This is a genomic window from Streptococcus infantis (assembly GCF_000963255.1).
Classification (GTDB): domain Bacteria; phylum Bacillota; class Bacilli; order Lactobacillales; family Streptococcaceae; genus Streptococcus; species Streptococcus nidrosiense.
In genome coordinates, this window is sequence record NZ_JYOV01000012.1 from 1 (window position 1) to 56350 (window position 56350).

Genomic DNA, 56350 nt, shown 5'->3' on the forward strand with positions numbered 1-56350 from the left:
GCTTGGATGACTTGTGGGTAGCGGAGAAATTCCAAACGAACTTGGAGATAGCTGGTTCTCTCCGAAATAGCTTTAGGGCTAGCGTCGACATTAGAGATTCTTGGAGGTAGAGCACTGTTTGGGTGAGGGGTCCATCCCGGATTACCAATCTCAGATAAACTCCGAATGCCAATGAATTATGGTCGGCAGTCAGACTGCGAGTGCTAAGATCCGTAGTCGAAAGGGAAACAGCCCAGACCACCAGCTAAGGTCCCAAAATAATTGTTAAGTGGAAAAGGATGTGGGGTTGCACAGACAACTAGGATGTTAGCTTAGAAGCAGCTATTCATTCAAAGAGTGCGTAATAGCTCACTAGTCGAGTGACCCTGCGCCGAAAATGTACCGGGGCTAAAACAATTTACCGAAGCTGTGGATACCTTTATAGGTATGGTAGGAGAGCGTTCTATGTGTGAAGAAGGTGTACCGTGAGGAGTGCTGGAACGCATAGAAGTGAGAATGCCGGTATGAGTAGCGAAAGACAGGTGAGAATCCTGTCCACCGTAAGACTAAGGTTTCCAGGGGAAGGCTCGTCCGCCCTGGGTTAGTCGGGACCTAAGGAGAGACCGAAAGGTGTATCCGATGGACAACAGGTTGATATTCCTGTACTAGAGTATGTAGTGATGGAGGGACGCAGTAGGCTAACTAAAGCAGACGATTGGAAGTGTCTGTCTAAGCAGTGAGGTGTGAATTGAGTTAAATGCTTAGTTCTATAACATTGAGCTGTGATGGGGAGCGAAGTTTAGTAGCGAAGTTAGTGACGTCACACTGCCAAGAAAAGCTTCTAGCGTTTAAACATACTCTACCCGTACCGCAAACCGACACAGGTAGTCGAGGCGAGTAGCCTCAGGTGAGCGAGAGAACTCTCGTTAAGGAACTCGGCAAAATGACCCCGTAACTTCGGGAGAAGGGGTGCTGACTTTAAGTCAGCCGCAGTGAATAGGCCCAAGCAACTGTTTATCAAAAACACAGCTCTCTGCTAAATCGTAAGATGATGTATAGGGGGTGACGCCTGCCCGGTGCTGGAAGGTTAAGAGGAGTGCTTAGCGGAAACGCGAAGGTATGAATTGAAGCCCCAGTAAACGGCGGCCGTAACTATAACGGTCCTAAGGTAGCGAAATTCCTTGTCGGGTAAGTTCCGACCCGCACGAAAGGCGTAATGATTTGGGCACTGTCTCAACGAGAGACTCGGTGAAATTTTAGTACCTGTGAAGATGCAGGTTACCCGCGACAGGACGGAAAGACCCCATGGAGCTTTACTGCAGTTTGATATTGAGTGTCTGTACCACATGTACAGGATAGGTAGGAGTCTATGAGATCGGGACGCCAGTTTCGAAGGAGACGCTGTTGGGATACTACCCTTGTGTTATGGCCACTCTAACCCAGATAGGTGATCCCTATCGGAGACAGTGTCTGACGGGCAGTTTGACTGGGGCGGTCGCCTCCTAAAAGGTAACGGAGGCGCCCAAAGGTTCCCTCAGAATGGTTGGAAATCATTCGCAGAGTGTAAAGGTATAAGGGAGCTTGACTGCGAGAGCTACAACTCGAGCAGGGACGAAAGTCGGGCTTAGTGATCCGGTGGTTCCGTATGGAAGGGCCATCGCTCAACGGATAAAAGCTACCCTGGGGATAACAGGCTTATCTCCCCCAAGAGTTCACATCGACGGGGAGGTTTGGCACCTCGATGTCGGCTCGTCGCATCCTGGGGCTGTAGTCGGTCCCAAGGGTTGGGCTGTTCGCCCATTAAAGCGGCACGCGAGCTGGGTTCAGAACGTCGTGAGACAGTTCGGTCCCTATCCGTCGCGGGCGTAGGAAATTTGAGAGGATCTGCTCCTAGTACGAGAGGACCAGAGTGGACTTACCGCTGGTGTACCAGTTGTCTTGCCAAAGGCATCGCTGGGTAGCTATGTAGGGAAGGGATAAACGCTGAAAGCATCTAAGTGTGAAACCCACCTCAAGATGAGATTTCCCATGATTTTATATCAGTAAGAGCCCTGAGAGATGATCAGGTAGATAGGTTAGAAGTGGAAGTGTGGCGACACATGTAGCGGACTAATACTAATAGCTCGAGGACTTATCCAAAGTAACTGAGAATACGAAGCGTGATTATTTTAAGTGAAATTTGAAAGATATTCAATTTTGAGTAGGTATTACTCAAAGTTAAGTGACGATAGCCTAGGAGATACACCTGTACCCATGCCGAACACAGAAGTTAAGCCCTAGAACGCCGGAAGTAGTTGGGGGTTGCCCCCTGTGAGATAAGGAAGTCGCTTAGCTAAAGGGAGTTTAGCTCAGCTGGGAGAGCATCTGCCTTACAAGCAGAGGGTCAGCGGTTCGATCCCGTTAACTCCCATAGGTCCCGTAGTGTAGCGGTTATCACGTCGCCCTGTCACGGCGAAGATCGCGGGTTCGATTCCCGTCGGGACCGTTTAAGATAACGGAAGTTATTTTAGACTCGTTAGCTCAGTTGGTAGAGCAATTGACTTTTAATCAATGGGTCACTGGTTCGAGCCCAGTACGGGTCATCATTGCGGGTTTGGCGGAATTGGCAGACGCACCAGATTTAGGATCTGGCGCTTAACGGCGTGGGGGTTCAAGTCCCTTAACCCGCATAATAGAAATAAGCCGGCTTAGCTCAGTTGGTAGAGCATCTGATTTGTAATCAGAGGGTCGCGTGTTCAAGTCATGTAGCCGGCATTTTTTAATATAACCAAGAGGTCGATGCGAACGTAGTTCAGTGGTAGAACACCACCTTGCCAAGGTGGGGGTCGCGGGTTCGAATCCCGTCGTTCGCTTAGAGAGGCCGGGGTGGCGGAACTGGCAGACGCACAGGACTTAAAATCCTGCGATTGGTAACGATCGTACCGGTTCGATCCCGGTCCTCGGCATATAATGAGCACCCTTAGCTCAACTGGATAGAGTACCTGACTACGAATCAGGCGGTTAGAGGTTCGACTCCTCTAGGGTGCATTTTTTCTATTTAACTCGGGAAGTAGCTCAGCTTGGTAGAGTACTTGGTTTGGGACCAAGGTGTCGCAGGTTCGAATCCTGTCTTCCCGATTGATGGCGGTGTAGCTCAGCTGGCTAGAGCGTCCGGTTCATACCCGGGAGGTCGGGGGTTCGATCCCCTTCGCCGCTATAATGATCTTGTTGGACCTTTAGCTCAGCTGGTTAGAGCTCTCGGCTCATAACCGAGTGGTCGTAGGTTCAAGTCCTACAAGGTCCATTAAATACTATGGAGGATTACCCAAGTCCGGCTGAAGGGAACGGTCTTGAAAACCGTCAGGCGTGTAAAAGCGTGCGTGGGTTCGAATCCCACATCCTCCTTTATTATTAACGCGGGATGGAGCAGCTCGGTAGCTCGTCGGGCTCATAACCCGAAGGTCGTAGGTTCAAATCCTGCTCCCGCAATAAGGCTCGGTAGCTCAGTTGGTAGAGCAATGGATTGAAGCTCCATGTGTCGGCGGTTCGATTCCGTCTCGCGCCATATTTGTTTTTATGCGGGTGTAGTTTAGTGGTAAAACTACAGCCTTCCAAGCTGTTGTCGCGAGTTCGATTCTCGTCACCCGCTTTGAACATTTAGTTCATTTACCAAGTTATTTAACTTGGGCGCGTAGCTCAGGTGGTTAGAGCGCACGCCTGATAAGCGTGAGGTCGGTGGTTCGAGTCCACTCGTGCCCATTAATAGGAGAATTACTCAAGAGGCTGAAGAGGACGGTTTGCTAAATCGTTAGGTCGGGTAACTGGCGCAAGGGTTCGAATCCCTTATTCTCCGTAATTAGAGCTTATTAGCTCTTTTTTTGTACCTTTAATTATCGGCTCTTTGTCAACTGTAGTGGGTTGAATAAAAGCTGACATCTGGAGAGGACAATCGTTGTCCTCTCCATTTTTATATTCAGAGCGATGAAAATTCGTTTCTTAAAGTTATCAAAGTTCCGAAATCCAAAGGCATTTCGTTTGATGAGTTTAATGAGATTATTAGTCGCTTCCAATTTAGCGTTGGAATAGGGCAATTGAAGGGCGTTGACAATTTTCTCTTTGTCCTTGAGAAATGTCTTAAAGACAGTCTGAAAAAGAGGATGAACCTGCTTCAGATTGTCCTCAATAAGTCCGAAAAATTTGTCAGCTTCTTTATTCTGGAAGTGAAAAAGCAAGAGTTGATAGAGATTATAGTGGTGTTTCAATTCTTCTGAATAGCTCAAAAGCTTGCCTAGAATTTCTTTATTCGTTAAGTGCATGCGAAAAGTAGGGCGATAAAATCGCTTATCGCTGAGTTTACGACTATCTTGTTGGAAGAGCTTCCAGTAGCGCTTGATGGCCTTGTATTGATGGGATTTTCTATCGAATTGGTTCATAATTTGAACACGAACTCGACTCATAGCACGGCTGAGGTGTTGGATAATGTGAAAGCGATCTAGAACGATTTTAGCACATGGGAAAAGCTGTTTAGCTAAGTCATAGTAAGGACTAAACATATCCATAGTAATGATTTTCACTCGACATCGGACGGCTCTATCGTAGCGCAGAAAGTGATTGCGGATGATAGCTTGTGTTCTTCCCTCAAGAACAGTAATGATATTGAGCTGATCAAAATCTTGTGCGATAAAACTCATCTTTCCCTTGGTAAAGGCATACTCGTCCCAAGACATAATCTCTGGAAGACGAGAAAAATCATGCTTAAAGTGAAAGTCATTGAGCTTACGAATGACAGTTGAAGTTGAAATGGATAGCTGATGTGCAATATCAGTCATAGAAGTCTTTTCAACCAACTTCTGAGCAATCTTTTGGTTGATAATACGAGGAATTTGATGCTTCTTCTTAACAATAGAAGTCTCAGCGACCATCAATTTAGAGCATGATAGCACTTAAAACGGCGCTTTTTAAGGCGAATTCTAGTAGGCATACCAGTCGTTTCTAGGTAAGGAATCTTAGACGATTTTTGAAAATCATATTTCTTCATTTGATTACCGCAATCAGGACAAGACGGGGCGTCATAGTCCAGTTTAGCGACAATTTCCTTGTGTGTATCCCTATTGATGACATCTAGAATCTGGATATTAGGGTCTTTGATATCGAGTAGTTTTGTGATAAAATGTAATTGTTCCATAGGATTCTTTCTAATGATGGTTTGGTCGCTTTTCATTATAGATCTTATGGGACTTTTTTTCTACACAAAAATAGGCTCCATAATATCCATAGGGGATTTACCCACTACAAATATTATAGAGCCTTTTTGTGCCTTTAATTATCAAATTTGCCCTCTTTGACAACTGTGGTTGAGTTATGAATTGTTACTATCTGGAGCTAAACAAAATGGTTCGCTCTTTTTGTTTTCAAATTTAGGAAGATTTTGGTTTAATGTTATTAAAGTCACGGAGTATAAAAGTATTGTTTAATGATTTCGTGACTTTTCCTAGCTTCTATCTTTCATTTATATTTTATTGTTTCAATGCGTCAATAGTCTTTTATTTAATTTCCTGTAAGCTTGTATAATCATTTAACTGTATTATAGGTTAACTTTAAATAATGGTTAATCTCTCTTGTTATAGGGCCTATGAGATTTCTTTACATTATATTTAGCTACATAGTATTTATTGAAGGTGTATCGAATATAAGAATTATAGAACTTATTTACTTAGTATTTGTATATATAAGTTTTTTTTATCTTACCGAAACTCTCAAATATTTGATATAATGTAAGCAAAGCTATGGTCACCATTCATTTCAAGAGGAGTTTTTTATGGGTAATAGAAGTATAGTAGGAAGTCTGTTTATTCTTATATTTAGTTTTTTTACAGTTGGTTGTAGTAATCAAAATTCTGAGTTTTCTAGTAAAGATGTTAGTTTATCTACTTCAACTACTAGTAACGAGATAAAGTCTGGGGAGTCTAAGAAAGATTATAAAGATTTGTACAAGTCAGTTTTTGATGATTACCAAAAAATATTTTCTACTTCGAATGATTCAACTGCAATTTCAAATCTTTATCAAAGTTTAAAAGCTACTGAACGTCCTATCAATAGTTGGTCTATTGAAAATACTATAAATCGTTCAGATGATATGCGTTACTCCTTTGTTGATTTAAATGATGATGGTGTTGAGGAGTTACTTGTTGCGGATCTTAATTTAAGTGGAAAATACTTTTTAACTGGAGTGTACTCTTTACAAGAAGGTAAACCTGTGCTTTTAGCAGAAGGATTTGCTGCAGGACATGGTGGAGTTAGGAATGCGTCAATTATTTATCAAGGTGGGGAGATTCTTGAATTAAGTTGGTCGTCAGGAACTGGTAAAGGTTATGGGACTCTTTATAAGTTAAATGAAAAGCAAAAGGGGGCTAGTAAACTTCAGGAAAAAGAATTTCAAATAGAGACTAATTATATTGGATCTAATTTTGGAAAAACTGAATCGGATCAAATTGATTTAAGAGGTTTTGATTGGCAAAAATTTGAAAGCTCTACTAGCACGACCATTTCGGGAGAAAAACAAAAAGCTCCTTGGAATGCAAGCAAATCTGCAAAATTAGAATCCTTCATTAAAGGATGGGGCGAAAGACTAGGTCAACCTAATTACAAAAAAGGAATTTCTGGTGGTGATGTTGGTGCGGATAATCTCTATAGCTTTGGAGATGGACCAAGCGAAAAAATGAATGCCGAATACACGGATACAGGTTTAGGTAATGCTAAGTATCGAATTGTGGAGCGATATAGTAACTGGGATAAATACCCGGACGTGCACAGCTACTTTTTTGCAATAACTGATACAGGGGAAGCGATTGTTTTTCATTCTCCAACAACAAATGGTGGAGTCATGTATTTAAAGCCGACAGAGAATACAGAGATCCAAGCGGAGTTTAAACGCTTAGTTGAGGAAGAATAGAAAAATGAAGAGTTTGGTCTTGGCCAAGCTCTTTTTATAAAAATCTCTTTCTTCCGTGTTTATGCTTTTTGAGTGTTTAATGGTATACTTGTGTTAAGTCAGATAGAAAAGTGTCATTCGATGACGACATTATCAGTAAGGAGAATATATGCCAAAAATTGTGAAGTTTCATAGTATTTATTATAGATTTGTTCTATTTATAGTTTTTTTATATTTTTCTGTTGTCTATCAAATTGCTGGGCGAGGAATTCAAGAATTTACTATATTTAATTACGCCTTTAGCTTTCATCAAACACAGTTAGTGTATTGCCTTCTTTTATTAATTTTAGTTGGTATTGGCATTAACTTTCTTTGCCCTTGGAAATTTTCTATATCTCCAAAAGGGATTTATCTTAGAAGATTAGCTTTATTTGTTCCTTGGACTGATATTAGTGGAGTTTCGCACGTTTGGATTAACAAGGCGAGTAATTTTAGTAGTGGGATTAATTTTTATAACAACAAATGTTTAGTTTTTTATCGTCATGATTACAAGCCAATTTGTGTCTATAATATTTCTTTATTGGCTTTATTTGCTGTCAAACTCTTTAATTCTCAGATCAAGACGAATATCTTATCAGCTAGTTTTGCTACGGGGGTTAATATTCTATTAAATGCTTTAATTTTCTTTTATCTTTATTTTTTTGAATTAAGGAATCTTAGTTTTAGTCTTTTCCTACTCTTTTGTTTACTATATTTTATAAAAATTTTTATCATTCCCTTATGGTTGGTTTATAGTCAAAATTCTAAGTATGGTCCTTATCTGGTTCATAGTAGTTTCTTAAAGAGGAATGATTCAGATGTGATTCATGTTTGATTTTATAAAAATGATGACTTTCTACTTTTGAGTAGAAAGTTTTTATTATTTCGATATCGAAATAGTTGACAGGTGTAATAAAAAGAGTTACAATTGTTTCATAAAGTTCGATATGGAACTAAAATTCAAAGAAAGACATGGTGTTATATAATGGATTATTTGAAAGTACTAGTCGAAGAGATTCATTCAGTTGTAGTGGCAACGGTTGATGAAACGGGACATCCGCATACAGCTGTCATGGATATGATGTGGGAGGATGGGAAAACAGTCTATTTTTTGACAGCTGATTTTAAACCCCTCTACAAGCGTCTTAAGGAAGATGGACGTGTAGCGTTGACAGGGATGACTCAAGGAGCAGGAACCATGGACCGTAAATCCATTTCCTTAACGGGTCAGGTGGAGTGGATTGGAAAAGAGCATCTTGAAGAGTTGTTGGAAGCTAATCCATATATGTATGAGATTTATCCGACAGAAGAGGGACGAAGTCACTTACAAGTCTTTCGTTTTAAAAAAGCAGTAGGAGGCTTTTATGATTTGACACAATTGCCTCCCTACCAAGCAAGATTTGAAATTGAGGTATGATAAGATGACAAAGATTCAAGAAGCAAAGAAAATTATTGAAGAAGCAGATAAGGTTGTGATTGGAGCAGGAGCTGGTTTATCTGCAGTGGCGGGTTTAACCTACTCAGGGTCACGTTTTGAGGTTTTCTTTAAAGATTATATTGATCGTTACGGCATGCAGGATATGTATTCTGCCGGATTTTATCCTTTTGAGACTCCTGAGGAGCGCTGGGGCTATTGGGCCAAACATATCTATCATAATCGTTACCAGCCAGAGGGACTTCCACTTTATAGAGATCTTTTCGACTTGGTAAAGGACAAGGATTATTTTGTGATTACGACCAATGTAGATGGGCAGTTTATGAAGACAGGATTTGCTCCGGAACGTTTCTTTGAAGTACAGGGCAACTACGGAGAGTGGCAATGTTCCGTCCCTTGTCGCCAGCAAGTCTTTGATAATGAAGGAGCTGTCATGGAGATGCTAAAAGAAATCAAGGACTTGAAAATTCCAACCGACTTGATACCGTATTGTCCTCATTGTGGGGCGCCAATGACCATGCATTTACGTGTAGACCAGGATTTTGTTCAAGATGAGACTTGGGAGGAATCTTATGAAGCCTATCAAAGATTTTTGGAAGGGATAGAAGATCAAAAGGTTGTCTTCTTAGAATTGGGTGTCGGTTACAATACGCCGACCATCATTCGCTATCCTTTTGAGAAAATGACAGTAGTATTTCCAAAGGCTCATTTGATTCGCCTCAATCGTGATGATCTTGAAGGCTTTGCTGCTACAAAGGAAAAGACAATTTCTATAAACGATGATATGAGGGAGGTACTCCAACAATGGCTAGAATACTAGAATATTTGATTGATGTTTTAAAAAGCGAGCAAGGATTGACAGAACTAGAGATTCCTGAAAAGGTAGAGGAGCAAGAAGTGTTGTATCGGGCTCTTCAAAATGTCCGCTATCCAGCACCAGTGACAGCCGACTTTCTCTACCAACAAGACCGTTATTTACAAGAAAAACTATTAGAAAAAGGAGTTGTAGACTTGAGAGACTTAACTCCCATTCGGACCAATCTCTACCTGTGGCAAGGCGATATCACTCGTCTGGCGGTTGATGCCATTGTCAATGCGGCCAACAGTAAGCTTTTAGGTTGTTTTGTACCTAATCATTCGTGTATTGACAATGCTATTCACACAGCTGCAGGAGTTGAACTGCGTCTAGCGTGTCATGAGCTCATGCAAGAGCAAGGAAGGGATGAAGTTACAGGTCAAGCAAAGATGAGCAAGGCCTACAACTTACCTTCACGCTATGTTCTTCATACAGTGGGCCCTATTATCTATGAAGAAGTGACAGATTTGGAAAGACGACAGTTAGTCTCGTCGTACGAAGAGTGTTTGAACTTAGCTTATGAAAAAGGTCTTAGAAGCTTAGCCTTTTGTTGTATCTCAACAGGAGAATTTCGTTTTCCAAATGAAGAGGCAGCCAAGATTGCGATAGAGACGGTTGTACAGTTTCAGAAAAAACACCCTGATATGATAGTTGTATTCAATGTTTTTAAAGATCTGGATTACGCGATTTACGCAGATTTATTAAAAAATTGATATTTCTATATCGAAATAGTTGATAGATGTAATTCATAGTGTTACAATAGTTCAAAAGGTTCGATATAGAATAAAAAAAGGAGACAAAATGGATAAGATGTTAGGGGGCTACCAAGCTCTACAGATTCGTTTGTTAAACGGGCGTATCTTTCAAAAACTCTTGAGCAAGGAACCAGATGCTCAATACAGAAGTGAACAGGGAAAAATTTTAACGATTTTGTGGAAGCAAGAGTTGGGGTGCGCTACAGCGACCGATATCGCTCTTGCGACGGGGCTAGCCAATAATACATTGACCAGTATGGTTAAGAAATTGGAAGAACAAGGCTTGGTCACGATTCAACCTTGCACGCAGGATAAAAGGAAAAAATATATTTCTTTGACAGACCTCGGTTGGGCGCAAAAAGAAATCGGTGACCGCGTTAGTAAAGAGTTGGGAGAGATTTTTTATCAAGGATTTTCTGATCAAGAAATCCGAGAATTTGAAGCTTATCAAGCGCGTATTATCACTAATTTAAAGAAAAAAGAAAACGAGGAATAAATCATGTCCCTTCAAGCACAAAATGCACAAAATCTCTATATTCATGCTATTCAAGATGGGTGTGTAGCAGAAGCGCAGGCGAGCTCTGTAGGGGATACCTATATCCAACACTCGACAGGAGTGCCAGATGGGAAAGAAGGATTCGCTGCTTTCTTTGCAGATTTTTTTAAGCGCCATCCAGAACGTGAAATCAAGATTGTTCGGACTATTGAAGATGGAAATCTGGTCTTTGTTCATGTGCACCAATACCTTAACGGTGGAGAAGCCCAATGGGTGACGACAGATACTTTCCGTGCAGATGAAAATGGTCGTATCGTTGAGCATTGGGACGTTATTGACTACTATCGCACACCTGAAAATGGACAACTAGATCAGATCTTTGGAGATTTTGAAATCAAGGATTTGGAGAAGACGGCGGAAAATAAAAAATTGGTCCGTCGTTTCTTGACAGAAATTTTCCAAAACAAGGAGCTCGATCAATGGGAAGACTTTGTGGCAGAGGATCTGATCCAGCATAATCATGAGATTGGGCAAGGAAGCCAAGCTTATAAGGACTACGTACTTGAGCACCATGTGTCCTATGATTTTGTTTTCCAACTCTTGACGCAAGGGAATTTTGCAGTTAGCTATGGTCAGGTATTGATTGATGGCGTTGCTTATGCTCAGTACGATATCTTCCGTTTAGAAAATGGAAAAATTGTTGAACATTGGGACAATAAGGAAGTGATGCCTAAGGTGGAAGACTTGACCAATAGAGGAAAGTTTTAAGAAGGAGTACCTTATGAAAGCAGTTGTGGTGAGTATTCCAGGTGGACCAGAGGTATTAGAAGTGGTCGAACGACCAAAACCAGTCCTGAAGGCAGGTTGGAGCCTGGTGAAAATCCAAGGATTTGGCATCAATCACAGTGAAATTTTTACCCGCAAGGGACAATCACCATCAGTAAAGTTTCCTCGTGTGTTAGGAATTGAGTGTGTCGGTCTTGTGGAGGAAACAACACGACCGGATTTGAAGATTGGCCAGCAAATCATTTCCATTATGGGGGAGATGGGCCGAGCCTTTGATGGAGGCTATGCAGAGTATACCCTTCCTCCCAATGAGCAAATTTATCCAATCAAGACAGAACTTGATTTGGAAAGTTTGATCGCCCTTCCGGAAACTTATTACACGGCTTTTGGCTCTTTTCTCAATCTTAAGATTGAGGAGCAAGATAGCGTGTTAGTTCGCGGGGCAACCAGTGGTGTAGGAATTGCCTTTGCTAAACTGCTGAAAGGGAAATTTCCTAATATTCACTTGGTAGGAACTAGCCGAAATCTTGCTAAGGAAGAGAAACTGAAAGCGGTCGGATTTGATCAAGTGATTTTGGAGAAGGATGGTGTCTTGCAAACGAAAGAGCAGTTCGATAAGGTTTTGGATCTTGTTGGTCCAAGTGCTATTCTCGATACTTTTGCGCGGACAGCAGAAGGTGGGATTATCTGTTCTTGTGGCCTACTAGGTGGTCAGTGGACTGTTCCAGACTTTGATCCGATCGAGATGCTCTCTCGCAATCTCTACTTGACGACCTTTGCTTCTGGCAATGTGTCTCAAGATAAGCTTCAGGCTTTGGTAGATTTTGTCGAGCAGTATCGTGTAGATGTAGGGCCTGAAAAAGTTTATAAGATTGACCAAATTCAGGAAGCGCATGCTTATCTGGAAGGAAGCCATTCTTTTGGTAAAGTGATCGTGAAAAATGAGGTAGATTAAATGATTGAATACAAACATGTAGCCTTGCGCTACACGGATAAAAATATTTTAAAAGATGTCAATCTCCGTATTGAAAATGGAGAATTCATGGTGCTAGTGGGTCCTTCAGGATCTGGTAAGACCACCATGATTAAGATGGTGAACCAACTCTTGGAGCCGACAGATGGCAATATCTATATGGATGGAAAACGCATCAAGGACTATAATGAACGGGAGTTACGTCTCAGTACCGGCTATGTCCTCCAAGCTATTGCCCTATTTCCTAACTTGACGGTTGCGGAAAATATAGCTCTCATTCCTGAGATGAAGGGCTGGAGCAAAGAGCAAATCGCTTCTAAAACAGAAGAACTCTTGAACAAGGTAGGCCTGCCTGCTGCAGAGTATGCTCATCGGTTACCAAACGAGTTATCTGGTGGGGAGCAACAGCGGATTGGCATTGTACGAGCCATCATTGGGGAACCAAAAATCTTGCTGATGGATGAGCCCTTTTCAGCCTTGGATGCTATCTCTCGCAAGCAGTTGCAAGCTCTCACCAAGGATTTGCATAAGGAGTTCGGGATGACCACCATCTTCGTTACTCATGATACGGACGAGGCTTTGAAATTAGGGGATCGAATTGCAGTTTTGCAGGATGGAGAAATTCGTCAGGTCGCAGACCCTGAAACAATTTTACAAGCGCCTGCGACAGACTTTGTAGCAAACTTATTTGGAGGTAGCCTTCATGTCTAATTTGATTTCAACCTTTCAAGAGCGTTTTGGGGAATGGTTAACCGCTCTTGGTCAACACTTACAATTATCGCTTTTGACCTTATTGGTTGCTATTTTTCTGACCATCCCACTTGCGGTTTATCTAAATAGCCACAAAAAAGCGGCGAATTGGGTGCTACAAATTGCGGGTATCTTCCAGACCATTCCTTCAATGGCTTTATTGGGTCTCTTTATTCCTTTCATGGGAATTGGAACCTTACCGGCCCTTACAGCTCTAGTCATTTATGCTATTTTCCCGATTTTGGAAAATACAATCACAGCCTTGAACGGCATTGATCCTAGTCTTGAGGAGGCAGGTATTGCTTTTGGAATGACCAAGTGGGAGCGACTCAAGAAGTTTGAAATTCCACTTGCCATGCCAGTCATTGTATCGGGGGTTCGTACAGCAACCGTTATGATCATTGGGACAGCAACTCTAGCTGCTCTTGTTGGAGCTGGAGGATTGGGCTCCTTTATCCTTTTGGGAATTGATCGTCGGAATGCTAGTCTGATTTTAATCGGTGCAATCTCATCAGCTATTTTGGCTATTCTCTTTAATGTTGTTCTCAAATGGTTGGAAAAGGCAAAGTTGCGTACAATTGTTGCAGCCTTTGCTGTTATGGTGCTTGGTTTGGGAGCTAGTTATGCTCCAAGCATGATTCCAAATAAAGAGAAAGAAAATCTGGTTATAGCTGGGAAGTTGGGACCTGAACCTGAGATTCTCATGAATATGTACAAGCTTCTCATTGAGGAAAATACGGATATGACGGTGACGGTCAAGCCTAACTTTGGGAAGACAGATTTCCTTTATCAAGCGCTGAAAAAAGGGGACATTGATATCTATCCAGAATTTACAGGGACTATTACAGGTTCTCTCTTGCAGCCAGCTCCTAAAGTGAGCAATGACTCTGAAGAAGTTTTTGAAGCTGCGCGTGATGGTATTAAGAAACAGGATAATCTAGTCTTGCTGAATCACATGGCTTATCAAAATACTTATGCTATAGCAGTTCCTAAAAAAATTGCGCAAGAATATGGACTTAAGACGATTTCAGACTTGAAAAAAGTAGAAGGACAGCTCAAGGCAGGATTCACTCTGGAGTTTAACGACCGCGAGGATGGAAACAAGGGATTGCAATCTGTTTATGGACTAAATCTCAATGTGGCAACAATGGAGCCAGCCCTTCGCTATGATGCGATCAAGGCTGGTGATATACAGATTATGGAAGTTTACTCGACAGACCCAGAAATCGAACGTTACCAACTTCAAATTTTAGAAGATGATCAACACCTCTTCCCTCCTTATCAAGGCGCTCCACTCATGAAAGCTGAATTACTCGAAAAACATCCGAAGTTGGAAGCTGTTCTTAATAAACTAGCTGGAAAAATCACCGAGAGCCAGATGAGTCAGATGAACTACCAGGTTGGTATTGATGGTAAGGATGCTTATACTGTTGCACATGATTTCTTGGTGGAACAAGGATTGTTGAAGAAATGATGAGGCAAGAAGAAATACAAGAAACTCTTTTGCGACTCTGTAAGCACTATGGAGAACAAAATTGGTGGCAATCGGATAACAAGCTGGAAGATTTGGTATCGACTATTCTTATCCAGCGAACAACAGAGAAGAATGCCAAGTTAGGTTTAGCTGGTCTTATGGATATCATGACAGTAGAGGGTATCCTGGCTTTATCGCTAGAAGAGTTACAGGAACGTATTCGACCTGCTGGATTTTTTAAGCAAAAATCTCAAACGATTAGGGGACTTCTGATTTGGTTAAGAGAAAATGGTGGTTTTGAGGTTCTTGCCAAGATTGGAACAGAAGATTTACGGAAGCGACTTTTGGAGTTAAAAGGGATTGGACCAGAGACTGCAGATGCACTTTTACTTTATCTTTTTGATCGTCCCGTTTTTATTTCTGATGAATATGCTAGAAGACTTTTTCGACGCTTAGGATTTGGAAACTTTAAAACCTATAGTGAAATGCATGCTGTTTATAGTGACGTCTTGGAAGGACTCACTCTTAAACAATGCCAAGAGATTCATGCTGTTATTGATGAGCATGGGAAAGCTTTTAGTAAAAGTAAAGGCCAGTTAGACGAAAGTTGGTTACGAAAAAAATTCTAAGACTTCTTGTCTTAGAATTTTTTTAGTGAATTTATTGCCTCAAAAAATCATAGTTTGATTAGATTAGTAAGTAGAAAGTAGATGTAAAATACTCGTGATGAATTGGAATATTTGAATGATAGAATGTCGACTAGTATTTTTCTTTTGAGTGGTATGAAATCTATAGTTGTGTTTGCTACTTCATCTCTAAAACATCTAAGTAAAAGCTCACTACTTGGTCTTCCTTATAAGATTTCCCTTTTTTGAGCCACCAGGTTAGTGTTTCAATAAAGTTAGTTACAACAAAATGCTTGAGATAGGAAGCAGGAATATTAGGATAGGAAACTTGCAAATCCTCTGCGACCATGGGATAAACATGGTGTTCCAATTCTTTCTGTAATTGACGGAGGAAGTAGTCGTTTTTAGAGAAAAGAAGACTGGTGACGTGGTCTTGATTTTTCTTGAAATGTGAAAAGATATGGGACAAATAAGCTTTTGTAGATATATTTCCTTCACGTTCAAAAAGATGATGAAAGAGATACCGGCAGAGTTCATCTAGGAGTAATTCCTTACTCTCATAGTGATTGTAAAAGGTGGAGCGCCCAACGTCTGCTAGGTCAATAATCTCTTGGACTGTGATGGATTCGTAATCTTTCTGATTTAGTAATTGTAAAAAAGCAGTATAGATAGCTTTTCGTGTCTTGGCAATGCGACGATCTTGACTAGTCATATGGACACTTTGAACAAACTGTTCAGTAACTTACAAAATAAACAGTTTGCCCCTATCCTTTCTGTAATGAATGTTAGATAATGATAATGAACAGGATGTTCATGAATCTATTATATCAGAGGAAACAGGATTATGAAGACAAAATATGCAGTTTGGTTAGCTTTTTTCTTGAATTTAAGTTATGCCATTGTCGAGTTTATCGCTGGTGGAGTGTTTGCTTCCAGTGCTGTTCTTGCCGACTCTGTCCATGATTTGGGAGATGCAGTCGCAATTGGTGTATCAGCCTTTCTTGAAACAATTTCCAATCGTGAAGAAGATAGTCATTACACCTTGGGTTACAAACGATTTAGTCTCTTAGGAGCCTTGGTAACGGCTGTGATTCTTATGACAGGATCTGTTCTGGTTATCTTGGAAAATATAACGAAACTCGTTCATCCACAACCTGTCAATGATGAGGGAATCCTCTGGCTAGGAATCATTGCTGTTAGCATTAATGTGTTGGCAAGTCTAGTAGTTCGTAAGGGAAAAACCAAGAATGAGTCTATTTTGAGCTTGCATTTTCTGGAAGATACTCTGGGTTGGCTGGCTGTTATCCTAATGGCCATTGTTCTGCGATTTACCGACTGGTATATTCTGGATCCGCTCTTATCTCTGGTCATTTCTTTCTTTATTCTCTCAAAAGCCATTCCTCGTTTTTGGTCTACGCTCAAGATTTTCCTTGATGCTGTGCCAGAAGGTGTCGATATCAAGCAAGTAAAAAGCGACTTGGAGCAATTGGACCACGTTGCTAGTATTAATCAGCTAAACCTCTGGACCATGGATGGTTTGGAAAAAAATGCCATTGTCCATGTTTGTCTAAAAGAAATTGAACAGATGGAGGTCTGTAAAGAATCCATTCGAACCTTACTCAAAGATTGTGGTTTCCAAAATATCACCATTGAGGTTGATGCAGACCTAGAAACTCACCAAGCCCATAAGCGCAATATGGAAGAGCTAGAGGAGAATCATGCTCATCACCATTAAATACAAAATGACTCCTAGTGAATTAGATACCCTAGGAGTTTTGTCTTATTTAATGAATTCCGCCAAATGAATATCTGGGTTGAAGGAGACTAAATAGTAGGTCACATGTGCCTCTGGATCAGACAGAGGAATGATGACTCGTTCTGTTTGAAGTGTTTCTCTATCTTTACTGAGATTGGTTGCAAAGCGTGGCAGAGTAGAGTTGTTAGCTAATTCTTCAAATTCGAAACGACTGGATTGGATAAGAAATTTAGAAGCAGGCATTTTTTCTTGAACCAAGTCATTCCAAAATCCGATTTTGTTCATAAGAAGGAAATTATAGCCATCAATTTCAGAAAAGCTGACGGTATCCTGCTGAGCCAAAGCATGGTCTGGGGAAACTACTATGTCTAGGCTCTCTTTAAGATAAGGTAAACAGTCAGTCGAATCACCATCATAGGCAAAGGGTAAAACTACTAAATCAACAGTTTTCTTTTCAATAGCTTTTAGGACCTTGTCAGTCGAACAAATATGATGTTGTATTTGTTTATCTGGATATAGGTTTGTTAGCTCAGGAAAGAGATACCAGAGGGGAGCTGGAGCAACTGAGGCTACTGTGATAGTCTTGAGACCTTGGTCAAAATCCCTCACTTCATGAATGCCTTGTTGACTTGTTTCCAAAATACGTCGAGCCACTTGTACAGCACGCTCACCTGTTTCATTGAGTGAAATCCGATTGGCACTGCGATCAAAAAGTGGGACGCCAAATTCTTCTTCTAGATGTTGCATGGAACGAGATAAAGAAGGAGTGGAAATCAAGAATTTTTCAGCTACTTTTGATAAGGTACCCAACTCCTTGAAAGCAAGCAATTGTTCTAGTTCTTCTAGGTTTAGCATGAATAACCTCTTTCAGTTTTCATATTGTGAAAACTAGTTTCCTTTATTGATAGTGTACAAAATTTTTAATTGGGTGTAAACTAAAAACATCGAAAGAATGAAGGAGAAGAAGGATGTATTACAAAACCTTAAATAACAATGTCAAAATGCCTCAACTTGGATTTGGGGTATATCAGACTCCAGTAGATGAAACCAAACGAGCAGTTCTTGAGGCTATCGAAGTTGGCTATCGTTCCTTTGATACTGCGCAAATCTATGGCAATGAAGCAGGTGTTGGGGAAGCTATTAAAGAATCGGGTCTTCCACGGGAAGAATTCTTTATCACGACAAAGGTTTGGATTTCTAACGAAGGCTATGAAAAGGCTAAGGCTTCTATTGAAGAGTCTTTGAAAAAACTACAAACAGATTATATAGACCTTTTGTTGGTTCACCAACCTTTCGGTGATTATTATGGAACATATAGAGCTATGGAAGAGGCCTATAAGTCTGGGAAAGTTCGTGCTATTGGGGTTTCAAATTTTTCACCGAACCGTTTCATTGATCTTCACCATTTTGTGGAAATTAAACCAGCTGTTAATCAGATTGAAACCCACGTATTTCATCAGCAAAAAGAATCTAAAAAGTATTTGGAAAAATACAATTGCCAAATCGAGTCTTGGGGGCCTTTTGCAGAAGGGAAAAATGATTTCTTCAATACACCACTCTTGAAGGAAATTGGAGAAAAATATGGTAAATCCGTTGCTCAAGTAGCTCTACGTTTTCTTATCCAAAGCGATGTGGTAGTTATTCCAAAATCAGTCCGCAAGGAACGCATGCAAGAGAATTTTGATATTTTTGACTTTGAATTAACAGAAGACGAAATGAAAAGCATAGAAGAGTTGGATCAAGCAAGCACTCTCTTCCATGATCACCAAGAACCCGAAACAGCAGAAAGATTTATATCATTTTTAGACTAAAAGATTAACAGGAGACAATATGAAGAAATCTGAAAAAGCACCTCTTTTATTTTTAATTATTTTAAGTGGCTTTATGGCCTTCACCTCCCTATCTACTGACATTTATCTACCAGCTATGCCGGCTATGCAGGAGGCTCTTGGCGGACGGGTTGAATTGACAGTGACAGGTTTTGTCATTGGATTTGCCATTGCTCAGCTCATCTGGGGACCTATCAGCGATCGAATCGGACGGATTAAGCCTTTGATGATTGGAACTGTCTTGTTTATTATTGGTTCTGTTGGTTGTGCCCTTTCTACCTCTATGACGATGGTCGTTTTCTGGAGAGTCTTTCAAGCTTTTGGAGCGTGTACAGGTCCCATGATTAGTCGCGCCATGATTCGTGATCGATATGATAGCCAACGGGGGGCACAGATGTTGTCTACTCTCATGATGATTATGGCTGTGGCTCCAATTTTAGGTCCACTCCTAGGAGGTCTCTTCCTTCGTATCTCCACTTGGAATCTCATTTTCTGGTTTATGGCTCTTGTGGGGGGAATTCTATTCCTATCGACACGTTTGCTCCCGGAAACGTTACAAGCTTCTGAAAGAAGTCAGGCTTCTATTGCTCAAAGTTTTAAAAATTATGCTCAGTTATTGACTACAAAAAAATTTATGGTTTATACCATGAGTGTGACTTTCTTTTATGTAGCCGTCTACGCCTTCATTACTGGTTCTTCGAACATCTATATGAATTTCTATCATGTCCCAGCAGAAGCCTATTCTCTTCTATTTGGAGTCAATATTGTCGGTGTATCCTTGATGAGTATGGTCAACCGTCAGTTGGTCAGTCGCTTTAGTCTGCCTAAACTCCTAGCGATTTCTACTAGCTTAGCCTTTCTATTTACCTTGGTTTTGGCCTTTATGGGAGTGACTAATGCCCTTGGACTTTGGGGAATCGTTGTACCCATGTTTTGTTTCTTTAGTATGAATGGGATTGTTGCGGCTTGTTCCAATGCAGCAGCTCTAAATGCAGTACCTAGTGACATGGCAGGATCTGCAGCAGCTATTCTCGGTGCCCTTCAATATGGTAGTGGTGTTATTCCATCTATTCTCTTGGCTGTTTTTGCGGACAAGACACCAGCAACAATGACTATCATTATTGCAGTTGCGATTTTCTTCTCAGCCCTTATGGGATGGTGGGGTTACCGCGAAGATGTTGAATTCACAAAATAAAGAAGAAAAGTGTATACTAATAGTAAGTAAAGAAAAAGAGGTAAACATATGAAATCAGCAGTTTACACTAAAGCTGGCCAGGTTGGTCTGGCAGAAATTGATCGTCCGCAAATTGAAGCGCCAGATGATGCTATTATTCGCATTGTCCGTACTTGCGTTTGCGGTTCTGACCTTTGGAGTTACCGTAATCCCGAAATCGAAGAAGGGCATAGTAATAGTGGTCATGAGGCTATCGGAATCGTCGAAGAAGTTGGTGAGGCTGTCACTACTGTAAAACCAGGTGACTTTGTCATCGCGCCTTTCACTCATGGTTGTGGTCAGTGTGATGCCTGTCGTGCCGGTTATGATGGGACTTGTGACCGCCATATTGACACCAACTGGTCAGGTGGTGTCCAGGCGGAGTATATCCGTTTCCACTTTGCCAATTGGGCACTTGTGAAAATTCCAGGTCAACCTTCAGATTATAGCGAAGGCATGCTCAAGTCACTTTTGACACTTGCTGATGTCATGCCGACCGGTTACCATGCAGCGCGTGTTGCTAATGTGCAAAAAGGCGACAAGGTTGTCGTTATTGGGGATGGGGCTGTTGGTCAATGTGCTGTCATTGCAGCTAAGATGCGTGGAGCATCGCAAATCGTCCTCATGAGTCGTCACGAAGATCGTCAACAAATGGCCTTGGAGTCAGGCGCGACAGCAGTCGTAGCTGAGCGTGGTGAAGAAGGCATTACCAAGGTGCGAGAAATTCTCGGTGGTGGAGCAGATGTAGCTCTCGAATGTGTCGGTACTGAGGTTGCTGTTGAACAAGCACTAGGTGTACTCCATAATGGAGGGCGCATGGGATTTGTCGGTGTGCCTCACTACAATAACCGTGCCCTTGGTTCAACCTTTGCCCAAAATATCTCAGTGGCAGGTGGAGCAGCATCAGTTACTACTTATGATAAACAAGTTTTATTAAAAGCAGTTCTTGACGGTGATATCAATCCGGGTCGTGTCTTTACTTCAAGCTATAAACTGGAAGATATCGACCAAGCTTATAAGGACATGGATGAACGTAAGACTATTAAGTCTATGATTGTGATGGATTAATACTCTTCGAAAATCTCTTCAAACCACGTCAGCTTCACCTTGCCGTAGATATAGGTAACTGACATCGTCAGTCATATCTACAACCTCAAAGCAGTGCTTTGAGCAACCTGCGACTAGCTTCCTAGTTTGCTCCTTGATTTTCATTGAGTATAAAAAGAAAAACCTAATAGAGATTCTCAAATCTCTATTAGGATTTTTTTGTGTTCAACTATTGCACTTAATGCAAGGTACTTTCTCTTAAAGTCAGTTTGGTTCCTAGCATGGTGAGGCTTGGGATTTTGCGTCCGTGAAGGACTTCTCTGTTCAGAATATCCATTCCTGTGCGTCCCATTTCTTCGGTGTAGACTGTGATACTGGAAAGTGGTGGGAACACTTGCTTGGTTAGAATGGTATCATTAAAGGAAATAATGCTGACGCGCTCTGGAATGCTGATGCTGGCTTCCTGAAGGGCGCGAAGGGCACCAATGGCCAAGCTATCACTGGCAGCAAAAAAGGCCTGTGGAAGTTTATCTCCTAATTTTTCAATAGCTTCCTTCATCAAATCATATCCAGATTGGGCAGTAAATGAGCCTTGGAAAATGAATTCTTCGTTATAAATTCCTTTTTCTTGCGTATAGGATATAAAGTAATCTAAACGCTTATCTGAGATGACTTCTTCATGGTCAGTAGTAGTTTCAAGACCGGATAGGATACCAATCTTTTTACGATCATGATCTGTAAAGTAATCAACAACCTGTCTAACAGCATTATAAAAATCTGTAATGACACAGGTATGACCAAGAGCAATCGTATCACTGTCTAAAAATACTAGGGGTTTGTGGTATTCCTCAAATGATGCAATCTGTGCTTGGCTAAATTTCCCGATACAAAGAATCCCAATGACTTCTTCGCTAAGCGTAAAAGGCTGGTCATTAAAATAGCGCAAGATGTCGTAATCTAATTCTTGAGCTCTATTTTCAATTCCTAGGCGAATCTGGTAGTAGTAGAGATCTTCTAACTCTCCCTGTTCACTGACCCACTGGATGATAGCGATTTTCTGTTTGAGTTTATGAGATTCACCTGTTTTGAGATGTTTGGTGTAGCCTAGTTCTTCGGCAACGGTTAAAATACGATGTCTGGTTTCTTCTGTCACAGATAGACTCTGATCGCGATTGAGGACACGGGATACAGTTGCGATCGAGACAGAGGCTAGCTGAGCAATATCTTTGAGTGTAGCCATAATTCCCCTCCTTTTTAGGTTATTATAGCATATTTTTCTTCCTTTTTACTCATAGTTTAGTAAAATATCGGTAAAAATGTTGACCTAAGCAAAACCCTTGGGTACAATAGAAGAAAACGATTACAGGATAAACTTTTTTACCTAATATTTCGTAAAAGGAGAATTCATATGACACAACATCTTACTGCTGAAGCACTTCGCAAGGATTTCCTTGCTGTTTTTGGTCAAGAAGCAGACCAAACCTTCTTCTCGCCAGGGCGCATCAACTTGATTGGGGAACATACTGACTATAACGGTGGTCATGTTTTTCCAGCAGCTATTTCACTAGGAACTTACGGAGCAGCACGCAAGCGTGATGACCAAGTATTGCGTTTCTACTCAGCAAACTTTGAGGATAAAGGAATCATTGAAGTTCCTCTAGCTGATCTTAAGTTTGAGAAAGAGCACAATTGGACTAACTATCCAAAAGGTGTCCTTCATTTCTTGCAAGAAGCTGGGCATGTGATTGATAAAGGTTTTGATTTCTATGTCTTTGGGAATATTCCAAATGGTGCGGGCTTGTCATCTTCAGCTTCTTTGGAGCTTTTGACAGGTGTCGTGGCAGAGTATCTCTTTGATCTAAAATTGGATCGTTTAGATTTAGTAAAAATCGGAAAATTGACAGAGAATAACTTTATCGGCGTTAACTCTGGGATTATGGACCAATTTGCTATCGGTATGGGGGCAGACCAACGTGCTATTTACCTTGATACTAATACTCTAGAATTTGACTTGGTTCCACTTGATTTGAAGGACAATGTCGTTGTGATCATGAATACCAACAAACGCCGTGAGCTAGCAGATTCTAAGTACAATGAACGCCGTGCTGAATGTGAAAAGGCAGTGGAAGAACTTCAAGTGGCCTTGGATATCCAGACTTTAGGCGAATTGGATGAATGGGCTTTTGATGAATACAGCTACCTGATCAAAGACGCAAATCGTTTGAAACGTGCTCGCCACGCAGTTCTTGAAAATCAACGTACCCTTAAAGCGCAAGTAGCACTTCAAGCGGGGGATTTGGATAAGTTTGGTCGTTTGATGAATGCGTCTCACGTTTCTTTGGAACATGACTACGAAGTGACTGGTTTGGAATTGGATACCCTTGTTCATACAGCTTGGGCTCAAGAAGGTGTTCTTGGTGCTCGTATGACAGGAGCAGGTTTTGGTGGTTGTGCCATTGCCTTGGTTCAAAAAGATGCGGTTGAAGCCTTTAAAGAAGCTGTTGGCAAACACTATGAAGAAATCGTTGGTTACGCTCCAAGCTTCTATATCGCTGAAGTTGCAGGTGGAACTCACGTTTTAGACTAGGAGAGAAGGATATGGAAGCTGTAATATTTGATTTAGATGGCTTATTAGCCGATACTGAAATCATTTCTCTAAAAGTTTATCAAGAATTGCTTAGAGATTTTGGAATTCCTTTCACAGAAGAAACTTATTCTAGAGACTACAGTGGACATAGGGAAGAGGAGAATGTTCAACGATTTTTGGATACCTATGATTTACCCTGGAACTTTGACCAAACCTTGGATAAAGTTTATGAACTGGAAGCTCAAATCTTAGCCAAAGGTGTAAATTTAAAAAAAGGTGCTAAAAATTTGCTTACTTATTTGCAAAAAGAAGGCATTCCAATCGCTTTAGCAACTTCAAGTGTTGAATCTCGAGCTAGAATGATCTTGGATAGCAATGGTATACTATCACTATTTGACCATTTAGTTTTTGCAAAAGATGTAAAGCGAAGCAAACCTTACCCTGATATATTTTTAAAGGCTTGTAGTGATTTGAACGTTTTACCAGAGAATTGCTTGGTACTAGAGGATAATGAAGCAGGGATTGAAGCGGCGTATAGAGCTGGGATTCCAGTTATTTGTATTCCAGATTTAAAAATACCAGCACAGTCTTTCTTAAATAAAACAGAACAAGTTTTTCAGGATTTGGATGCTGTTAGAGACTATTTAGAAAGTAAGAAGGAGGTTTTCTAGTGACCTTAGTAGAAACATTTGTTACCAAAGTCATTGCAGAAAGCACCTTTGAAGAGTTGGATCGGATTTATCTGAGCAATCGCGTCTTGGCACTGGTGGGAGATGGAGTTCTTGAAGTTGAGACTGACCAAAATGATTTGATTGAACTAAAAGATCAGCTTGTTGAGGAAGCAGTTCGCTTGGAAACGATTGAAGATAGTCTGGCTGCGCGTGAGATTCTCGGTGCAGACCTCATGGACTTGGTAACGCCTTGTCCAAGTCAGGTTAATCGAGACTTTTGGGCTACTTATGCCCAGTCACCAGAGCAGGCGATTGCGGACTTCTACCAACTCAGTCAGAAGAATGACTACATCAAACTAAAGGCTATCGCAAAGAATATTGCTTATCGTGTTCCTTCTGACTACGGTGAACTGGAGATTACTATCAATCTCTCTAAGCCTGAAAAGGATCCAAAAGAGATAGCGGCAGCCAAGTTGGTCAAGTCGAGCAACTATCCTCAATGTCAGCTTTGTATGGAAAATGAAGGCTACCATGGACGTGTCAATCATCCAGCTAGAAGCAACCATCGTATTATACGTTTTGATATTTCTGGGCAGGAGTGGGGCTTCCAATATTCGCCTTATGCGTACTTTAATGAGCACTGTATTTTCCTAGACAGCCAACATCGTCCCATGGCTATTAGTCGCCAAAGTTTTGAGCGTTTGTTAGCAATTGTGGAACAGTTCCCAGGTTATTTTGCAGGCTCGAATGCTGATTTACCAATCGTGGGTGGCTCCATCCTGACGCACGATCATTACCAAGGTGGGCGCCATGTATTCCCGATGGAAGTGGCTCCTATTCAGAAAAGCTTTACCTTTGATGGTTTTGAATCTGTCAAAGCTGGGATTGTTCAATGGCCTATGTCTGTGATTCGATTAACGTCGGATTCAAAAGACGATTTGACCAACCTTGCTGAGAAAATCTTACTGGCTTGGCGTCGGCACTCAGATTCAAGTGTGCAGATCTTGGCGGAAAGCAATGGAACTCCGCACCATACTATCACACCGATAGCCCGTAAACGAGATGGACAGTTTGAGTTGGATTTGGTCTTGCGGGACAATCAAACCTCTCCAGAGCATCCAGACGGCATCTATCATCCCCACAAGGATGTCCAACATATCAAGAAGGAAAATATCGGCTTGATTGAGGTTATGGGTTTAGCCATTTTGCCACCACGCTTGAAGGAAGAAGTAGAGCAAGTAGCAGCTTACCTAGTCGGAGAGGATGTTCCAGTTGCAGATTATCACCAAGAATGGGCGGATGAGTTGAAGGAATCCCATCCTGGATTGACTGACAAAGACCAAGCTCTTAATATCGTTCAAGAATCTGTGGGTAAAATCTTCGCTCGGGTATTGGAAGATGCAGGGATTTACAAGCAAACAGAAGAAGGACAGGCAGCCTTTATGCGCTTTGTGGAGCAGGTTGGTATTTTGCCCGAATAAGTGCTTCTCTCTTGCGTAGAGTCTTGAAAAGTAGTATCATAGTGTCGTTTGAAATATCAGGAGGAACGTATGAAAGATTTTCACTTTGACGCTATATCTGCCTTTGAAAACTACGAAATTGAAAAAATGAGAGATGGTCACGTTGTGGTGACGACAAAAGTAGTGGACTCCTCACTCAACTATTATGGGAATGCCCATGGAGGCTATCTATTTACTCTTTGTGACCAAATCAGTGGTCTTGTGGTGATTTCGCTAGGATTAGACGGGGTGACACTCCAGTCTTCCATTAATTACTTGAAAGCTGGAAATCTAGGGGACATTCTCACTATCAAAGGAGAATGTGTCCATCATGGACGCACCACTTGTGTCGTCGATGTTGATATCACCAACCAAGATGGCCGAAATGTCTGCAAGGCAACCTTCACCATGTTTGTCACAGGACAACGGTCTGAAGATAGACAGGTGAGGATATAGGAAATAAGAAAAAGAGGCATGTGCCTCTTTTTCTTATACTCTAGTGCTGTATTATACTATTCACTAAATCTTAAAAAATAGCCATCTGGGTCTAAAACAGCAAATTCATGAGGGTAGATATATTGTTCACCAACACGAAATTCTCTTTTGGTCAAAGGATGATGAATAGGATAGTTAGACTCGATTACTTTCTGATAGAGTCGAGGGACATCCTTTATGCCGAAGGAGATGTTGACTCCACGACCAAAGGGGTAGTTTAGTCCAGCTAGTTCCTCCTTACTCCCCTCCTCTAGCATTAGTTGGCAATCTTCAAGAGATAGGAAGAGAAAGTTTTCTTCTGGTCGCTCGTATTCGATGGTAAAACCCAGCAAATCGCAGTAGAAGGAACGAGACTGTTCTAGATTCGAGACTATAAACTCGGGAATAACTGCATTGTAGTCCATAAAGAAACTCCTTACAATTCAATCTCCAAGACAATCGGTGTATGGTCTTGGCGTGCGCCTGAATCAATCGTATCTGACTTGGTAACCTTGTCTGCCACACGGTTACTTGTGAGCCAGTAGTCGATTCTCCAGCCTGTGTTGTTGATTTTTGAAGTCTTGCTTCGTTGTGCCCACCAAGTGTAGCGTTCTGGAACGTCTCCATGGACATGTCGGAAGGTGTCTGTAAATCCTTTGGCTAAAAGGTTTGTAAATCCTTCACGTTCTTCGTCTGTGAAACCTGGTGAACGGCGGTTGCTGGCTGGGTTGGCAAGGTCAATTTCCTTGTGGGCAACGTTGTAGTCACCAGTTGCTAGGACAGGCTTTTGCTTGTCTAGTTCAGCCAAGTATTCCGCATATTTGACATCCCAGACTTGACGCTCTTCCAAGCGTTTGAGTCCATCTCCAGCGTTAGGTGTATAAACCTGAGTCACGAAAAATGTATCAAATTCTAGGGTAATGATGCGACCTTCCAAGTCCATAGTAGAAGGTGCGCCAATTTCTGGGAAGCTAACAGTTGGGGTCAGTTCTTTCTTATAGAGGAACATGGTTCCAGCATAGCCTTTACGGGCAGGCTCTTGAGAGGAACGCCAGGTATTTTCGTAGGCTGGGAAGAGTTCTTCCAGTACCTCAAGGTGTTTTTTTGTAGGTCCTTTAGCTGAAAGCTTGGTTTCTTGGATGGCGATAATATCAGCATCTTCGGCTACCAAAGTTTGGAGAACGTCTTGAGACAATTTCGCACGCGCAGAGTCACTCGTCAACGCTGCATTGAGGGAATCAATGTTCCATGAGATTAGTTTCATAGTGTGTACCTTTTCTAGATGTATTTCTTATATTTTATCAAAAAAAAGTAAAGCCAGCGAGTTTCTAGTTCGTAAACTCACTCTTTAAACTTTATCCTTAGAAAACAAAAAATTCTCGCAACTATTTTGAAAAAAATCTAAATAGTTCTTGTATTTGGAGTGTAAAGGTATATAATATTATTTAGAAAAACATCTAAATAGAAAGTGAAGTTACAAATATGTCAAATAAGAGAACAATCCTTCTTTTTGTGGTCTTGTCTTATGGTCTTGCTTGGATAATATGGTTGGCACTATGGCTAAGTGGTATTGGACTAAATTCTCCATGGAGTCAGCTTGCTAGTATTGTGGCCATGTGGATGCCTGCGCTTGCAGTCTTTCTCTTAGGGAAAATAACGAAAAAACCTAGTGGAATCAAGTCTAAATTAGTCGTGAATCTCAAGAGGAACTGGCGCTTTTACTTACTAGCTATCTGGTTGCCAGCAGTTATCAGTTTCTTAGGAGCAGGACTTTATTTTCTTGTATTTCCTAACAATTTCAGCCTTGGTTTTGAATTTATTCAAGCTATCTTACAAGAAAAAGGAGTACTTCAATCACCGATCCCCCTATCTTCCTTGGTCTTGATTCAAATTCTAGCTAGTTTAACCTACGCTCCTTTTCTTAATAGCTTATTTGCATTGGGAGAGGAAATTGGTTGGCGTGGTTATCTTTACCCAGCTCTAAGAGAACGCTTTTCACTAGTACAGACTCATGTCTTACTTGGTCTCATTTGGAGTCTATGGCATTTACCAATTAATTTGCAAGGCTTTAATTATGGACTAACTTATTTTGCTTATCCCGTTTTGGGAGTTGTCGCCATGTTCCTATTTTGTTTTAGCATAGGAATATTGTTGAGTTGGTTGATGGAAAAAACAGGTTCTATCTGGGCTTCAGCACTATTTCATGGGGCAATCAATGCAACTGCAGGTTTTGGATTACTCTTTCAACTGCCTGGAGAAAAAACTTCAAGCCTCTTGATTTTTGGTCCGTCACCAGCAGGACTGATAGCAGTGCTACCCTGCTTATTCCTTGCCTTACTGATATTGCGAATAGAAAGGAAGCACCATGAGTTTTGCAAATAGCTTTAAAGCTTTATCTCATCCAGTCAGGAGGGAGATTTTGAATTTGCTTAAAACAGGCAGGTTATCTGCAGGAGAAATTGCCAGTCATTTTGAGTTAACAGGTGCAACAATTTCACACCACCTTACGATTTTGAAAGCAGCGGATTTGATTCGTGAAATGAAAGAGAAAAACTTTATTTATTATGAGTTAAATACATCAGTTTTAGAGGATATGATGGTGTGGTTAGCAGAACTGAAAGGAGATTTTTAGATGAGGATAAAAATCAATAAGAAATTGGTATTATATACTAGCATTCTTATCCTACTGCCTACCCTTATAGGTTGTGTTTTCTGGTTTCAACTACCAGAGAAGATGCCGACTCATTTTAATCTACTGGGCCAAGCAGATGGCTACGATCATAAAATGTTTGCTATCTTTGGATTACCGGCTCTCATGCTTTTGATGCATTGGTTGATTCTATTCTTGATGATCAAGGATCCTAAGTCCAGCAATATTAGTTCAAAAATACAACTTTTGATTTACTGGATTATTCCTTTTGTATCTTGTCTATCGATGATTTCTATCTACGGAGCATCTTTGGGTTATTCTATGATGAGTGGAATTCTAGCTCAGATTTTTATGGGAGTCATCATGATTGTAATTGGAAATTATCTACCAAAAACACGCCGAAATTATATAATCGGTATTCGACTTCCGTGGACTTTGGAGAATGATGAGAACTGGAGCAAAACGCATCGCATAGCTGGAAAAATTTGGGTATTAGGAGGATTGTTATTGTTTCTAAATGCCTTTGTTCAGCTATATGTTTACTGGATATTCTTCTTGACACTTTTCTTTGTAGTGATAATTCCTAGTGTCTATTCTTATCAATTATCAAAATCAGAATCTTGAAATAGGTATTTGAGTCGTTAGTTAGAGAAGTTGGTCTGATACGCGTATTTCCCCAACGTATAGTTTGAAAAATCAAGGTCATTCCTTTATAATAAAGAATGATTTATGTAAAGGATTGAAAATAAATGAAATTTTACTCATATGAATATGTTTTGAGCCAGATTGGCCAACAAAACAGTGTCATGATTGGCTTTGGAGTATTCTTGCTTGCCATCACTGGATTTTTTGCTTTTAAGGCTTACCGAGACCAACGAGGAACCAAGTTTCGCGAGTTGGTGATGATCTCGGCTTTGGCTTTACTGGCTGTCATTCTCGGTATTATATCTACTTATCAGTCAAATCAAGCTTCCAACAACCAATTTCAAACTTCACTTCATTTTATAGAAGTGGTATCTCAGGAGTTGGGTGTGGATAAATCAGAGGTCTACGTCAATACTTCTGCAGCCACAGATGGTGCACTTCTCAAGGTAGGAGACAAATACTACCGTGCCTTAAGTGGGAGTGAACCGGATAAGTATCTCTTGGAAAAACTTGACTTGTATCAAACAAGCGACATTGAACTAGTGGAGGCAAACAAATGACATTTAACTATATCGAGATTCTTATTAAACTGGCTTTAGGTCTTGTATCTCTTGTCTTTGTTATCAACGTGACAGGGAAGGGAAATCTAGCGCCCAACTCAGCAATTGACCAAATCCAAAACTATGTTCTTGGGGGAATTATCGGCGGGGTTATCTATAATAGCTCTATTACCATCCTTCAATATGCAGTTATCTTGATTATGTGGACGATTTTGGTTTTGTCTCTTAAATGGCTTACGAACAATGTTGGTTTTGTGAAACAAATGATTGATGGAAAACCAACCCTACTCATCAAAAATGGGGAAATCGATCCAGAAGCCTGCCGTTCTGTCGGATTATCAGCTTCTGACGTAGCCCTTAAACTTCGTAGCCAAGGTATTTTCCAGCTTAAAGAAGTCAAGCGTGCTGTACGAGAGCAAAACGGTCAGCTGATTGTAGTACAAAATGGAGATGAAAACCCTAAGTATCCTGTCATCACAGATGGTGTCATTCAGTCTGATGTCCTCGATACTCTCAGCTTAACGGAAGAATGGCTCCTAGATCATCTGAATAAGCAAGGGTATGATAATGTGGCCAATATCTTTATCGCTGAGTATGATAAAGGTCAACTAAGCGTCGTCACCTATGAATAAGAAAAACCTGGGGTTCATGCCTCAGGTTTCCATTTGTCATTAGAAAGGAATTTTATGTCTATCATCCAAAAACTCTGGTGGTTTTTTAAGTTAGAAAAACGCCGTTACCTAGTCGGAATTGTAGCTTTGGTTTTGGTTTCTGTACTCAACCTCATCCCACCTATGGTTATGGGGCGCGTAATTGATGCCATTACTTCAGGACGATTAACACAGGATGAACTCTTGCTACATCTCTTTTATCTCCTGCTCGCTGCTTTCGGGATGTACTATCTGCGTTACGTTTGGCGCATGTATATCCTAGGAACCTCCTATCGACTTGGGCAAATCATGCGTTCAAGACTATTTGAGCATTTTACAAGGATGTCGCCTGCTTTTTATCAGAATTATCGAACAGGAGACCTGATGGCCCACGCAACTAATGATATCAATGCCCTGACTCGTCTAGCCGGTGGAGGTGTCATGTCGGCGGTGGATGCCTCGATCACAGCCTTGGTGACTTTACTAACCATGCTCTTTAGCATCTCGTGGCAGATGACCTTGGTTGCTATTCTTCCCTTGCCATTTATGGCCTATGCGACTAGTCGATTGGGGAGAAAGACCCACAAAGCTTTTGGCGAATCGCAAGCAGCCTTTTCTGAACTCAACAATAAGGTTCAAGAGTCTGTATCAGGTATCAAGGTAACCAAGTCCTTTGGCTATCAGTCTGATGAATTGGCATCTTTCCAGGAAGTCAATGATTTGACCTTCCAAAAGAATCTGCAAACCATGAAATACGATAGCCTCTTTGACCCGATGGTTTTGCTCTTTGTTGGTTCTTCCTATGCTTTAACTCTCTTAGTCGGTGCCTTTATGGTGCAAGCGGGACAGGTAACCGTTGGGAATCTGGTCACCTTTATCTCTTACTTGGATATGTTGGTTTGGCCTTTGATGGCGATTGGGTTCCTCTTTAATATCACTCAGAGAGGAAAAGTTTCCTACCAACGTATCGAAAGTTTATTGTCTCAAGAATCACCTGTCAAAGATCCAGAATCTCCACTTGACGGGATTGAAAACGGGCGTTTGGACTATGCTATTGATAGTTTTGCCTTTGAAGTCGAGGAGACGCTGAATGATATTCATTTTAGTCTTGAAAAAGGTCAAACTCTAGGCTTGGTTGGGCAGACTGGTTCAGGCAAAACTGCTTTGATTAAGTTGCTTCTACGTGAGTATGACGTTGATCAAGGATCCATTTATCTAAATGGGCATGACATTCGTGACTATCGACTAGCTGACTTACGTAGTTTGATGGGTTACGTCCCACAGGACCAATTTCTCTTTGCAAGCTCTATCTTAGACAATATTCGATTTGGGAATCCTGATCTACCTTTCTCAGAAGTAGAAGAAGCAACTAAGCTGGCTCAAGTCTATCAAGACATTCAAGCTATGCCCCAGGGATTTGATACAGTTATCGGCGAAAAAGGTGTCAGTCTATCTGGTGGACAAAAGCAACGTCTGGCTATGAGTCGGGCTATGATTTTAAATCCTGATATCCTGATTTTAGATGATTCCCTGTCAGCTGTGGATGCCAAGACAGAGTTCACAATTATCGATAATCTCAAGGAAACTCGCAAGGACAAGACAACCATTATCACTGCCCATCGACTCAGTGCAGTTGTCCATGCGGATTTGATTTTGGTCATGCAAAATGGCCGCATCATTGAACGAGGCACACATGAAGACTTACTAGCCTTGGATGGTTGGTACGCACAAACCTACCAGTCACAACAATTAGAAATGAAAGGAGAAGAAGATGCGCAATAAACAAGAACAATGGGCTGTATTGAAACGCTTGTTGTCCTATCTAAAGCCCTATGGTCTCCTAACCTTTTTAGCCTTAGCTTTTCTCCTTACGACTACTGTTATCAAGAGTATCATCCCCTTGGTAGCTTCGCACTTTATCGACCAGTATCTACATAATCTCAACCAGCTTGCCATTACAGTTTTGCTAGCCTACTATGGTCTCTACATTCTTCAAACCCTTGTCCAATATGTGGGGAATCGCCTCTTTGCGCGTGTGTCCTACAGCATTGTTAGAGACATTCGACGTGATGCCTTTGCCAATATGGAAAAGCTAGGTATGTCTTATTTTGATAAGACACCTGCAGGTTCCATTGTTTCGCGTTTGACCAATGACACGGAGACTATTAGTGATATGTTTTCAGGGATTTTGTCCAGCTTTGTCTCAGCAGTCTTTATCTTTGTGACAACCCTTTATACCATGCTCGTTTTGGATTATCGTCTGACAGCTCTAGTTCTACTCTTTTTACCTTTGATTTTCCTCTTGGTCAATCTCTACCGTAAAAAATCCGTCAAGGTTATCGAAAAAACCAGAAGTCTCTTGTCAGATATTAACAGTAAGCTGGCTGAAAATATCGAAGGGATTCGCATTATTCAAGCCTTTAATCAAGAAAAGCGCCTGCAAGAAGAGTTTGATGAGATAAATCAGGAACATCTAATCTACGCTAACCGTTCGGTAGCCTTGGATTCCCTCTTTTTACGTCCGGCCATGAGCTTACTGAAGCTATTGGGCTATGCAGTTTTGATGGCTTACTTTGGCTATCGTGGTCTCTATCTAGGCATAACAGCAGGAACCATGTATGCTTTTATCCAGTATATCAATCGTCTCTTTGACCCCCTCATTGAGGTAACACAAAACTTTTCTACCCTTCAGACATCCATGGTGTCAGCAGGTCGTGTCTTTGCACTTATCGATGAGACCAACTATGAACCGGTCCAAGAAAATGGACAAGCCGAGATTAGAGAAGGAAATATCCGTTTTGAACATGTGTCCTTCTCTTATGACGGGAAACACCAGATTCTCGATGATATTTCCTTTACAGTCAATAAAGGTGAAACCATCGCCTTTGTCGGACATACTGGCTCTGGGAAATCCTCTATCATCAATGTTCTCATGCGCTTTTATGAGTTTCAGTCAGGTCGAGTTCTCCTTGATGGTGTGGATATCCGTAAGTATAGCCAAGAGGAATTGAGAAAAAATATTGGTCTGGTTCTACAGGAACCTTTCCTCTATCATGGGACCATAAAGTCCAATATCGCTATGTACCAAGATATCAGCGATGACCAGGTTAAGGCTGCGGCAGAATTTGTCGATGCAGATTCCTTCATTCAAGATCTTCCTTTAGGTTATGATGCTTCTGTATCTGAGCGTGGTTCGAGTTTTTCAACTGGTCAACGTCAGCTTCTTGCCTTTGCTAGAACTGTTGCCAGTCAACCGAAAATACTGATTTTGGATGAAGCGACAGCCAATATTGATTCTGAAACAGAAGCCTTGGTCCAAAATTCTCTAGCCAAGATGAGACAGGGCCGGACGACCATTGCCATTGCCCATCGTCTTTCTACCATTCAGGATGCTAACTGTATCTATGTCCTAGATAAGGGACGAATCATCGAGAGCGGCACACACGAGGAACTTTTGGCCTTAGGAGGAACCTATCACAAGATGTATAGTTTACAGGCAGGGGCTCTTTCTTAGAGAAGAATTCCTTTAAAATACAGATTTCTTGCACTGCCTCTTTCATTTTGTGGTATAATGTAGAATGTTTAAAGATTACATATTAAAAAACAGAGGAGAATGTGCATGCTGAAATGGGATGAACTACCTCAAGAGATGCAATTGAGCGAGGTAAAACCATACTACCAGCTCGTCTCTGGAAGAAAAGGTTCACTGATTCTCAAGCGTTGTCTAGACTTGTTTCTAGCCTTGGTCTTGTTAATCTTGACTTCACCCGTATTTCTGATTCTAAGCATTTGGATCAAGCTAGATAGCAAGGGTCCAGTTATTTACAAGCAGGTGCGGGTAACCCAGTACAACCGACATTTCAAGATTTGGAAATTCCGGACCATGGTGTCCGATGCTGACAAGAAAGGAAGTCTAGTAACTTCTGCCAATGACAGCCGCATCACCAAGGTTGGAAATTTCATTCGCCGTGTTCGTTTGGATGAACTTCCACAATTGGTCAATGTTCTCAAAGGAGAGATGTCCTTTGTGGGAACTCGTCCAGAAGTACCACGCTATACTGAGCAGTACAGCCCTGAAATGATGGCTACCTTGCTCTTGCCAGCAGGGATTACATCGCTTGCCAGCATTAACTATAAGGACGAGGATGCCATTATCAGTCAAATGACTGCAAAAGGTATGTCGGTCGACCAAGCTTATGTCGAAAGAGTCCTTCCAGAAAAGATGCACTATAATCTAGCCTACCTACGTGATTTTAATTTCTTCGGAGATATCAAGATCATGTTCCAGACTGTATTTGAAGTTTTAAAATAAAGTAGTCACAAGAGTGAATACAGTAAAAGGAGTAAATCAATGACAAAGTATAATATTCCATTTTCACCACCCGATATTACTGAAGCAGAAATTGCTGAAGTAGCAGATACCCTCCGTTCTGGTTGGATCACAACAGGTCCAAAGACAAAAGAATTGGAGCGTCGTCTATCTGCCTATACTCAGACACCTAAGACAGTCTGCCTCAACTCTGCAACAGCAGCCCTTGAATTGATCTTGCGCGTGCTTGAAGTGGGGCCTGGTGATGAAGTTATCGTTCCAGCTATGACTTATACAGCATCATGTAGCGTCATCACTCACGTAGGTGCTACACCAGTTATGGTTGATATCCAAGGCGATACCTTTGAAATGGACTATGACAAGCTTGAACAAGCGATCACTGAGAATACAAAAGTTATTATTCCAGTTGAACTTGCAGGGATTATCTGTGACTATGACCGTTTGTTCCAAGTTGTCGAGAAAAAACATGACCTCTTTACAGCTACTAGCAAGTGGCAAAAAGTCTTTAACCGTATCGTTGTTGTCTCAGATAGTGCCCATGCTTTGGGTTCAACCTACAAAGGACAACCAGCTGGTTCTATTGCAGACTTTACGTCCTTCTCTTTCCACGCAGTCAAGAACTTTACAACTGCTGAAGGAGGAAGTGCTACTTGGAAAGCTAATCCAGCTATTGATGATGAAGAAATGTACAAGGAATTCCAAATCCTATCTCTTCATGGTCAAACCAAAGATGCGCTTGCTAAGATGCAACTAGGTTCATGGGAATACGATATCGTAACTCCTGCCTACAAGTGCAACATGACGGATATCATGGCTTCAATTGGTTTGGTACAATTGGATCGTTATCCTGGCTTGCTTCAACGTCGTAAAGAAATCGTAACTTGCTATGACCGTGGATTTGCAGGAACTCGTATTCACCCATTGGCTCATAAGACAGATACTGTAGAATCTTGTCGTCACCTTTACGTTACCCATGTAGAAGGAGCAAGTCTCGAACAACGCAATCAAATTATCCAAGAATTGGCCAAAGCTGGAATCGCAAGTAACGTTCACTACAAACCGCTTCCTCTTTTAACAGCTTATAAGAATCTTGGCTTTGATATGGCAAACTATCCTAAGGCTTATGCCTACTTTGTAAATGAGATTACACTACCACTTCACACCAAATTAACGGATGAAGAAGTAGATTATATCATTGAGACTTTTGTCAAAATTTCTGATGAAGTTCTAGGTGCTTCAAAAAAATAATTAAAAAAATTAGTAAAAAATTAGTGAAAACGGTTGACAAAGAAAAAACAATAACATATAATTAACTCAACAAATCAGAAAAGTAGTTATTTTTAATCTTCAGGGAGCCTGTGGTTACTGTGAACAGGTGGTTGGAACTAGTGAAATTGGGCTGATTTTAAAAGTGAATTTGAAACAATGAAAATTCGGTAGGCACACCTTACAGTGCAACTTGTTGTTAGACAAGGCAGAGATGTAAAGGGGATATTCTCTTTACAATTGAGGTGGTACCGCGTTACAAACGCCCTCACATGGAAGTGAATTCCGTGTGTGGGCTTTTTTCTATCCGTCATTTTGTTTATCTTTTATTAGGGCGTTATGTAGCTTTGATGAACTTTAGTTCTATTTACAGCTTCTTGCCTACTACTAAAAGTAAACAAAAAGTCGGATTCATACAGAAGGAGGAAAATTTTATGACAACAAAAGGATATTTCGGACAGTTTGGTGGTAGTTTTGTACCAGAACCAATTCAGGCTTTATTAGATGAGTTGGAAGTGACTTTTGATAAATACAAGGACGATCCAGAATTTTTGGCAGAATATCGTCATTACTTGAAAGATTATTCAGGTCGTGAGACTCCGCTCTATTTTGCAGAAAGTTTGACGGATTATCTAGGAGGTGCTAAGATTTATCTCAAACGTGAAGATCTTAACCATCTTGGGTCACACAAACTTAACAATGTCCTTGGACAAATCCTTCTTGCTAAACGCATGGGTAAAAAACGTGTGATTGCAGAGACAGGAGCTGGTCAGCACGGTGTTGCGACAGCTGCAGCTGCAGCCAAATTTGGTATGGCATGTGATGTCTACATGGGGGCAGAAGATGTGGAACGTCAACGTCTCAACGTCTTCCGTATGGAGATGATGGGAGCAACTGTTCATGCAGTTGAAACGGGAACACGTACCCTTAAAGATGCGGTTGATGCAGCCTTTGGAGCATGGATGAACGACCTTGAAGCTTTCTACGTTTTAGGATCTGCTGTTGGACCTCATCCTTACCCAACGATTGTTCATGAATTCCAAAAAGTGATTAGTGAAGAATCTCGTCGTCAAATCTTGGAAAAAGAAGGACGTCTGCCAGACTACGTTATTGCCTGTGTGGGCGGTGGTTCTAATGCCATCGGTGCTTTTTCACAGTATGTAGCTGATGAAGAAGTCAAATTGGTTGGGGTAGAAGCTGCTGGTCATGGTTTAGATACCGACAAACACGCAGCAACTATGACCAAGGGTAGTGTCGGAATTGTCGATGGAATGAAGACCTATGCAGTCTTTAAGGAAGATGGAGAGCTCGCGCCAGTTTACTCTATCTCAGCAGGTTTGGACTATCCAGGGGTTGGTCCAGAACATGCCTTCTTTAAAGACTCTGGTCGAGTAGAATATGTAGCAGCGACAGACGAAGAAGCTGTCCAAGCCTTGCTTTTATTAAGCAAAACAGAAGGAATCATCCCTGCAATTGAAAGCTCACATGCTATCGCTGAAGCAGTCAAACGCGCACCAAAACTAAGTAAAGATGAGATTATCATCATCAATGTCTCTGGTCGTGGAGACAAGGACGTAGCTGCCATTGCAGACTACCTTGAAGCTAAAAAATAAAAGATGGAAAAGATACAGAGATTTCTCTCACAGAGAGCTTGTGGTTGCTGAAAACAAGTAGAGAAAACTGTAAGATTGGGTCCATCTCAAACGAGAGAAGAATTCATAATTCTCAAGGGAGTGCCCTTTATCGCACAACCTGTTACAGGAGCTATCTGAGACAGGAATGAGAGATAGGAGAAATCCTATAATTGAGGTGGCACCGCGAATTTCGTCCTCACGCAAGTTATTTTGCGTGGGGATTTTTATATATTTTTCGTAGATATGGCTATCAGTTTTAAATTATGCTTCATCACTAGATAGATTTCTATAAAATATTTGCGAGCGAAGTGAGCATTGAACCGCTATTTCCCGCCATTGTGGTATTCTAGAGAAGCAAAGATGCTTCTCTAGAACGGAATTTTTGAGACCTAAGGCTCAAAAATTAGGGATGAAATTTCGGAGAAAGTTGCTCCCGTCCGCACTATTTAAGGGAAATAGAAAAAGGTAAGAAATTAAGACTAAAAGTCTATAAATTATTGACTGAAAGGGAAATTACAATGGAACGAATCATTCACGGAGATGTTTTATCACCAATCTTGGCGTATATGCGCTTAAATGGACAACACAAGGTCATACTTGAAAGTATCCCAAGAGAAAAGGGAAATGCTCGATTTTCTATCTTGGCCTATAATCCAGTTTTTGAAATTAAGTTTGAAAATGGAGTTCTTTATCAAAATGGGCAAGTCATTGATCGTGACCCCTTGGATTTCCTCTATGAAGTGACTCATAAAAGCCATCACCATTCAGACCTACCTTTTGGTGGTGGAGCGATTGGCTTTGTTGGCTATGATATGATTTCTCTCTATGAAGAAATTGGCCAGCTTCCTGAGGATACGATTGGGACGCCAGATATGCATTTCTTTGTTTACGAGAGTTATATGGTATTTGACCACAAGAAAGAAAAAATTCATATCATCGAGGATGCTCTCTACAGTGATCGAAGCAATGAAGAACTAGAAGCGGCTTTGGATCAAGTTTTAGAGGAGTTAAAAATCCTTGCTCCAAATGAATTTGAAGATTTGGACGTTTCTCCACTTCAGTTTAGACCACATATTGCACCTCAGAAATTTGAAGAGATGGTAGAAACAGCTCGCGACTTGATTCGCAATGGAGATATGTTCCAATGCGTGCTCAGTCAGCGTTTCTCCGCAGAAGTAACTGGAAATCCTTTTGACTTCTACAGAAATCTCCGAGTGACCAATCCATCAAATTACCTCTACTTTTATGACTTTGGAGATTATCAAATCATTGGTGCAAGTCCTGAGAGCTTGGTTTCCGTCAAGAATGGCATCGTGACAACCAATCCAATTGCAGGTACACGACCTAGAGGTGCCAATGATGAAGAAGATGCAGCACTTGCAAGTGATCTACTTTCTGATGAAAAGGAAACGGCAGAACACCGAATGCTAGTGGACCTAGGACGCAATGATATCGGTAGAATTGCTGAAACAGCCAGTGTCCAAGTTACAAAGTATATGGAAGTAGAACTTTTCCGATATGTCATGCATTTGACCAGCGTAGTTAAAGGACGTTTGTTACCAGAACTGACTGCCACGGATGCCTTGAAGGCGACACTTCCGGCTGGAACAGTTTCTGGGGCCCCTAAGATTCGTGCTATGAAACGCATTTATGAATTAGAAACAGAGAAACGAGGCGTTTATGCAGGAGCTATCGGTTACCTATCAGCAACTGGAGACATGGACTTTGCCATTGCAATTCGAACCATGATTCTTAAAAATAAAACAGCCTACGTACAGGCTGGTGCAGGAATTGTTTATGATTCTATTGCCCAAAACGAATACCAAGAAACCATTAATAAAGCTAAATCTATGACTAGAATGGGAGAACTAAGACCATGATTTTACTGATTGATAATTATGATTCATTTACCTATAACTTGGCTCAATACATTGGGAATTTCGCAAAAGTTCAGGTTTTGAGAAATGATGATCCAAATCTTTATGAAGAAGCTACAAAGGCAGATGGACTGGTCTTTTCTCCTGGTCCAGGTTGGCCAGCTGATGCTGGGAAGATGGAAGAAATGATTCGTGATTTTGCAGGCAAGAAACCGATTCTAGGGATTTGTTTGGGGCACCAGGCCATCGCAGAAGTATTTGGTGGTAAGTTGGGTTTGGCTCCTAAAGTTATGCACGGCAAACAAAGCCAGATTCGATTTGAGACTCCTTCCGTTCTCTATCAAGGAATCGAGGACAATCGTCCAGTCATGCGTTACCACAGTATTTTAATTGAAGAGATGCCAGAAGAGTTTGAAGTGACAGCTCGTTCGACAGATGACCAAGCCATTATGGGGATTCAACACAAAACCTTGCCGATTTATGGCTTGCAGTATCATCCAGAAAGTATTGGAACACCAGATGGCCTATCTTCTATTCAGAATTTTATCGAGAAAGTTGTAAAGTGAGGGAAATAAAATGAAAGAAATTATTGAAAAATTAGCGAACTTTGAAGATTTATCAAGTGTTGAAATGACAGATGTGATCGAACGCATCGTAACAGGGCGAGTGACAGAAGCACAAATCGCTTCACTTCTTTTAGCCCTTAAGATGAAGGGAGAAACACCTGAGGAAAGAACAGCCCTCGCTCAAGTTATGAGAGGACATGCTCAACACATTCCAACCAATATTCAAGATGCTATGGATAACTGCGGTACGGGTGGAGATAAGTCATTTAGCTTTAACATTTCAACAACTGCAGCCTTTGTCTTAGCAGGTGGAGGAATCCATATGGCTAAACATGGTAATCGTTCAATTTCCTCTAAATCTGGTTCAGCAGATGTCTTGCAAGCTTTGGGAATCAATATTGACCTCAAGCCAGCACAATTAGGTAAGGTATTTGATCAAACAGGAATTGTCTTTCTCTTTGCCAAAAACATGCACCCAGCTATGAAATATATCATGCCAGCACGCTTGGAATTGGGAATTCCAACCATCATGAATTTGACAGGTCCACTGATTCACCCAATGGTCTTGGAAACACAGCTTCTAGGAATTAGTCGTCCAGAACTTCTAGAAAGTACGGCTCAGGTTTTGAAAAACATGGGTCGCAAACGTGCTATCGTAGTAGCTGGTCCAGAAGGATTGGATGAAGCTGGTTTGAATGGTACTACCAGCATTGCCCTTCTTGAAAATGGTGAAATCACTTTGTCAACCTTTACCCCAGAAGATTTGGGAATGGAACGCATTGCCATTGAGGACATTCGTGGCGGAAATGCTCATGAGAATGCAGCCATCCTTGTCAGCGTTCTTAATAATGAACCAAGTCCATTCTTGGAAACAACAGTCTTAAATGCTGGTCTTGGTTTCTATGCTAATGGTAAGGTAGATAGTATCAAAGATGGAGTTGAAATGGCACGCCAAGTGATTGCCAGTGGTAAGGCCCTTGAAAAACTCAGACTATTACAGGAGTATCAAAGATGAGTCAGGAATTTTTGTCACGTATCTTAGAGCAGAAGGCGCGTGAAGTTGAAAAGATGGAACGAGAGGAACTTCAGCCCTTGCGAGAAAGCTATCGTTTGGCTGAATATTTGAAAAACCATCAAGAACGTCTGCAAATTATTGCAGAGGTCAAGAAGGCGAGTCCAAGTATGGGTGATATCAACCTGGATGTAGATATCGTTCAACAGGCCCAGACTTACGAGGCTAATGGTGCGGTTATGATTTCTGTTCTGACAGATGAAGTTTTCTTCAAGGGGCATTTGGATTACCTTCGTGATATTTCCAGTCAGGTACAGATTCCGACGCTGAACAAGGACTTTATCATCGATGAAAAGCAAATCATCCGTGCTCGCAATGCAGGTGCGACAGTTATCTTACTCATCGTAGCGGCTTTATCAGAAGAACGCCTCAAGGAACTGTATGACTATGCGACAGAGCTTGGTCTAGAAGTTTTGGTGGAAACTCATAATCTTGCTGAACTGGAAGTTGCTCATAGACTTGGAGCTCAAATTATCGGTGTCAATAATCGTAATTTAACAACCTTTGAAGTTGACTTGCAGACCAGCGTAGACTTGGCCCAATACTTTAAGGACGATTGCTTGTACATTTCTGAATCTGCTATTTTTACAGAAGCAGATGCGAAACGAGTTGCACCCTACTTTAACGGAATTTTGGTAGGAACAGCTCTCATGCAGGCCGAAGATGTCGCTCAGAGAATCAAGGAGTTGCAGATTGACAAAGGTTAAGATTTGTGGACTATCGACCAAAGGAGCGGTAGAGGTAGCTGTGTCAGCAGGGGCTGACTATATTGGTTTTGTCTTCGCACCCAGTAAAAGACAGGTGACCTTGGAACAAGCAGCAGAGCTAGCTGAGATTATTCCTACATATGTAAAAAAGGTTGGCATATTTGTTTCACCAAGTCGGGAAGAACTACTAGAAGCGATTGAAAAAGTTGGCTTGGACTTGGTTCAAGTTCATGGTCAGGTAGCAGATGATTTGTTTGAGAATTTGCCTTGTGCCAGCATTCAGGCAGTGCAGGTGGATGGGAATGGACATGTACCCAATTCTCAGGCAGATTATCTACTCTTTGATGCACCTGTCGCAGGAAGTGGTCAAACCTTTGATTGGGGGCAACTGGATACGACAAAACTAGCCCAGCCTTTCTTCATCGCAGGTGGGCTCAATGAGGATAATGTAGAAGAAGCAATTCAACACTTTACTCCCTATGCAGTAGATGTATCAAGTGGAGTAGAATCAAACGGACAAAAAGATCATGAAAAGATTAGAAGATTTATAGAGAGGGTAAAACATGGCATATCAAGAACCAAATAAAGATGGATTTTACGGGAAATTCGGTGGACGTTTTGTCCCAGAAACATTGATGACAGCAGTATTGGAATTAGAAGAGGCTTATCGTGAAAGTCAGGCAGATCCAAGTTTTCAAGAAGAGTTAAACCAACTTTTACGCCAGTATGTAGGACGTGAAACACCTCTTTACTACGCAAAAAACTTGACCCAGCATATCGGCGGAGCCAAGATTTACCTTAAACGTGAAGACCTCAACCATACAGGTGCACACAAGATTAACAATGCCTTGGGACAAGTTCTTCTCGCTAAACGCATGGGCAAAAAGAAAATTATCGCTGAAACTGGTGCCGGTCAGCACGGTGTAGCAACTGCAACTGCTGCAGCCCTTTTCAACATGGAATGTACTATCTATATGGGTGAGGAAGATGTTAAACGCCAAGCCCTCAATGTCTTTCGTATGGAACTTTTGGGTGCCAAGGTAGAAGCTGTGACAGATGGTTCTCGAGTGCTCAAGGATGCAGTCAATGCAGCCCTTCGTTCATGGGTGGCAAATATCGACGATACCCACTATATCCTTGGTTCTGCCTTGGGACCTCATCCTTTCCCAGAAATTGTTCGTGATTTCCAAAGTGTTATCGGAAGCGAAGCTAAACAACAGTACCGTGATTTGACAGGCGAAAATCTACCAGATGCGCTAGTTGCCTGTGTTGGTGGTGGTTCGAATGCTATCGGGCTTTTCCATCCATTTGTGGAAGATGAGTCAGTGGCTATGTATGGAGCTGAAGCAGCAGGACTAGGTGTGGATACAGAGCATCATGCAGCAACCTTGACCAAGGGTAGACCAGGTGTTCTCCACGGTTCGCTCATGGATGTGCTCCAAGATGCTCATGGACAAATCTTAGAAGCCTTTTCTATCTCGGCAGGTTTAGACTACCCAGGTATCGGTCCAGAACATTCTCATTACCACGATATCAAGCGTGCGACCTATGTTCCTGTGACAGATGAGGAAGCCTTGGAAGGTTTCCAACTCTTGTCACGTGTGGAAGGGATTATCCCAGCTTTGGAATCTAGTCACGCTATCGCCTTTGCGGTGAAATTGGCCAAAGAACTTGGCCCAGACAAGTCTATGATTGTCTGTCTATCAGGTCGCGGGGACAAGGATGTAGTTCAAGTCAAAGACCGTTTGGAAGCAGACGCAGCAAAGAAGGGAGAAGCTCATGCCTAAGACGCTAACAGAAAAACTGAACGCTATCAAAGCAACTGGAAAGGGAATTTTTGTCCCCTATATTATGGCTGGAGATCACGAAAAAGGATTAGATGGTCTCGGTGAAACAATTCACTTTTTAGAAGACTTGGGTGTGTCTGCTATTGAAGTGGGAGTTCCCTTCTCGGATCCGGTTGCAGATGGTCCTGTTATCGAAGAAGCAGGCTTGCGCAGTCTAGCGCATGGTACCTCTACTCAGGCTCTAGTTGAAACCTTGAAAAATGTAGAAACTGAAATTCCTCTTGTCATCATGACCTATTTTAACCCCCTCTTTCAGTACGGTGTGGAGAAATTGGTTAAAGACCTTTCTGATACAGCAGTCAAGGGCTTGATTATCCCAGACCTCCCTCATGAACATGCTAACTTTGTCGAGCCATATTTGGCGGATACAGACATTGCTTTGATTCCTTTAGTCAGCTTGACGACAGGAATTGACCGTCAAAAGGAACTCATTGATGGTGCAGAAGGTTTTATCTATGCCGTTGCTATCAATGGGGTCACAGGGAAATCAGGAAATTACCGATCTGATTTGGATAAGCACTTGGATCAACTTCACCAAGTGGCAGATATTCCAGTCTTGACAGGATTTGGCGTATCCACTCAGGCTGATGTCGAACGCTTTAATGCGGTGTCAGATGGTGTTATCGTTGGTTCCAAGATTGTTAAGGCTCTACATGAAGGACAAGTAGCAGAAATCGCTGACTTTATCCGAGAAGCAGTAGCTTACCAAAAATAATCACGCAAGCAGCAAGTAAGAGGAAGGGCACAAAAGGAAGTCTTTCCTTTTTCTTTAGTAGGAGAAAGGCTAGAATGCCAGTTGTGGAAGCAAATTGAATTAAAATCAGAATTTCTGTAAGTGTAAAGACGAGTGCACAAGAGGCCAGAAAGAGAAAATCACCTGCTCCTATGCGAATATCGATGAAATGAGCAATGATTCCAAGAATCAAGAAGAAAGCCATGGCCAGATTCCAATTACAGCAAGCCATGAGGATTAAGTGAAAAATTAGCCAGACGATCAAGGGATATTCTTGATGACGAAGGTCATAGATGCTCAAAGTCAAGCCGGCAGTTATCAAGATGACTTGACTCAATGTTAGAAATCCCACAGACCAAGCTAGAAAGATCAGTCCCAAGCACAACTCAAAGAGGGCATGCCAAACAGGATAGCGAACCTTGCAGTAGCGGCAGTGAAAGCGATTGAAAATCTGGGACACAATCGGAATCAAATCCAGTGGTCTCAAACGGGTCTGGCAAGAATCACAGTGACTAGCAGGAAAGACGATGGATTGTTCAGGGAAGCGATCAATGACCAAGCCTAGAAAGGAAGCAAGAATGCTTCCAACAAGAAAAAAGTAAAGATGAATCATACTTATTTATTCGGAAAAAATAAGAGAAAGAGTATAATAGTTGGATATAGGAGAAGTTTTAGGAACAATATGAAAATTCACTTTGAAAAAGGACTTCAGTTAGAAAATGCCAAACTCATTTGTCAGTGGTCTAATGCTTTGGGAGAAAGTTTTCAGAAGCAATGGATGGGGCCAAAGATTTCTTATCCCTTGATTGCCCAATCCTTGCAAAAGATGGAAGGAATTTTTTCCATTTTTGTTGGAGAAGAGTTTGTAGGCATCATCCAGAAAATCAAACTAGAAGATAAAAATCTTCATATTGGAAGATTTCTCATAGCTCCACATAAGCAGGGGAAAGGATTAGGTAGAAAAGCTTTTCAATACTTTCTTCAAGAAATGTTTGAAAATGAAGAAATAGAAAGTATTTCCCTAACGGTTTTTGAATCAAATCAAATAGCTAGAGACCTCTACCAAAAAGAGGGATTTGAAATCGTTCAAACCATTGAAGTTCCAGAACGTAAATACATAATGAGAAAATCTAGGTAAGAACTAAATTACACTAGAAACTGTCCCCTTACAATTTTTAATTCTCAAACTTGTTGCAGAGAAATTTTCTTGATAAAATAGATACATGACTAGATATAAAGCTATAATTTCTTATGATGGCTACGCTTTTGCTGGTTTTCAGCGACAACCTCACGCGCGTAGTGTCCAAGAGGAAATTGAAAAAACTTTAACCAAATTAAATAAAGGACAAGCTATTACCATTCATGGCGCTGGGCGAACAGATAGTGGTGTTCATGCATTAGGCCAGGTCATCCATTTTGATCTTCCCTATCAGATGGATGAGGAAAAGCTTCGCTTTGCTCTCGATACTCAAAGTCCTGAAGATATCGATGTGATTTCGATTGAGATAGTGGCTGACGATTTTCATTGCCGTTATGCCAAGCATAGCAAGACCTACGAGTTTATCGTAGATAGAGGACGTCCTAAAAATCCTATGCGTCGTCATTATGCGACTCATTATCCTTATCCACTAGATGTGGAGCGGATGCAGCTTGCTGTAAAAAAACTAGAGGGAACACATGACTTTACTGGTTTTACGGCATCAGGTACTAGTGTAGAGGATAAGGTTAGGACGATCACGGAAGCTAGTCTTAGGGTTGATGAAACAGGGCAGTTTTTGACCTTTACTTTCTCTGGCAATGGCTTCCTCTATAAGCAGATTCGAAATATGGTCGGAACCCTGCTGAAAATTGGCAACAACCGTATGCCAGTTGAACAGATTGACCTCATCTTGGAGAAAAAAGACAGACAGTTGGCAGGTCCAACTGCAGCACCTAATGGTTTGTATTTAAAGGAGATTCGTTATGAAGAATAATCGTATTTTAGCACTTTCAGGAAATGATATTTTTAGTGGTGGTGGATTGGCAGCAGACCTTGCGACCTACACCTTGAATGGCTTGCATGGATTTGTAGCCATGACCTGCTTGACTGCTTTGACAGAAAATGGCTTTGAAGTCTTTCCAACTGATGAAACTATTTTCCAACAACAGTTGGATAGCCTCAAGAGTGTAGACTTCGGAGGGATTAAGATTGGTCTCTTGCCGACAGTCGGTGTTGCTGAGAAAGCCTTGAATTTCATCAAGGAACGTGAAGGAGTTCCAGTAGTCTTGGACCCTGTATTGGTTTGTAAGGAAACGCACGACGTTGCAGTCAGTGAGCTATGTCAAGAGTTGATTCGCTTTTTCCCTTATGTATCTGTGATTACTCCGAATCTTCCTGAGGCGGAATTGCTTGCAGACCAAAAGATTGAAACCGTAGAAGATATGAAGGCTGTAGCCAAAAAACTACATGATTTGGGTGCACCAGCAGTGATTATCAAGGGTGGAAATCGCCTCAGTCAGGATAAGGCTGTGGATGTCTTTTATGATGGGGAGAATTTCACTATTCTTGAAAATCCAGTTATCCAAGGACAAAATGCTGGTGCAGGATGTACCTTTGCATCAAGTATTGCTAGCCAGCTAGTTAAGGGAGAGGAACTATTACCAGCAATTGAAAGTTCCAAAGCCTTTGTTTACCGTGCCATTGCACAAGCAGATCAATATGGAGTGAGACAGTATGAAGCAAACCAAAACAACTAAAATTGCCCTAGTATCCATCTTGGCAGCTAGTTCTGTCGTATTGGGGTATTTTATAAAAATCCCGACACCAACTGGGTTTCTAACACTTTTGGACGTTGGAGTCTTCTTCACAGCCTTTTACTTTGGCAGTCGTGAAGGGGCCGTTGTTGGAGGTTTAGCAGGATTTCTTATTGACCTCATTTCAGGCTACCCTCAGTGGATGATTTTTAGCTTAATTAACCATGGTTTCCAAGGCTATTTCGCAGGTTTTAAAGGGAAATGGCAATGGCTAGGCTTAGTCTTAGCGACTTTATTCATGGTAGCTGGCTATGCCTTGGCATCAGCTTGGATGAATGGTTGGGGTGCAGCTATTCCAGAAATCATTCCAAATCTCATGCAAAATATCGTTGGAATGACTTTAGGATTTCTTCTTTGTCATAGTGTAAAGAAATTCAGATAATAGTGAAAAAGGAAACCTACCCCGAACTATTAGGGAACTATTGAAAAAACTCTGATTATTTGCTAAAATGAAAGCTATGAAAACACTCTACGATGTGCAACAATTTCTCAAACAGTTTGGTATCATTGTCTATATGGGAAAACGTCTCTATGACATTGAACTGATGAAGATCGAGCTATCTCGAATCTATGATGCAGGCTTGATGGACAAGCTGGATTATCTTGAAGCAGAAGCTGTTCTTCGCAGAGAGCACAAACTAGAATTAGACTATTTAGAAAAAAATGGAGATTAGGTAATATGGTAACTTGGGTATTATGGGGACTTATTATAGCGATGTTGGCTTGGATGGGATATAACTATCTTCGTATTCGTCGTGCAGCAAAAATTGTAGACAATGCAGAGTTTGAGTCTTTGATTCGTACAGGTCAGTTGATTGATTTGCGTGATCCAGCTGACTTCCACAGAAAACATATCCTCGGAGCTCGTAATATTCCTTCAAGTCAATTGAAGACAAGTCTGGCAGCTCTTCGCAAGGATAAACCTGTCCTTCTCTATGAAAACCAACGTGCGCAACGTGTCACAAATGCAGCACTTTTCTTGAAAAAACAAGGTTTCTCAGAAATCTATATCCTCTCTTACGGATTGGATTCTTGGACAGGGAAGGTGAAATCGAATTAACAATGTGAAAAAACTTGTCACATATGTTTAATATAAAGTCTTGGCTTTTTATGGTATAATTGTTAGTATAAAATTTAAGGAGTTTTTTGAAGATGAAAGAAAAGAAAAAACCATCACTTGTTTTAGGTATCCTATCTATCGTCCTTGGTTTGCTATCTCCAATCGTAGGTCTCGTTTTGGGGATTATTGGTCTAGTCTTGGCTAATTCACATCAAAAAGAATCTGAATTAGATTACAAAACAGAACGAATTCTTAATATCGTAGGGATTGTAATTTCAGTCCTTAACTGGGTTGCAGGGCTCATCTTAATGATGCACTAATCAGGATTCTAACAAAAAAAGCTTTATCTTTAAAAGCTTTTTTTGTTTTATCCAATTGCTAAAACTAATTTTTATAGTATTATTCATTTGTATGAGTTTAAGGAGTTTTTAGAATATGCAAGAAAAGAAAAAAGCGTCACTTGTTTTAGGGATCTTGTCTATCATTCTTGGTCTGCTGTCGCCAGTGGTAAGTCTGATTTTGGGTATTATTGGTCTAGTCTTAGCTAACTCACATCAAAAAGAATCTGGCCTAGACTATAAGAGAGAGAAAAATCTGTCCATCCTAGGGATTGTAATTTCTGCACTTCACTTTATTTTAGGTGTCATGGTATTTATACGCTAAATTAGATTTTAAAAAGCTTTATTTGTTTAAAGCTTTTTTTGTTTTATCCACTGTTTTCTAAGTAATTTTTAATAACCTGTAATTCTTCTTTGTTTAGAAGTCGGCAATCACCTTCTGCTAGTTCAGAGTCCAATATAAAATCTCCAAATTGAACTCGTTTGAGAGCAGTGACCTTGACACCGACTGAGAGGAACATTTTTTTGACCTGATGAAATTTCCCCTCAGAGATGGTGATAGTGGCTTGGCTGAGACTAGGACTTGAGGATAAAATCTCAAGTTGAGCAGGTTTACAAACAGTTCCATCAAGAAAAACAATTCCATCTTTAAACTCTTGAATATGGTCGGGAGTTAGTGGCCCATTGACCTCTACTTGGTAAGTTTTATCCACATGATACTGAGGATGGAGGAGTTGAAAACCTAGGGGACCATTATCCGTTAAGAGGAGGAGACCCGTCGTATCCCGATCCAGACGGCCGATGGCGTAGAGTTGGTCAGACTGGAGATGCTGAGGAAGAAGGTCCATGACAGTTGGGAGTTTTTTATCCTTGCTTGCAGTTACGACTCCGTTTTGCTTGTGTAGCATGAGGTAGGTGTGTTCATATCCTTGGATTTTTCTATCTTTGAAAATCAGCTCTTGCAACCCTGTATCAACATTCTGAGCAAGGGAACGAGCAAGGTGTCCATCTACAAAGATTTCTTTTTTCAGAAGAGCTTGTTTCATGGCCTTACGGCTGATTTTTTCCTGGGCTAATAATTTATCTAAACGCATACCAGCCTATCTTATCACAAGTCGGGATTTTTGAAAAGAAAAGAGAAGGAATGAATTTTCTTTTGAAAACATTTACACTTACTTGAATTAAGTCATTTGCTTAAAATTGTGGTATAATCGTTCAGTTAGAAAATAAATTTTTGAATACAATAGAGGAAATCATGACAAAATTAAGAGAAGATATCCGTAATATCGCGATTATCGCCCACGTCGACCACGGTAAAACGACCCTCGTTGACGAATTATTGAAACAATCTGAAACTCTTGACGCGCGTACAGAATTAGCTGAGCGTGCAATGGACTCAAACGATATTGAAAAAGAGCGTGGAATCACTATCCTTGCGAAAAATACAGCAGTTGCCTACAACGGAACTCGTATCAACATCATGGACACACCAGGACACGCGGACTTCGGTGGAGAAGTTGAACGTATCATGAAAATGGTTGACGGTGTTGTTTTGGTCGTAGATGCTTACGAAGGAACTATGCCACAGACTCGTTTCGTATTGAAAAAAGCCTTGGAACAAGACCTTGTGCCGATCGTTGTAGTTAACAAAATCGATAAGCCATCAGCTCGTCCAGCAGAGGTAGTAGATGAAGTCTTGGAACTTTTCATCGAGCTTGGTGCGGATGATGACCAGCTTGACTTCCCAGTTGTTTATGCGTCAGCGATCAACGGAACATCTTCATTGTCAGATGATCCAGCAGACCAAGAAAAGACTATGGCACCAATCTTTGATACCATTATCGACCATATTCCAGCTCCAGTTGATAACTCAGATGAGCCCCTTCAATTCCAAGTGTCACTTCTTGACTACAACGACTTCGTAGGTCGTATCGGTATCGGACGTGTCTTCCGTGGTAGTGTAAAGGTTGGGGACCAAGTTACCCTTTCTAAACTTGATGGTACAACTAAGAACTTCCGTGTCACAAAACTCTTTGGTTTCTTTGGTTTGGAACGTCGCGAAATCCAAGAAGCCAAAGCTGGTGACTTGATTGCCGTATCTGGTATGGAAGATATCTTCGTCGGAGAAACCATTACTCCAACAGATGCAGTTGAAGCTCTTCCAGTTCTTCACATCGATGAGCCAACACTTCAAATGACCTTCTTGGTCAACAACTCACCATTTGCTGGTAAGGAAGGTAAATGGGTCACTTCTCGTAAGGTAGAAGAGCGCCTTCAAGCAGAATTGCAAACAGACGTTTCCCTTCGTGTTGACCCAACTGATTCACCAGATAAATGGACGGTTTCAGGACGTGGGGAATTGCACTTGTCAATCCTTATCGAAACCATGCGTCGTGAAGGATACGAACTTCAAGTATCTCGTCCAGAAGTTATCGTAAAAGAAATCGATGGAGTTAAATGTGAGCCATTTGAACGTGTTCAAATCGACACACCAGAAGAATACCAAGGATCTGTTATCCAAAGCCTTTCTGAACGTAAAGGTGAAATGTTGGATATGATTTCAACTGGTAATGGTCAAACTCGTTTGGTCTTCCTTGTTCCAGCGCGTGGTTTGATTGGATACTCAACTGAGTTCTTGTCAATGACTCGTGGTTACGGTATCATGAACCATACCTTTGACCAATACTTGCCATTGATTCCAGGTGAAATCGGTGGACGTCACCGTGGTGCACTTGTTTCTATCGATACTGGTAAGGCAACAACATACTCTATCATGTCTATCGAAGAACGTGGAACAATCTTTGTTAACCCAGGTACTGAGGTTTACGAAGGAATGATCATCGGTGAAAACTCTCGTGAAAATGACTTGACTGTTAATATTACGAAAGCGAAACAAATGACCAACGTTCGTTCAGCAACTAAGGATCAAACAGCGGTAATCAAGACTCCTCGTATCTTGACTCTTGAAGAATCACTTGAGTTCTTGAATGATGATGAATACATGGAAGTAACGCCTGAATCTATCCGTTTGCGTAAACAAATCCTTAACAAGGCAGAGCGTGAGAAAGCAAACAAAAAGAAAAAATCAGCTGAATAAGAGCTAGAAAGAGCAGAAAATGGTCTATTTAATCATAGGGATTTTATTACTCTTACTCTATATATTTGCGACGCCTCAAAGTATCAAGGGAACGGTTAATATTGTAATTCTTGTTTTTGGTCTCGTTTCCCTCGTGATTTTGCTTATGTTGTCCATCCTGCAAATCTTTCAGCTACCAACAGAATTCTTTATCACAGTAGCCATGCTGGTCCTTACGTATTTTAGTTTGCGAGATATATCTTTAATGTCGGTGAAAAAAAGATAGGTATGTGGCTTTGGAGTTCTATTAGGATTCGGTAAATATTTTGATAAAACATAACTACCACAAGTGAAGTCAGTAAAACTGAGTTTACTTGTGGTTTTTGCTTTGTATAATCTAGAAATTTAGGCTCTTTAAGCTTCATCGGCCTCCTATTTTCATTCACTAGATTTTTATTAAGTAGCAGATAATAGAAGAACTTCTGGGAGGAAATTACGTTCTTACTGTGAATGTTTACAAAGAATAAGGATACTTTTCTTTAAAAATTGGATAAAGAAGCTAACCATAGCAATTTTATTATTCAAATCCTTTGTAGACGTTTACTATTTTTGATATACTGGGAAAAGGAATAGATACGAAATTGGAGTTTGTCATGAAAAAACATCATTTTAAAGCAAAACAACGCTTTTCTTTGAGAAAGTATGCAGTAGGAACTTGTTCCGTCTTATTGGGAACGAGTTTGTTTTTTGTAGGTACAAGTGGAAATGCTGTACTTGCAGAGGAGAGGATTCCCCAGCTAGTGTCACACTATGTGGAGGATAAAGACTTGCCTGAATCTTTGAAGGCTGAACTACGTTGGTTTGAAGAAAATGCTATCCAAGTGGAGGAAGGTAAGGATTATTACTTCGTCTACCGTAAGTCTACTACTAAGTTACCTGATACTGGCTTGTTTTCAAATGCTATCCTACCTGTCTTAGGTACAGGTATCTTGTTAGTTTCGCTCACTCTCATTAAAAAGAGAAAAGGCGCCTCTCTCTTTTTAGTGACAGTTTTGGCTGTAGGTGGTACTGCACTATCAGTTTCTGCCTTGGAGAACTTAGTAGAGCTTCGTCCAGCTCTTGTCAAAACAGTTGCAGGAGAATTTTTGCCTAGTCCAGAAAAGATTGAGGGTTATGAATTTACAGGCTATTATTTTGTAAGGGGAAATGGAGAAGTTTCTAGAAATGAAAATACAAAACCTAATTCTCCACAAGCAGATAAGGTAGAATCCACTTCAATTCCAAGCGAAGGTACACCAAGCTTGGTCGAGGTGAAACCAGAGCTAGAGGTCACGACAGAAGCCGTTGCCTATGATACTATTCATCAGGACGATCCAGACTTGCTTAAGGGTCAAACACGTGTCATCAAAGCAGGCCTAGCAGGCGAGCGCACTATTTTAACGGAAGTGACGGCTGTAGATGGCAAGGAAGTCCGCCAAGTAAAATCCAACACTGTAACCTTGGCGCCAGTTACCGAAATCATCGCAGTAGGCACTAAGGTAGAGTCCACTTCTATTCCAAGCGAAGGCACTCCAAGCTTGGTCGAGGTGAAACCAGAGCTTGAAGTTGCGACAGAAAACGTTGCTTATGATACTATTCATCAGGACGATCCGGACTTGCTTAAGGGTGAAACCCGCCTTATCCGAGCAGGGGTTGCAGGTGAGCGCACTATTTTAACCGAGGTGAGGACTGTAGATGGCAAGGAAGACCGCCAAGTTAAATCCAATACTGTAACCTTGGAGCCAATTTCCGAAATCATAGCAGTAGGCACTAAGGTAGAATCCACTTCAATTCCAAGCGAAGGTACACCAAGCTTGGTCGAGGTGAAACCAGAGCTTGAAGTTGCGACAGAAGCCGTTGCTTATGATACTATTCATCAGGACGATCCGGACTTGCTTAAGGGTGAAACCCGCCTTATCCGAGCAGGTGTTACAGGCGAGCGTACCATTTTAACGGAAGTCACGACTGTAGATGGCAAGGAGGTCCGCCAAGTCAAATCCAATACTGTAACCTTGGAGCCAGTTTCAGAAATCATAGCAGTAGGCACTAAGGTAGAATCCACTTCAATTCCAAGTGAAGGTACTCCAAGTTTGGAAGAGGTGAAACCAGAGCTAGAGGTTACAACAGAAACCGTTGCCTATGATACTGTTTATCAGGAAGATCCGGACTTGCTTAAGGGGCAAACACGTGTCATCAAAGCAGGCCTAGCAGGCGAGCGCACTATCTTAACAGAAGTGACGACTGTAGATGGCAAGGAAGTCCGCCAACTCAAATCCAATACTGTAACCTTGGAGCCAGTTACCGAAATCATCGCAGTAGGCACTAAGGTAGAATTGACCCCAGTTCCAGAACCTAAGATTGAAACCCAAACAATCCCATATAAAACAATCTATCAAGCAGATGACAGCCAAGAAGTCGGTTCTAGAAAAACGAAAACACATGGGGTCAATGGACAAGTAGAAGCCACTACCCGATATACAAGAGATCAAACAAGTGGCCAAATTACAGAGACTAGTACATCAAAAACTCTGGTAGAAAAGGTAGATGAGGTTGTTCTAGTTGGGACCAAACCAAGTGTAGAAACAAAGGTCATCGCAAATAATACGATATATGAAGCGGACCCGACACTTCCTTATCAAACAGAAAAAGTTGTTGTTCCAGGTAAGGAAGGAAGCGAAAAAACGACGACTACCTACCAAGTAGATACTCAGACAGGTCAGGTTACAGAAAGAGATCACCAAAAGGAAGTAACAGCTCCAATTGATAAGGTAGTGAAGGTCGGAAATGTCCAAACCATCGTGACACCAATTCCAATCAAGGAGGAACGTCGTCAGGAACCAACACTTGAGAAGAACCTTGAAAAAGTAGAAAACCAGGGCGAGCCTGGCGAGACCACCACTACCAGAGTCTATGAAGTAAATTCTCAAACAGGTGAATTGCTATCACACACGGAAACAAGTACTGTGACAAAAGCAATGAAGCCAAAGGTCATCTTGGTGGGAACCAAAGAAAACAAACCTCATCTTCTTCCAGTGAATACGGAGTTAGAAAATGCTATCGATGTACGACCTGCTAGCCAAGGAATGAAGGCTGTGGATTTGCTTTCCAATGCTTACGTGACAAATGCCCTCAGGCCAAATATTATGGGGCGAGATGTGATTAGTAAGAAGATTGAACTTAAAAAGACAAATCCTGCTATTACAGATGAAGAGGTTAAAGAAGTCCTTCGCAAAGAATATCTAGAAAGATTATCTATTAAAGACGCACTTGAAGAAACGAAAAAGACCCTAGATACAGACCTTAAAAAAGTTGTAGCCCATACCTTGAGTGTGCTTGGAAACACAGCGGAAAGCAGAGCTAAGGTTCAGGCAGATTTAGAAGCTAATAAGGAAAAAATTCTCCTAGGTTTAACCTATATCAATCGTTTCTACAATATTGATTTTGGCAAGACCAACATCCGTGATATTCTTGCCTACAATCCAAGCTCTTTTGGCAAGAAGGTGACGTCATTAGAATGGCTAACATCTCTAGGTTCAATGAGCTATGATGAGATGAAACTGGTCAATAGTCCTCGAACATTTGAAACATACTTTGGAAAAGTAACAGACAAGTCAAGCCTATTAGACTTCCTTGACTATAACCGAACAACCTTTACAAACATGGATGGTGATACTTGGCTGAAGGATGCTACAAAAGCCATCGTTGTTGAGAAGAAATCCAAAGAGAAGACAGATGAAAATGTCAGTCTCTACACGAAGTTGACCTCTGATCCTGCCAAGTACGGGGCAGAACCCCAACAGATTGAGAATCGCAAACAATATAACATGGCTACCCTTCTAGGCCTAGTAAACATCAAGGAACCGAGCATCTATGCTATTACTAATATGGCAACTGTTTCCTACGGAAATATAGGAACTTATATGGATACCTCACTGGCTCAAAGCAATCCTGCTCAATATAAGGCTGAATTGGAAAAAGTGAAGGCTCTGGTTGAATTGACGGCTGAGCGTCAGGCTGCTTATGTTGATACGCTTTATAGAATCACTAAAAAAGACAATCAATCAAAATTAGTAACCAACCGTTTGATTGTGGATACTATGAAAAAGTATACTAGCAAGCAAAATGCAGGCATCAAGGAAACCTGGTCTAAGGAGTTTGGTTCAGAGGCGGATAAGGGAGTCAAGGACTTCATGTCTCCGCTAGGCATGTATTCTCCGCCTCAATCAGTAGGTGCTGAGGCTAATGGGGCTGGTGTGCGCTACTTTATTGATAGAGTTTTGGACGATCGAGGGTCAGCAACCTATTCTCATGAAATGACTCACTTGTTGGATCGCACAGTCCTCTTTAATAAT

General features: G+C 41.3%; 55 protein-coding genes, 17 tRNA genes, 2 rRNA genes and 2 other annotated features (1 of these 76 cut by a window edge). Of the genes, 66 read left to right on the plus strand and 8 right to left on the minus strand.

What is annotated here, in order from left to right; translation table 11 throughout:
- The 19 genes from TZ96_RS04690 to TZ96_RS04780 form a co-directional block, all read left to right on the plus strand.
- Positions 1-2118 (plus strand): 23S ribosomal RNA (locus tag TZ96_RS04690); the annotation flags it as partial.
- Positions 2119-2196: 78 nt separating this feature from the next.
- Positions 2197-2312: ribosomal RNA gene (gene rrf / locus TZ96_RS04695) — 5S ribosomal RNA — on the plus strand.
- Between the two features lie 4 nt (positions 2313-2316).
- Positions 2317-2389: transfer RNA gene (locus TZ96_RS04700), tRNA-Val, on the plus strand.
- A gap of 2 nt (positions 2390-2391) precedes the next feature.
- Positions 2392-2464: transfer RNA gene (locus tag TZ96_RS04705), tRNA-Asp, on the plus strand.
- 24 nt (positions 2465-2488) lie between these two features.
- Positions 2489-2561: transfer RNA gene (locus TZ96_RS04710), tRNA-Lys, on the plus strand.
- A 5-nt stretch (positions 2562-2566) separates the two neighbouring features.
- Positions 2567-2648, plus strand: a tRNA-Leu gene (locus TZ96_RS04715).
- 12 nt (positions 2649-2660) lie between these two features.
- Positions 2661-2733, plus strand: a tRNA-Thr gene (locus TZ96_RS04720).
- 26 nt (positions 2734-2759) lie between these two features.
- Positions 2760-2831, plus strand: a tRNA-Gly gene (locus TZ96_RS04725).
- Positions 2832-2838: 7 nt separating this feature from the next.
- A tRNA-Leu gene (locus tag TZ96_RS04730) sits at positions 2839-2924 on the plus strand.
- An 8-nt stretch (positions 2925-2932) separates the two neighbouring features.
- Positions 2933-3006: transfer RNA gene (locus TZ96_RS04735), tRNA-Arg, on the plus strand.
- A 16-nt stretch (positions 3007-3022) separates the two neighbouring features.
- Positions 3023-3096: transfer RNA gene (locus TZ96_RS04740), tRNA-Pro, on the plus strand.
- Between the two features lie 5 nt (positions 3097-3101).
- A tRNA-Met gene (locus TZ96_RS04745) sits at positions 3102-3175 on the plus strand.
- A 13-nt stretch (positions 3176-3188) separates the two neighbouring features.
- Positions 3189-3262: transfer RNA gene (locus tag TZ96_RS04750), tRNA-Ile, on the plus strand.
- A gap of 11 nt (positions 3263-3273) precedes the next feature.
- A tRNA-Ser gene (locus tag TZ96_RS04755) sits at positions 3274-3363 on the plus strand.
- Positions 3364-3373: 10 nt separating this feature from the next.
- Positions 3374-3447 (plus strand) — tRNA-Met (locus tag TZ96_RS04760).
- 3 nt (positions 3448-3450) lie between these two features.
- A tRNA-Phe gene (locus tag TZ96_RS04765) sits at positions 3451-3523 on the plus strand.
- Between the two features lie 13 nt (positions 3524-3536).
- A tRNA-Gly gene (locus TZ96_RS04770) sits at positions 3537-3607 on the plus strand.
- A gap of 36 nt (positions 3608-3643) precedes the next feature.
- Positions 3644-3717 (plus strand) — tRNA-Ile (locus TZ96_RS04775).
- Positions 3718-3723: 6 nt separating this feature from the next.
- Positions 3724-3811 (plus strand) — tRNA-Ser (locus tag TZ96_RS04780).
- Positions 3812-3848: 37 nt separating this feature from the next.
- On the opposite strand, the gene TZ96_RS10165 is transcribed toward TZ96_RS04780, so the two are convergent.
- Positions 3849-5143, minus strand: a protein-coding gene (locus TZ96_RS10165) for an ISL3 family transposase (protein WP_198921492.1) whose coding sequence is annotated in 2 segments (ribosomal slippage) — positions 3849-4894 and positions 4894-5143 — 1296 coding nt in all. Because the reading frame shifts where the segments join, the coding sequence is not laid out codon by codon here.
- A 633-nt stretch (positions 5144-5776) separates the two neighbouring features.
- On the opposite strand from TZ96_RS10165, the gene TZ96_RS04795 reads away from it, so the two are divergent.
- From TZ96_RS04795 to TZ96_RS04845, 11 genes are all read left to right on the plus strand, one after another.
- Complete coding sequence (locus TZ96_RS04795) at positions 5777-6910, plus strand: DUF4767 domain-containing protein (RefSeq protein WP_045763112.1); 1134 nt, start codon at positions 5777-5779, stop codon at positions 6908-6910.
- Positions 6911-7058: 148 nt separating this feature from the next.
- Positions 7059-7763, plus strand: coding sequence for a hypothetical protein (locus TZ96_RS04800; protein WP_045763113.1), 705 nt, complete (start codon positions 7059-7061; stop codon positions 7761-7763).
- Between the two features lie 150 nt (positions 7764-7913).
- Positions 7914-8345 carry a pyridoxamine 5'-phosphate oxidase family protein gene (locus tag TZ96_RS04805; RefSeq protein ID WP_045763114.1) on the plus strand — a complete coding sequence of 144 codons (432 nt, stop codon included), beginning with the start codon at positions 7914-7916 and terminating at the stop codon, positions 8343-8345.
- 4 nt (positions 8346-8349) lie between these two features.
- Positions 8350-9183, plus strand: coding sequence for an SIR2 family NAD-dependent protein deacylase (locus tag TZ96_RS04810; RefSeq protein WP_045763115.1), 834 nt, complete (start codon positions 8350-8352; stop codon positions 9181-9183).
- The gene (locus TZ96_RS04815; protein ID WP_045763116.1) at positions 9168-9932 is read left to right on the plus strand and encodes a protein-ADP-ribose hydrolase; all 765 of its coding nucleotides are present in this window, start codon (positions 9168-9170) and stop codon (positions 9930-9932) included. The genes TZ96_RS04810 and TZ96_RS04815 overlap by 16 nt, the downstream gene beginning before the upstream one ends.
- An 88-nt stretch (positions 9933-10020) precedes the next feature.
- Positions 10021-10470 (plus strand): MarR family winged helix-turn-helix transcriptional regulator, encoded by a 450-nt coding sequence (locus TZ96_RS04820; RefSeq protein ID WP_052696559.1) that lies wholly within the window; start codon positions 10021-10023, stop codon positions 10468-10470.
- Positions 10471-10473: 3 nt separating this feature from the next.
- Complete coding sequence (locus tag TZ96_RS04825; protein ID WP_045763117.1) at positions 10474-11238, plus strand: nuclear transport factor 2 family protein; 765 nt, start codon at positions 10474-10476, stop codon at positions 11236-11238.
- A 13-nt stretch (positions 11239-11251) separates the two neighbouring features.
- On the plus strand, positions 11252-12211 hold the full coding sequence (locus tag TZ96_RS04830) for a zinc-binding dehydrogenase (protein WP_045763118.1): 960 nt from the start codon (positions 11252-11254) through the stop codon (positions 12209-12211).
- Positions 12212-12940 (plus strand): ATP-binding cassette domain-containing protein, encoded by a 729-nt coding sequence (locus TZ96_RS04835; RefSeq protein ID WP_045763119.1) that lies wholly within the window; start codon positions 12212-12214, stop codon positions 12938-12940.
- Entirely contained in the window at positions 12933-14453 is a 1521-nt protein-coding gene (locus tag TZ96_RS04840; RefSeq protein WP_045763120.1) for an ABC transporter permease/substrate-binding protein, read from the plus strand. The genes TZ96_RS04835 and TZ96_RS04840 overlap by 8 nt, the downstream gene beginning before the upstream one ends.
- Positions 14450-15082 (plus strand): endonuclease III domain-containing protein, encoded by a 633-nt coding sequence (locus tag TZ96_RS04845; RefSeq protein ID WP_045763121.1) that lies wholly within the window; start codon positions 14450-14452, stop codon positions 15080-15082. The genes TZ96_RS04840 and TZ96_RS04845 overlap by 4 nt, the downstream gene beginning before the upstream one ends.
- A 175-nt stretch (positions 15083-15257) precedes the next feature.
- Here the strand turns inward: TZ96_RS04845 and TZ96_RS04850 are convergent, their stop codons facing one another.
- Positions 15258-15791 carry a TetR/AcrR family transcriptional regulator gene (locus TZ96_RS04850; RefSeq protein ID WP_045763122.1) on the minus strand — a complete coding sequence of 178 codons (534 nt, stop codon included), beginning with the start codon at positions 15789-15791 and terminating at the stop codon, positions 15258-15260.
- A 132-nt stretch (positions 15792-15923) separates the two neighbouring features.
- Between TZ96_RS04850 and TZ96_RS04855 the strand changes: the two genes are divergently transcribed.
- Positions 15924-16814 (plus strand): cation diffusion facilitator family transporter, encoded by an 891-nt coding sequence (locus tag TZ96_RS04855; protein WP_045763123.1) that lies wholly within the window; start codon positions 15924-15926, stop codon positions 16812-16814.
- Between the two features lie 45 nt (positions 16815-16859).
- Here TZ96_RS04855 and TZ96_RS04860 read toward each other — a convergent pair whose 3' ends face one another.
- Complete coding sequence (locus tag TZ96_RS04860) at positions 16860-17690, minus strand: LysR family transcriptional regulator (protein ID WP_045763124.1); 831 nt, start codon at positions 17688-17690, stop codon at positions 16860-16862.
- 113 nt (positions 17691-17803) lie between these two features.
- Between TZ96_RS04860 and TZ96_RS04865 the strand changes: the two genes are divergently transcribed.
- The 3 genes from TZ96_RS04865 to TZ96_RS04875 are packed head-to-tail and all read left to right on the plus strand — an operon-like array spanning position 17804 to position 20945.
- Positions 17804-18646, plus strand: coding sequence for an aldo/keto reductase (locus tag TZ96_RS04865; RefSeq protein ID WP_045763125.1), 843 nt, complete (start codon positions 17804-17806; stop codon positions 18644-18646).
- 19 nt (positions 18647-18665) lie between these two features.
- Positions 18666-19859, plus strand: coding sequence for a multidrug effflux MFS transporter (locus TZ96_RS04870; protein ID WP_045763126.1), 1194 nt, complete (start codon positions 18666-18668; stop codon positions 19857-19859).
- A gap of 48 nt (positions 19860-19907) precedes the next feature.
- A complete protein-coding gene (locus tag TZ96_RS04875; RefSeq protein WP_045763127.1) occupies positions 19908-20945 on the plus strand; it encodes a zinc-binding dehydrogenase in 1038 nt (345 codons plus the stop codon).
- A 217-nt stretch (positions 20946-21162) separates the two neighbouring features.
- Here TZ96_RS04875 and TZ96_RS04880 read toward each other — a convergent pair whose 3' ends face one another.
- Complete coding sequence (locus tag TZ96_RS04880) at positions 21163-22164, minus strand: LacI family DNA-binding transcriptional regulator (RefSeq protein ID WP_045763128.1); 1002 nt, start codon at positions 22162-22164, stop codon at positions 21163-21165.
- A 168-nt stretch (positions 22165-22332) separates the two neighbouring features.
- On the opposite strand from TZ96_RS04880, the gene TZ96_RS04885 reads away from it, so the two are divergent.
- From TZ96_RS04885 to TZ96_RS04900, 4 genes are all read left to right on the plus strand, one after another.
- Complete coding sequence (locus tag TZ96_RS04885) at positions 22333-23511, plus strand: galactokinase (protein WP_045763129.1); 1179 nt, start codon at positions 22333-22335, stop codon at positions 23509-23511.
- Between the two features lie 11 nt (positions 23512-23522).
- On the plus strand, positions 23523-24182 hold the full coding sequence (locus tag TZ96_RS04890) for an HAD family hydrolase (RefSeq protein WP_045763130.1): 660 nt from the start codon (positions 23523-23525) through the stop codon (positions 24180-24182).
- The gene (locus TZ96_RS04895; RefSeq protein ID WP_045763131.1) at positions 24182-25663 is read left to right on the plus strand and encodes a UDP-glucose--hexose-1-phosphate uridylyltransferase; all 1482 of its coding nucleotides are present in this window, start codon (positions 24182-24184) and stop codon (positions 25661-25663) included. Before TZ96_RS04890 ends, TZ96_RS04895 begins: the two co-directional genes overlap by 1 nt.
- Before the next feature lie 69 nt (positions 25664-25732).
- A complete protein-coding gene (locus TZ96_RS04900) occupies positions 25733-26137 on the plus strand; it encodes a PaaI family thioesterase (RefSeq protein ID WP_045763132.1) in 405 nt (134 codons plus the stop codon).
- A gap of 56 nt (positions 26138-26193) precedes the next feature.
- Here the strand turns inward: TZ96_RS04900 and TZ96_RS04905 are convergent, their stop codons facing one another.
- Together TZ96_RS04905 and TZ96_RS04910 are read right to left on the minus strand one after the other, a co-directional pair.
- Positions 26194-26580 (minus strand): bleomycin resistance protein, encoded by a 387-nt coding sequence (locus TZ96_RS04905; RefSeq protein ID WP_045763133.1) that lies wholly within the window; start codon positions 26578-26580, stop codon positions 26194-26196.
- An 11-nt stretch (positions 26581-26591) separates the two neighbouring features.
- Positions 26592-27419: an exodeoxyribonuclease III gene (locus TZ96_RS04910; protein WP_045763134.1), complete on the minus strand. Its 828-nt coding sequence runs from the start codon at positions 27417-27419 to the stop codon at positions 26592-26594.
- 218 nt (positions 27420-27637) lie between these two features.
- Between TZ96_RS04910 and TZ96_RS04915 the strand changes: the two genes are divergently transcribed.
- From TZ96_RS04915 to trpA, 17 genes are all read left to right on the plus strand, one after another.
- Entirely contained in the window at positions 27638-28537 is a 900-nt protein-coding gene (locus TZ96_RS04915) for a CPBP family intramembrane glutamic endopeptidase (RefSeq protein ID WP_045763135.1), read from the plus strand.
- Positions 28521-28787: an autorepressor SdpR family transcription factor gene (locus TZ96_RS04920; RefSeq protein WP_000006514.1), complete on the plus strand. Its 267-nt coding sequence runs from the start codon at positions 28521-28523 to the stop codon at positions 28785-28787. Before TZ96_RS04915 ends, TZ96_RS04920 begins: the two co-directional genes overlap by 17 nt.
- Positions 28788-29429, plus strand: coding sequence for an SdpI family protein (locus TZ96_RS04925; protein WP_080936303.1), 642 nt, complete (start codon positions 28788-28790; stop codon positions 29427-29429).
- A gap of 125 nt (positions 29430-29554) precedes the next feature.
- On the plus strand, positions 29555-30010 hold the full coding sequence (locus tag TZ96_RS04930) for a DUF3290 family protein (RefSeq protein WP_045763136.1): 456 nt from the start codon (positions 29555-29557) through the stop codon (positions 30008-30010).
- Positions 30007-30642, plus strand: a complete 636-nt coding sequence (locus TZ96_RS04935; RefSeq protein ID WP_045763137.1) for a DUF421 domain-containing protein — start codon at positions 30007-30009, stop codon at positions 30640-30642. Before TZ96_RS04930 ends, TZ96_RS04935 begins: the two co-directional genes overlap by 4 nt.
- A gap of 54 nt (positions 30643-30696) precedes the next feature.
- Positions 30697-32442 carry an ABC transporter ATP-binding protein gene (locus TZ96_RS04940; RefSeq protein ID WP_045763138.1) on the plus strand — a complete coding sequence of 582 codons (1746 nt, stop codon included), beginning with the start codon at positions 30697-30699 and terminating at the stop codon, positions 32440-32442.
- Positions 32432-34174, plus strand: a complete 1743-nt coding sequence (locus TZ96_RS04945) for an ABC transporter ATP-binding protein (protein ID WP_045763139.1) — start codon at positions 32432-32434, stop codon at positions 34172-34174. The genes TZ96_RS04940 and TZ96_RS04945 overlap by 11 nt, the downstream gene beginning before the upstream one ends.
- Before the next feature lie 105 nt (positions 34175-34279).
- Complete coding sequence (locus TZ96_RS04950; protein WP_045763140.1) at positions 34280-34972, plus strand: sugar transferase; 693 nt, start codon at positions 34280-34282, stop codon at positions 34970-34972.
- Between the two features lie 39 nt (positions 34973-35011).
- Positions 35012-36238, plus strand: a complete 1227-nt coding sequence (locus TZ96_RS04955; protein WP_045763141.1) for a DegT/DnrJ/EryC1/StrS family aminotransferase — start codon at positions 35012-35014, stop codon at positions 36236-36238.
- A 66-nt stretch (positions 36239-36304) separates the two neighbouring features.
- Positions 36305-36529: a binding site (T-box leader), on the plus strand.
- 161 nt (positions 36530-36690) lie between these two features.
- Complete coding sequence (gene trpB, locus TZ96_RS04960; RefSeq protein ID WP_045763142.1) at positions 36691-37869, plus strand: tryptophan synthase subunit beta; 1179 nt, start codon at positions 36691-36693, stop codon at positions 37867-37869.
- Positions 37866-38091: a binding site (T-box leader), on the plus strand. It overlaps the preceding gene by 4 nt.
- Before the next feature lie 317 nt (positions 38092-38408).
- A complete protein-coding gene (trpE, locus tag TZ96_RS04970) occupies positions 38409-39770 on the plus strand; it encodes an anthranilate synthase component I (RefSeq protein WP_045763143.1) in 1362 nt (453 codons plus the stop codon).
- Positions 39767-40333, plus strand: coding sequence for an aminodeoxychorismate/anthranilate synthase component II (locus tag TZ96_RS04975; RefSeq protein WP_045763144.1), 567 nt, complete (start codon positions 39767-39769; stop codon positions 40331-40333). Before trpE ends, TZ96_RS04975 begins: the two co-directional genes overlap by 4 nt.
- 10 nt (positions 40334-40343) lie before the next feature.
- A complete protein-coding gene (gene trpD / locus TZ96_RS04980) occupies positions 40344-41348 on the plus strand; it encodes an anthranilate phosphoribosyltransferase (RefSeq protein ID WP_045763145.1) in 1005 nt (334 codons plus the stop codon).
- Complete coding sequence (trpC, locus tag TZ96_RS04985) at positions 41345-42112, plus strand: indole-3-glycerol phosphate synthase TrpC (RefSeq protein WP_045763146.1); 768 nt, start codon at positions 41345-41347, stop codon at positions 42110-42112. The genes trpD and trpC overlap by 4 nt, the downstream gene beginning before the upstream one ends.
- Positions 42099-42698: a phosphoribosylanthranilate isomerase gene (locus tag TZ96_RS04990; RefSeq protein ID WP_045763147.1), complete on the plus strand. Its 600-nt coding sequence runs from the start codon at positions 42099-42101 to the stop codon at positions 42696-42698. The genes trpC and TZ96_RS04990 overlap by 14 nt, the downstream gene beginning before the upstream one ends.
- On the plus strand, positions 42676-43899 hold the full coding sequence (gene trpB / locus TZ96_RS04995) for a tryptophan synthase subunit beta (RefSeq protein WP_045763148.1): 1224 nt from the start codon (positions 42676-42678) through the stop codon (positions 43897-43899). Before TZ96_RS04990 ends, trpB (TZ96_RS04995) begins: the two co-directional genes overlap by 23 nt.
- Positions 43892-44674: a tryptophan synthase subunit alpha gene (gene trpA, locus TZ96_RS05000; protein ID WP_045763149.1), complete on the plus strand. Its 783-nt coding sequence runs from the start codon at positions 43892-43894 to the stop codon at positions 44672-44674. The genes trpB (TZ96_RS04995) and trpA overlap by 8 nt, the downstream gene beginning before the upstream one ends.
- Here trpA and TZ96_RS05005 read toward each other — a convergent pair.
- Positions 44643-45305, minus strand: coding sequence for a prepilin peptidase (locus TZ96_RS05005; RefSeq protein WP_045763150.1), 663 nt, complete (start codon positions 45303-45305; stop codon positions 44643-44645). The two genes, trpA and TZ96_RS05005, sit on opposite strands and share 32 nt — an antisense overlap.
- 69 nt (positions 45306-45374) lie before the next feature.
- On the opposite strand from TZ96_RS05005, the gene TZ96_RS05010 reads away from it, so the two are divergent.
- From TZ96_RS05010 to TZ96_RS05045, 8 genes are all read left to right on the plus strand, one after another.
- Entirely contained in the window at positions 45375-45830 is a 456-nt protein-coding gene (locus TZ96_RS05010) for a GNAT family N-acetyltransferase (protein WP_045763151.1), read from the plus strand.
- Positions 45831-45915: 85 nt separating this feature from the next.
- The gene (truA, locus tag TZ96_RS05015) at positions 45916-46665 is read left to right on the plus strand and encodes a tRNA pseudouridine(38-40) synthase TruA (protein WP_045763152.1); all 750 of its coding nucleotides are present in this window, start codon (positions 45916-45918) and stop codon (positions 46663-46665) included.
- Positions 46655-47428 carry a bifunctional hydroxymethylpyrimidine kinase/phosphomethylpyrimidine kinase gene (locus tag TZ96_RS05020; RefSeq protein WP_045763153.1) on the plus strand — a complete coding sequence of 258 codons (774 nt, stop codon included), beginning with the start codon at positions 46655-46657 and terminating at the stop codon, positions 47426-47428. Before truA ends, TZ96_RS05020 begins: the two co-directional genes overlap by 11 nt.
- Positions 47406-47867: an ECF transporter S component gene (locus TZ96_RS05025; RefSeq protein WP_000814958.1), complete on the plus strand. Its 462-nt coding sequence runs from the start codon at positions 47406-47408 to the stop codon at positions 47865-47867. Before TZ96_RS05020 ends, TZ96_RS05025 begins: the two co-directional genes overlap by 23 nt.
- Before the next feature lie 67 nt (positions 47868-47934).
- A complete protein-coding gene (locus TZ96_RS05030) occupies positions 47935-48159 on the plus strand; it encodes a YqgQ family protein (protein ID WP_000646475.1) in 225 nt (74 codons plus the stop codon).
- A 5-nt stretch (positions 48160-48164) separates the two neighbouring features.
- A complete protein-coding gene (locus TZ96_RS05035) occupies positions 48165-48545 on the plus strand; it encodes a rhodanese-like domain-containing protein (RefSeq protein ID WP_045763154.1) in 381 nt (126 codons plus the stop codon).
- A gap of 92 nt (positions 48546-48637) precedes the next feature.
- Positions 48638-48865 (plus strand): hypothetical protein, encoded by a 228-nt coding sequence (locus TZ96_RS05040; RefSeq protein ID WP_045763155.1) that lies wholly within the window; start codon positions 48638-48640, stop codon positions 48863-48865.
- Positions 48866-48980: 115 nt separating this feature from the next.
- Positions 48981-49208 (plus strand): hypothetical protein, encoded by a 228-nt coding sequence (locus TZ96_RS05045; protein WP_001156564.1) that lies wholly within the window; start codon positions 48981-48983, stop codon positions 49206-49208.
- A gap of 43 nt (positions 49209-49251) precedes the next feature.
- Here the strand turns inward: TZ96_RS05045 and TZ96_RS05050 are convergent, their stop codons facing one another.
- A complete protein-coding gene (locus TZ96_RS05050; RefSeq protein WP_045763156.1) occupies positions 49252-49977 on the minus strand; it encodes a pseudouridine synthase in 726 nt (241 codons plus the stop codon).
- Between the two features lie 161 nt (positions 49978-50138).
- Here TZ96_RS05050 and typA point away from each other — a divergent pair, with 161 nt between their 5' ends.
- The 3 genes from typA to TZ96_RS09945 all read left to right on the plus strand — a co-directional run.
- Positions 50139-51980, plus strand: coding sequence for a translational GTPase TypA (typA, locus tag TZ96_RS05055; RefSeq protein WP_000164118.1), 1842 nt, complete (start codon positions 50139-50141; stop codon positions 51978-51980).
- A 19-nt stretch (positions 51981-51999) separates the two neighbouring features.
- Positions 52000-52245 (plus strand): DUF3165 family protein, encoded by a 246-nt coding sequence (locus TZ96_RS05060; RefSeq protein ID WP_045763157.1) that lies wholly within the window; start codon positions 52000-52002, stop codon positions 52243-52245.
- Positions 52246-52612: 367 nt separating this feature from the next.
- Positions 52613-56350 carry the 5' portion of a ZmpA/ZmpB/ZmpC family metallo-endopeptidase gene (locus tag TZ96_RS09945; protein WP_052696561.1) on the plus strand. 1011 nt of this gene lie beyond the right edge of the window, so only the first 3738 of its 4749 coding nucleotides appear in the window; it begins with the start codon at positions 52613-52615; its stop codon lies off the right edge, out of view.

Coding starts and splice junctions, on each gene's coding strand:
- TZ96_RS04795 (WP_045763112.1), top strand. CDS start 5,777: ATGGGTAATAGAAGTATAGTAGGAAGTCTGTTTATTCTTATATTTAGT.
- TZ96_RS04800 (WP_045763113.1), top strand. CDS start 7,059: ATGCCAAAAATTGTGAAGTTTCATAGTATTTATTATAGATTTGTTCTA.
- TZ96_RS04805 (WP_045763114.1), top strand. CDS start 7,914: ATGGATTATTTGAAAGTACTAGTCGAAGAGATTCATTCAGTTGTAGTG.
- TZ96_RS04810 (WP_045763115.1), top strand. CDS start 8,350: ATGACAAAGATTCAAGAAGCAAAGAAAATTATTGAAGAAGCAGATAAG.
- TZ96_RS04815 (WP_045763116.1), top strand. CDS start 9,168: ATGGCTAGAATACTAGAATATTTGATTGATGTTTTAAAAAGCGAGCAA.
- TZ96_RS04820 (WP_052696559.1), top strand. CDS start 10,021: ATGGATAAGATGTTAGGGGGCTACCAAGCTCTACAGATTCGTTTGTTA.
- TZ96_RS04825 (WP_045763117.1), top strand. CDS start 10,474: ATGTCCCTTCAAGCACAAAATGCACAAAATCTCTATATTCATGCTATT.
- TZ96_RS04830 (WP_045763118.1), top strand. CDS start 11,252: ATGAAAGCAGTTGTGGTGAGTATTCCAGGTGGACCAGAGGTATTAGAA.
- TZ96_RS04835 (WP_045763119.1), top strand. CDS start 12,212: ATGATTGAATACAAACATGTAGCCTTGCGCTACACGGATAAAAATATT.
- TZ96_RS04840 (WP_045763120.1), top strand. CDS start 12,933: ATGTCTAATTTGATTTCAACCTTTCAAGAGCGTTTTGGGGAATGGTTA.
- TZ96_RS04845 (WP_045763121.1), top strand. CDS start 14,450: ATGATGAGGCAAGAAGAAATACAAGAAACTCTTTTGCGACTCTGTAAG.
- TZ96_RS04850 (WP_045763122.1), bottom strand. CDS start 15,791: ATGACTAGTCAAGATCGTCGCATTGCCAAGACACGAAAAGCTATCTAT.
- TZ96_RS04855 (WP_045763123.1), top strand. CDS start 15,924: ATGAAGACAAAATATGCAGTTTGGTTAGCTTTTTTCTTGAATTTAAGT.
- TZ96_RS04860 (WP_045763124.1), bottom strand. CDS start 17,690: ATGCTAAACCTAGAAGAACTAGAACAATTGCTTGCTTTCAAGGAGTTG.
- TZ96_RS04865 (WP_045763125.1), top strand. CDS start 17,804: ATGTATTACAAAACCTTAAATAACAATGTCAAAATGCCTCAACTTGGA.
- TZ96_RS04870 (WP_045763126.1), top strand. CDS start 18,666: ATGAAGAAATCTGAAAAAGCACCTCTTTTATTTTTAATTATTTTAAGT.
- TZ96_RS04875 (WP_045763127.1), top strand. CDS start 19,908: ATGAAATCAGCAGTTTACACTAAAGCTGGCCAGGTTGGTCTGGCAGAA.
- TZ96_RS04880 (WP_045763128.1), bottom strand. CDS start 22,164: ATGGCTACACTCAAAGATATTGCTCAGCTAGCCTCTGTCTCGATCGCA.
- TZ96_RS04885 (WP_045763129.1), top strand. CDS start 22,333: ATGACACAACATCTTACTGCTGAAGCACTTCGCAAGGATTTCCTTGCT.
- TZ96_RS04890 (WP_045763130.1), top strand. CDS start 23,523: ATGGAAGCTGTAATATTTGATTTAGATGGCTTATTAGCCGATACTGAA.
- TZ96_RS04900 (WP_045763132.1), top strand. CDS start 25,733: ATGAAAGATTTTCACTTTGACGCTATATCTGCCTTTGAAAACTACGAA.
- TZ96_RS04905 (WP_045763133.1), bottom strand. CDS start 26,580: ATGGACTACAATGCAGTTATTCCCGAGTTTATAGTCTCGAATCTAGAA.
- TZ96_RS04910 (WP_045763134.1), bottom strand. CDS start 27,419: ATGAAACTAATCTCATGGAACATTGATTCCCTCAATGCAGCGTTGACG.
- TZ96_RS04915 (WP_045763135.1), top strand. CDS start 27,638: ATGTCAAATAAGAGAACAATCCTTCTTTTTGTGGTCTTGTCTTATGGT.
- TZ96_RS04920 (WP_000006514.1), top strand. CDS start 28,521: ATGAGTTTTGCAAATAGCTTTAAAGCTTTATCTCATCCAGTCAGGAGG.
- TZ96_RS04925 (WP_080936303.1), top strand. CDS start 28,788: ATGAGGATAAAAATCAATAAGAAATTGGTATTATATACTAGCATTCTT.
- TZ96_RS04930 (WP_045763136.1), top strand. CDS start 29,555: ATGAAATTTTACTCATATGAATATGTTTTGAGCCAGATTGGCCAACAA.
- TZ96_RS04935 (WP_045763137.1), top strand. CDS start 30,007: ATGACATTTAACTATATCGAGATTCTTATTAAACTGGCTTTAGGTCTT.
- TZ96_RS04940 (WP_045763138.1), top strand. CDS start 30,697: ATGTCTATCATCCAAAAACTCTGGTGGTTTTTTAAGTTAGAAAAACGC.
- TZ96_RS04945 (WP_045763139.1), top strand. CDS start 32,432: ATGCGCAATAAACAAGAACAATGGGCTGTATTGAAACGCTTGTTGTCC.
- TZ96_RS04950 (WP_045763140.1), top strand. CDS start 34,280: ATGCTGAAATGGGATGAACTACCTCAAGAGATGCAATTGAGCGAGGTA.
- TZ96_RS04955 (WP_045763141.1), top strand. CDS start 35,012: ATGACAAAGTATAATATTCCATTTTCACCACCCGATATTACTGAAGCA.
- trpB (WP_045763142.1), top strand. CDS start 36,691: ATGACAACAAAAGGATATTTCGGACAGTTTGGTGGTAGTTTTGTACCA.
- trpE (WP_045763143.1), top strand. CDS start 38,409: ATGGAACGAATCATTCACGGAGATGTTTTATCACCAATCTTGGCGTAT.
- TZ96_RS04975 (WP_045763144.1), top strand. CDS start 39,767: ATGATTTTACTGATTGATAATTATGATTCATTTACCTATAACTTGGCT.
- trpD (WP_045763145.1), top strand. CDS start 40,344: ATGAAAGAAATTATTGAAAAATTAGCGAACTTTGAAGATTTATCAAGT.
- trpC (WP_045763146.1), top strand. CDS start 41,345: ATGAGTCAGGAATTTTTGTCACGTATCTTAGAGCAGAAGGCGCGTGAA.
- trpB (WP_045763148.1), top strand. CDS start 42,676: ATGGCATATCAAGAACCAAATAAAGATGGATTTTACGGGAAATTCGGT.
- trpA (WP_045763149.1), top strand. CDS start 43,892: ATGCCTAAGACGCTAACAGAAAAACTGAACGCTATCAAAGCAACTGGA.
- TZ96_RS05005 (WP_045763150.1), bottom strand. CDS start 45,305: ATGATTCATCTTTACTTTTTTCTTGTTGGAAGCATTCTTGCTTCCTTT.
- TZ96_RS05010 (WP_045763151.1), top strand. CDS start 45,375: ATGAAAATTCACTTTGAAAAAGGACTTCAGTTAGAAAATGCCAAACTC.
- truA (WP_045763152.1), top strand. CDS start 45,916: ATGACTAGATATAAAGCTATAATTTCTTATGATGGCTACGCTTTTGCT.
- TZ96_RS05020 (WP_045763153.1), top strand. CDS start 46,655: ATGAAGAATAATCGTATTTTAGCACTTTCAGGAAATGATATTTTTAGT.
- TZ96_RS05025 (WP_000814958.1), top strand. CDS start 47,406: ATGAAGCAAACCAAAACAACTAAAATTGCCCTAGTATCCATCTTGGCA.
- TZ96_RS05030 (WP_000646475.1), top strand. CDS start 47,935: ATGAAAGCTATGAAAACACTCTACGATGTGCAACAATTTCTCAAACAG.
- TZ96_RS05035 (WP_045763154.1), top strand. CDS start 48,165: ATGGTAACTTGGGTATTATGGGGACTTATTATAGCGATGTTGGCTTGG.
- TZ96_RS05040 (WP_045763155.1), top strand. CDS start 48,638: ATGAAAGAAAAGAAAAAACCATCACTTGTTTTAGGTATCCTATCTATC.
- TZ96_RS05045 (WP_001156564.1), top strand. CDS start 48,981: ATGCAAGAAAAGAAAAAAGCGTCACTTGTTTTAGGGATCTTGTCTATC.
- TZ96_RS05050 (WP_045763156.1), bottom strand. CDS start 49,977: ATGCGTTTAGATAAATTATTAGCCCAGGAAAAAATCAGCCGTAAGGCC.
- typA (WP_000164118.1), top strand. CDS start 50,139: ATGACAAAATTAAGAGAAGATATCCGTAATATCGCGATTATCGCCCAC.
- TZ96_RS05060 (WP_045763157.1), top strand. CDS start 52,000: ATGGTCTATTTAATCATAGGGATTTTATTACTCTTACTCTATATATTT.